Source organism: Pontibacter fetidus (assembly GCF_010119545.1).
GTDB classification, from domain to species: Bacteria; Bacteroidota; Bacteroidia; order Cytophagales; family Hymenobacteraceae; genus Pontibacter; species Pontibacter fetidus.
In genome coordinates this window covers 1-57,671 of sequence record NZ_JAAEAA010000023.1, presented here as the reverse complement: position 1 = coordinate 57,671, position 57,671 = coordinate 1, and the positions used below count along the sequence as shown (strand labels likewise).

Here is a 57,671-nt window from a genome sequence, read left to right as displayed (position 1 = left end):
TACATCGGCATAAATTTTAGGCACATCTCCCACGCGGCGCGGACCAATTTTATAGTTCAGTTTTACACCCGTGGCGCGCTCAAACGCATGAATGGCTTCCAGAACAGTGTTGCCCTGCCCGGTACCTACGTTAAAGAACTCGATGGCCTCGGCTTTATTTTGTAGCAACCTTTCAATGGCCACTACGTGCGCTTTGGCCAGATCCACTACATGCACATAATCACGGATGCAGGTTCCGTCCGGGGTATCATAATCGTCGCCAAACACAGTGATCTGCTCACGGATGCCTGCGGCAGTTTGTGTTATGAATGGCACCAGGTTATTTGGTACACCCAGCGGCAATTCGCCGATATGTGCCGACGGGTGGGCGCCGATCGGGTTGAAGTAGCGCAGGGCGATGCTTTTAATGTTGCTGTTGCCACTGTTTGCCAGGTCAGTTAGTATCTCTTCGCACACTTTTTTGGTGTTGCCATATGGCGAGTTGGCTTTCTGCACCGGCGTCTGCTCGGTTACAGGCAAAGCTTCCGGAATACCATACACCGTGCACGACGATGAGAACACCAGCTTCTGTACATTAAATTCCTGCATTACCTGCAGCAGCGTTACCAGCGAGCCCACGTTGTTGTGGTAGTACATCAGCGGCTTCTCCACCGACTCTCCTACCGCTTTATAAGCTGCAAAATGGATAATACCAACTATAGTTTGCTCCTGTTCAAACACCTGGCGCAGTTCAGCGGCATCGGTACAGTCTATGCGGTGGCATGTTATGTCGCGGCCAACTATAGCTTTTATTCCTTCCAGCGAGCGCTCTTCGGAGTTTGAGAAATTATCAACTATAACCGGCTTATAGCCGGCCTGCAACAACTCTACTACCGTGTGCGAGCCAATATAGCCGGCCCCGCCTGTCACTAAAATCTTCTGCATGTTTTATATGTTCAGCTCCGAGAGCCGGGTTTAATCTAATATTCTTTGTAAAGTTACAATATTCTGTCTAATCATTTCACTGCCCGCACCATACGGTCTTTGCCAAACAGGTCCTGCACTACTTTAGCTTCCGAAAAACCAGCAAGTAACAACACTTCACAGGTTTCGAAGCCATACCGTTCGTTTATCTCAAAATATAGTTTCCCGCCGGGTTTCAGTAAACTATAGCCAACTATAGCAATGCGTTTGTAAAACTTCAGCGGGTCGGTGTCAGGGACGAAAAGAGCCAGGTGCGGTTCAAACTCCAGCACATTGGCGCGCATCTGGTGCTGCTCTTCTTCCAGCACATAAGGCGGGTTGCTTGTAATGATATCCAACGAAGCCGGTGCTATAGTTTGTACATCCTCAAAAATATCCTGGTGCAGCCAGTTTATAGGTTGGCTATAGTTAGCAGCATTAGCCTTCGCCACTTCCAGCGCCCCTTCCGATAATTCCAGGCCGTAAACTGCTTCGGTATGCAGGTTTTCAGCCAAGGCGATTGGTATACAGCCGCTACCAGCGCAAATGTCCAGTATCCGCAAGTTCTGCTGATTCCGGTGTTCTTTTATCACCATATCCACTAGCTCTTCGGTTTCGGGGCGCGGGATAAGTACGTTTTTATTTACTTCCAACTCCAGCCCGTAAAAGTGCGCTACGCCAATTACATACTGCAGCGGCTCGTGGTTCAGCAGTCGTTCAACTATAGTTTGCAGTTGCTCTTGCTGGGCTATAGTTAGTTCCTGTAGTTGGTTGAGGCTGAGTTGCACGCGGTTTTGTTGCAGCACATGCTCCAGCACTTGCTGCACCATGGCACCTGCTTCCGGCTCCGGATAAATGGCTATAAGCTGTTGTTTTATAGTTTGTGCGGTTTGCTGTATAGTTGCCACGCGTATAGTTTCTGCTGATTTCGGTATCTTTGCAAAGTTAACTTTATCTATTTGAAAATTTGGAGATTTGAGGGTGTGGAGATGAATTTGCTCACCTAACCAAAGACGCAACGTATTGCATCTCTACAACTTTAACTTTCTAACTTCCAAACTTTTTAACTTTCTAACTTGAGTAAGGTGTTTTACATGCGGCGTGCGCTGGAACTGGCCAGATTGGGTAGCGGCTATACGGCTCCCAATCCAATGGTTGGCTGCGTGGTTGTGCACAACGGGCAAATTATCGGTGAAGGCTGGCACCGCAACTATGGCGGCCCTCATGCCGAGGTAAATGCTGTTGCCAGTGTGCAGGATAAAAGTTTGCTACCTGAAAGCCGTGTGTATGTAACGTTAGAGCCCTGCTCACATTTCGGTAAAACTCCGCCCTGCGCCGATCTGCTGATAGAAAGCGGCGTGCGCGATGTAGTGATCTGCAACCTGGACCCCAACCCGCTGGTGGCTGGGCGTGGCGTGCAGAAGCTGTTGGATGCAGGCATAAAAGTAGAGACCGGTTTACTGGAGCAGGAAGGACTGGAAGTGAATAAGCGCTTTTTTACCAGCCATCGTTTAAAGCGGCCTTACATTACACTTAAGTGGGCCGAAACGGCCGATGGATTTATAGCTGGCCCGGCCTGTGAACAAATCCAAATTAGTGGTGCATTGGCAAAGCGTTTTGTGCACAAGCTGCGTGCCGAAGAGCAAGCCATTATGGTGGGCACTCGCACGGCCCTGCACGACAACCCGCGCCTGAACACCCGGCACTGGAGCGGCAGAAACCCCATCCGTATAGTTATAGATCGCCAGCTTACATTACCTGAAACTATAAACCTGTATGACGGCAGCCAGCCAACTATAGTTTACAACTATAAAAAGCAGGACGAACACGAAAATCTACACTTCGCGCAACTACAGGAAAACGAGCCGCTGTTACCTCAAATCATGACAGACCTGTATAAACGTAACGTAATTTCGGTGTTAGTGGAAGGCGGCACTTACCTGCTCGAAAGCCTACTACACGAGAACCTATGGGACGAAGCCTTTATCCTTAAAAATACCGCCCTAACTATAGGTGATGGTATTAAAGCACCAACTATGGTACATGGCAACTTAATAGAGCAGCAAACATTAGGTACCGACCAGCTGTTGCATTACCGAAATCAATAAATTGTGATCATTTAACAACAAGCAATTAACAATTGCTCCTTTATTCAATCATTCAAAATTCAGTTATTCAGAATTTAATACCATGGCCGAATCGCTTATAGTTGACCAGAACCTTAGCAAAGAAGAAAAATATAAAGCCCTGTTGCCGCAGATAGAAGCCTTAACAACCGGCGAGACCGACCTGATCGCGAACATCTCGAATATGGTGGCAGCGCTAAAACAAGGCTTAGACTTTTTCTGGGTAGGTGTTTATTTTAACAAAGAAGGGCAGTTGGTACTTGGTCCGTTTCAGGGGCCGATTGCCTGCACGCGCATACCGTACCACAAAGGCGTTTGCGGCGCCTGCTATACCCAACAACAAACTATAGTGGTGCCAGACGTAGAAGCATTTCCGGGACACATTGCCTGCAGCTCCGACTCTAAATCAGAAATAGTGTTGCCAGTCATTAAAGATGGTGAAGTAAAACTGGTACTGGACGTAGACAGCGACAAACTAAACAATTTTGACGAAGTAGACCAGAAATACCTGGAGCAACTGATGAAGCTCGTTGAAAGCTGGTATTAATTAAGTTATTCGTTGCAGACCTCGTAGCGTGCGTAGCTCCTACGAGCTTTTTATTGGCCACGAATATATAGTTGTCAACTGGAAAATAAACCCACCCTATCCTCCAAGGAGGGGAATTTCGGAGAAAGAGATTCAGTGTAAGTATAATCCTGTTTATCCTTCCACATCCTGAAAATCCTGATTCAGACAAAAATTAAAAGGCCGCTGCAAACTATAGTTGCAGCGGCCTTTTTATGCTCTTTTGTCCTTTGTCAAAAACTCCTTTGTCTAGAACGATTACCCAAATAACGTCGGTGGTGGCGTCTTCAACTGGGCAATTACCGTCTGGCCGCCTTTTGTTTTCTGGCCTAGCTCTACTTTAATTTCAGTATCCAACGGCACGAAAATATCCACACGTGAGCCAAACTTAATAAACCCGAACTCCTCGCCCTGGCTCACTTCATCGCCTTCGCTTACATACCAAACTATACGGCGGGCCATGGCTCCGGCAATCTGGCGAAACAGTACCTCGGGGCCAGCATTAGACTCTACTACAACCGTAGTGCGTTCGTTTTGCGTGCTTGATTTTGGGTGCCAGGCTACAAAATAGTTACCCGGGTGGTATTTAAAATACTTTACAATGCCGGAGATCGGGTTACGTGTAATGTGCACGTTTATCGGCGACATGAAAATAGAGATTTGCTTACGCTTATCTTTAAAGTACTCCGGCTCTTCTACTTCTTCAATCACTACTACTTTTCCGTCGGCAGGTGCTGTCAGCAGGTCCTCGTGCAGTAGCAGGTTGCGGTAAGGGCTCCGGAAAAACTGAAGTATAAGCAGGAATAAAACGGCAGATACACCAGAGAAAATTTTGTTGAAGGTATTGTTTTCTGCATTGAAGTTGTAGAGCAGCAGGTTAAGCACCAGCAGTATCAACAGTGTAAAAAACAGAATCTTTCGCCCTTCTTTATGAATTTTCATTAGTGTGTTGTGTAATTACTGCAGGTCTTTTATAAGTTATAATAGCCCATCCAGTTTCGTAGATGGGCTATTATCTGCATCAAAATTATATAAACTTTCGCTTATTTTTATAAAAATCTTCTCTTAGAAGCCTCCGCGGTACTTATATGTCATCGCTACTTTATCAATAGCAACAATGTAAGCAGCAATACGCATTGGTACGTTATACTTCTGCGAGGCAGCATATACGCGCTCAAAAGACTCGTTCATGATACGCTCGGCACGCTCATTTACGCGCTCCAGTGTCCATTTAAAGCCCATGCGGTTCTGCACCCACTCAAAGTAAGATACGGTTACGCCACCCGAGTTAGCCAGGATATCCGGCACCACCATAATGCCTTTTTCGTTGATGATCTTATCTGCTTTGTAAGAAGTTGGTCCGTTGGCACCTTCTACAATCAGGCGGGCCTGTATCTTGTCCACGTTCTCAATCGTGATCACGTCCTCAACAGCAGCTGGTATAATTACATCTACTTTAGACGTAAGTAACTCATCCGGGTCCATCAGTTCTGCACCTTTGTAACCTTCCAGGCGGCCATTATGTGCGTTTTTATAGTTGATAGCATCCTCAATGTCGATACCGTTATCGTTCCAGTATGCACCGCTCACGTCGCTGATACCAAGAATTTTAACACCACGCTCAGCCATCAGCTTTGCAGCCCACGAGCCTACGTTACCAAACCCTTGAATAGCAGCTGTAGATTTAGATGGGTCCATGCCCAGTTTATCCATAGCAGCCATTGCCGATACCATTACACCACGACCGGTAGCCTCAACGCGACCAAGTGAACCACCCAGTACAAGCGGCTTACCAGTTACCACAGCGTGCACCGTAGAGCCTTTTGTTTTAGAGTATTCGTCCATTAACCAGGCCATTTCGCGCGGGCCAGTACCCATATCCGGGGCAGGTATATCCTGGTCAGGGCCAAAGATATCTACTAAAGACTGTGTATAAGCTCTTGTTAAACGCTCAATCTCGCCAGCCGACATGGTATATGGGTCGCAGATAATACCGCCTTTGGCACCGCCGTAAGGGATATCAACCACAGCACATTTCCATGTCATCCAGGCCGCAAGGGCTTTCACTTCATCCAGGAACACATCCGGAGCGAAACGAATACCACCTTTAGACGGACCAAGTATAGTTGAGTGAACTACACGATACCCTTCAAAAACGCGTACTTTGCCATCATCCATGGTAACAGGCACGTTAACGATAACCTGGCGCGTTGGTGATTTAAGTACGTTATATGTTTCTTCATCCAACCCCAATACTTCAGCAGCAATATTGAAGCGTGACATCATCGATTCGAACGGGTTTTCCCTATCCTTGATCGGTGCTGGCTCTTTGTATAACATGATTTTAATCCTTAATGATTTAACTCAGTGATTAAGCTTTTCGGCGGCAAAGGTATATAATTTATACTTACAACCGCCTACTGTACAGGCAACAAATAAATCAGAAAATCTGGAGAAAGGCTACTATAAATGGGATAACCATGATCAGGCTGTCGAAACGGTCCAGGATGCCGCCGTGGCCGGGCAGTAAGGTTCCCGAATCTTTCACATCCAGGCTACGCTTCAGCATAGATTCCACGAGGTCGCCGAGCACCCCAAAAACAGCAACTATAACGCCTATGCCAATCCATTGGTAAAGCGCCAGGTCCTGGAAATAAAGAGCCAGACCATACGCCACAGCTATAGTCAGCAACATGCCGCCAACCCAGCCCTCCCAGGTTTTGCCCGGCGAGATGCGCGGAAAAAGTTTATGCTTGCCAAAGTTCTTACCTGCTATGTAAGCCCCCGTATCTGCCGCCCAGATGAGTAGCATGAGGCCAAGTATAGGTTGCCAGCTATATACGTGAGGCTGGTAAGCTACTTTGTGCAGCAACCCGAATGGCAAGGCTATATACAAAACTCCTAAAAGCGTGAAGGCAATGTTGGTGAATGGCTGATTGTGTTTGCGGTATAGTTCCAGCACAAAAACAAGTGCCAGTAAAGGCAGCGCCAGGTAAAGCAACTCGGGAGCTATAATTTCTTTTTCGATGAGGAAGAACGCCGTATACAGGAAAACACCAAGTATGACTCCTATCGTTTTGTTAGGCTTAGCACCTTGTGTACCTACCAGGCGGTAAAATTCCAGCAGGCCAAGTATAGTTAGCCCCGCAAAAAGGATAAAATAACTCCACTCGCTTGCCAGTATGCCACCCACAAATAAAGCTGCACCCAACACCCCCACTATAATGCGCTGCCACATGTTACTCATTCCCGAAATGTTTTTGCCCATGTAGTAGAGGTATGCTGTTTGAGCAATAAAGGTATGAAATTATCTATATTATAGGATGCCTATACCTGATAATCCGTGGCAGTTTCGGGTATAACGTCGGTGCGTACCGGCACTTTTTTAAACTCGTTGTACAGGTAATACAGCACACCAATACTTAGCACCAGCGACAACGCCACACTCCACCACGACATCGGTTCTGTCGATTCCACATCAAATTCGACTTTACCAGTCTGTTGTAAGTATAGCAGCAGCACAGTAAAGCCATTGTTAAATAAGTGGGCAACTATAGGCACGCTTATGCGGCCCGACCAGAAGTATAAATACCCGAACAAGGCCCCCAATATAGCGCGCGGCACAAACCCGAAAAACTGTACGTGTATAGCTGCAAATATTAACCCGGCAATCCAGATGGCTACGTGCGGGTTGCCCGTCCAGCGGTGCAGTTGCTTCTGCAGCACACCCCTGAATACTATTTCTTCGCCAATGGCAGGTATAACGGCAATTACCAGCAAGCCTATCAGCAGTTTCGGAAACGAATCGAACACAGCAATCAGTTTGGTCAGTTCGGCCAGTTCGTCTTCTTTGGCGCGTGCCCATTGCTCAAAATTCTGCATAAAATCCGGGAAGTGCATATCCGCATTCCAGTGGATAACAAGCGAGTTAGCCGGCATAATAATGATCATCAGCAAACCGGCTAACAGTACCAGCACGGGCGCCACCGGCATTTTCCAGTTCAGGTATGGGTCAATTTTATACTTTAGAACGCGCAGCATAAACAGCGGCCCCACCACAAAAGACATAAACTGTATCACGCCCTGCAGCATCAGCATAATATTGCGGCCGTTCGGGTGCGAGGCTGGGTTTGTGGCTATCTCCGGCATATCCATAATACCGATATTAAACATCGCCGAGGCAAGTATGGCAAATATAAAACTGCCCACAAAATAGCCTGCCATCATAAACGCGAACAGCAACAGCAGCACATAAAACGGGTGAGTCTCTTTACGGATGAAACCTTTCATACAGGAGTTTAGGTTAAATTGGTGTAAATTTACGCGAATAATTAAATTTTGCTTTGGTAAAGATAGCGAACATAGAACTGGGCGAGTTTCCGCTGCTGCTGGCACCTATGGAAGACGTGAGCGATCCGCCTTTCCGTAAAGTGTGCAAAGCCAACGGTGCCGACCTGATGTACACCGAGTTTATTTCCTCTGAAGGGTTGATACGTGATGCGGCTAAAAGTGTGCAAAAACTCGACATTTTTGATTACGAACGCCCCATTGGTATCCAGATCTTCGGGTCTGATATTGAGTCGATGCGCGAGGCGGCTATCGTTTCGTCGCAGGCTGGCCCTGATTTGATAGACATTAACTATGGCTGCCCGGTAAAGAATGTAGCCTGCAAAGGTGCGGGTGCTGCTTTGCTGCGCGATGTGCCTAAAATGGTGAAGATGACCGAGGAAATTGTGAAAGCAACCAACCTGCCGGTTACTGTTAAAACCCGCCTTGGTTGGGATGAAGACACCAAGTATATTGTAGAGACTGCCGAACGCCTGCAGGATATTGGTATACAAGCCTTAAGTATACATGGCCGTACCCGCGTGCAAATGTACAAAGGCGAAGCCGACTGGACACTGATTGCAGAAGTGAAGAATAACCCGCGCATGAAGATCCCGATCTTTGGAAACGGTGATATCGACTCTCCGCAGAAGGCCTTAGAATACAAGAACAAGTATGGCGTAGATGGCATTATGATCGGCAGGGCAAGTATAGGCTACCCGTGGATCTTTAATGAGATAAAACACTACATGGCCACCGGCGAAATGCTACCCGGACCAACCCTGGAAGAACGTGTAGAAGTTTGCCGCCAGCACTTTACACACTCCCTGGAATGGAAAGGTGATAAGCTGGGGATTTTCGAGATGCGTCGCCATTATACCAACTATTTCCGTGGGTTGCCTCACTTTAAGCCGCTCCGCATGCGCCTGGTGCAGTCTGAAGATATTCAGGAAATTTATGATACCCTGGAGGAGATAGCCCAGACAATGAGCTATGCGGAGTTAGAAAGTTAGAAAGTTAGAAAGTTTAGAAGTTAGAAAGTTATACTATAGGCGCCTGTTGCTTTTGCAGCGGGCGCTTTTTGTTTTACCCCTTCCCAACCTTCCCCTAAAAACAGGGGAAGGAGTTTGGTTAAAGTTCTATAGTAGTCATTATCAGTTATGCTGGCGCGAGTCTCCTGACTCGTGACTAACTATGATGTTGGGTCTCCCAACTCAACTGGCCCGGCAGGGACAAGAATATCAAAGGCCGCGGCTTATAGTTTTATGGTTGCCATTAATCCAACCACCCCTGCCCCTCCTTATCCAAGGCGGTGAGTTTTGCTACTTCTATAGTTTGATCTGTTCTATAGTTGATGTTTTTAACACCCCTGTAGTCCCCTCAAGGGGACAGTTTTACTATAGCTATAGTTGCTTCCTTCTCTAACTCATAGTTCCTAAACTTTTACTTCTTTAACTTCCAAACTTTTTAAAGCTCTAACTATAAAAAGCTCTACTTTTGCAACCCAACTTTCTAACTTTTTACGGCTATCAAAACAGCAACAACTTCTGAACAACACAAAACAGGAACGCCGGCGCTGGCCTGGTTCCTGGTCATTATACTTGCCCTTATCTGGGGCACTTCGTTTATCCTTATCAAAAAAGGACTTGTAGTTTATTCTTCGGATGAGCTGGGTGCGTGGCGTATTACCATTGCTTGTCTTACCCTGTTGCCATTTGCTATTAAACACATCAGGCAGGCAGAGCCGCGCCACTGGAAATTTCTGCTGGGTAGTGGCTTGCTGGGCAACCTGATCCCGGCTTTCCTGTTTGCTTACGCCGAAACCCGCTTAGCCAGCGGACTTGCCGGTGTGCTAAACTCGCTTACTGCCCTTTTCACGTTGCTGGTCGGTGCCGTTTTCTTTCATCAGTCTATTACCTGGATGCGCATGCTGGGCATCCTTATTGGTATAGTTGGCACATCAGTGTTGATCTTTTCGGGTGGCGAGAATACGAATATGGAGAACACCATGTATGGCTTATACATTGTGCTGGCGTGTATCTGTTATGGCGGTAGTGTCAACATCATCAAGCATAAACTACAAGGTTTAAAACCCTTTGTAATGTCGAGTTTGGCGCTGCTTACGGTTGGCCCGATGGCGCTGATCTACCTGCTAACCACTGATGCGCTACACAAACTACAGCACACGCCTGGTGCCTGGGAAGCCCTGATGTATATTGCGATATTGGCGGTATTCAGTACGGCTGTTGGGTTGGTGCTTTTTAATAAGCTTATCCATATCTCTACTACACTTTTTGCCAGTTCATCAACTTACCTAATACCTATAGTTGCGCTTATGTGGGGCGTGTTGGATGGCGAAAGTATACATCTATGGCATTATGTGGGTATGGTGATTATTATGGTTGGCGTTTTTATAGTTAACCGGGCAAAGTAACTCTCTTCTTACTGATTAAAAGCAAAAAAGGCTCCCGTAAAACAGGAGCCTTTTATTTTTAGAAACTAATTAGGGTCAGTTCTTTAAAAGTTTCAGGGTTTCTGCTTTCCCGTTCTGCTCTATGGTTAGCAAGTATAAACCCCGTGGCAGGCTTTCATTCATTTTAAGGTGCAGCACCGAGGAACCTTTCATTAGTTGTTCCTGTTGCTGCATCAATTTTTTTCCGGTTGTGGTGTATAATGTCAGCACAGTTTTCCCGTCTGTAGCGGCTTCAATGGCTACACTTACCTCTGACTTAAACGGATTTGGATAAGCTGTTACAACTGTCTTGGTCACCGTTCCGAAATTAACAGTTTTAGGGCCATAGTATTTAAAGGTGCCATCCACATCAACCTGGCGCAGGCGGTAATATACCATACCGTTTTTACCGTTGCGGTTATCGGTATAGGTATAGGTTTGCGCTAACGCTGATGTACCCACCAGGCTTTTCACTTTCCCGATCTTTTGGTACGTCTGGCCATCTGCCGACACCTCTATTTCGAAACGATCATTGTTTTTTTCAGAAGCCGTTTTCCATTCCAGCACTGCGTCTGTTCCTTTTTTAGTTGCCTTAAAGTATACCAGTTCTACTGGTAGCGGCGTGGTACGACCGCCCAACGTATAGCGGGCCATACCTTGCACGCCTGTTAAAGTAACAGTATTATTCACTTCATCAGGAGTTCCGCTTGCAGCCTGAAGTTTCCAGTCGTCGCCACCGGTCCAGGAGGTGTAAACGGCCAGGTCTGTTTCGCCCAGTCCGTTCAGTTCGTGTAGTTGGTAGGCTATAGTTACAGTTGCGTTAAGATTGGTGTTTGTACCCTGTGGCTCTACATTAAAATTGCGCAGTATGCTCTTCCCCGCCGACCCAACAGTTGAGCCAGTAACGCGTGTTACTTTGGTAATGCCTGGTGTGCCTGTAGTTGGCGTAATGCTAATGCCCATTCCCCCGAAAGTTTGTGTGCCGGCTGCAAGTGCGCGCGTGGTCTCCAGGGTACCCCTTAAGTAACCCGATGCGGTGCCTGTTTCAGAGATAGAACCGTTTGTGCTGCCCAGTATAACTTTGTTAGCTGCGCCTGTAGCTAATTCACCAGCCGATAACACAAGTGCTTTTTCTACCTGTATCGTGCCGGCCAGTGTTTTAGTGCCTGCTGCCGTTACACTAAGGTTTTTATAGTTCAGCGCTGGTACTGTCTGCGTTCCGCCATCAAATACAATGGTATTCTCAGTTGTAGCTAAGTCTGCAGTAGCTGTACCGGCTAATGTAAAGGCCCCATTTATACTTGTAATATTTGTAAAAGCTTTTGCACCGCTACCGTTTAGCGTTAAGTTGTTATAGTTAAGCGGCAGCACATTTTGGTTTCCGGTTTTTGTGTAATGAATATTGGTAACATTTGTGCGGGCATTTGCTGTAGCCGATCTGGCTAAAGTAAATGCTTCGGCAATTCTGGTATCTCCGGCAGCAAATGTTTTTATGCCTGATTGACTTAAAACCAGGTTGTTATAGTTAAGCGATGCTACCAGTTGCGCGCCTGTGCCGTTATAGTTTATAGTGGCGGGCGTAATAACTGTTGTTTCTGTTCCTTCAGTTAAGTTACCGGCTATCAGGGCGGTGCCTGCTTCAAAAGTGGCTGTGCCTATGTTTATCAGATCCAGGTGACCGTACTGTACACTTTTTATAGTTTGGTTACTGCCATTATATACTACCGTGCTGGTTGGCTGCAACGTATAGCCATCAAATAACGGAAGCGAGTTGGTACCGGCTACCTTAAAGGTTGCCAGGTTTGCTACAGTTAATAGTGTTCCAGAGGCTGCTTTTTTAGTCAGAATTCGGTTTGCTGCATCTAACGTACCAGTGGTTACATTTATAGTTTGCAAACCATTTATATCTCCGGCCAACAACACTGCTGTAGTTGCACCCGTTTTGTTTACCCGCAGCTCATTTATAGTTATGGCATTGCCCGAAGTTATAGTTGCTGCGGCCGTTCCAGTAAAATCTACCCAGTTGGCTGCTGCCGTAAAACCATTCCCGTTGTTGGTAAGGTTGCCAAGCAGCGTCAGGTTTTTACTTGCAGTTAGGGTGCTACCAGCATTTATAGTTATATCTTTTACTATAGTTGCCCCTGCTCCGGTGCCGTTTAGCTTTGCTGTTGGGCTGGTGAAAGTCAGGGTAGTGTTTGCTGCGTTTATAATTCCGTCGCTGGTAAGATCCTTATCTAAGGTTAAAGTATATACCGCTGCCGGGTTACTTAAAGTGGTAGCTGTACCTAAAACTGACATCTGGTTTGCAACACGTGTGTTGTTTGAGAGTGCCCTTATTGCTCCATCCTGCAAAATCAGGTTTCCGTAGGTTACGCCTGCTATACCTGCCGTTCCTGCTGAGTAGATGACGGTACTGTTTACGCCTAACGTGTTGGTGCTATAGTTGGCCGGGTAATTCAGGGTGTTTATCCGGAGCGTGGCCCCATCAGCAACTGTTAGTATACCGCCCGCACTAGTTCTGTCCATGGTATGGTTATTCAGGATTAACGTACCACTTTGCACACTTAAGTTGCCGGTTAAAGTAGAGTTGCCGTTTGTAGTTAATGTATTGGCTGCTGTCTTGCTCAGGTTATTAAATGTTGTTCCGTCTACGGTTTGCGCCCCTGTACCTGAAAAAATAACGGTGCTGCTGCCTGGAGCATAAATGCCATTCGTTCGCACCCAGTTACCCTTCAGGTCTATAGTTGAGGTATTGCCCTGCAGTGTTCCGGCCGTTAAAGTTACGTTACCAGCTACATTTATAGTTGGTACAGTTAGCGCCATGGTGCCATTTGTAACTGTTAAATTACCCGCTATGCTTTGCGTTGCCCCGGAAGTATAGGAAGCTGTGCCACCTGTTTTATTTACTGTTAAATGATGATACGGAACTGCACCTACTATCTGGTCTGCTGCGCCGTTATAAGTTACCATGCTGCCCGTAGCTGCTGTAAAGTTTCCGGTAGTGTATTTGTAGTTGCCACCAATTACCAGGTTACTGTTGTTGCCCAGCGTTACATCTCCAGCCTGCTGATCCAGGTTGCCGGTCAGGTTTATAGTTGCTGCGTTACCTGTTGTTACCGAAAGGTTGTTACCTGCGTTTCCTGCACTACCATTATTCAGAATAAGATTGCGGCCAATGTTTATAGTTCGGGCTCCGGCATTTAGCGTGTGCTTTATAGCGGTCCCCGTGCCTACTGTGGCTATATCATAGTTTGTTTTAAGCGAGCCACCTGCAAGGGTTAACGTCATCTGGTTTGGTGCTTTAAAGCTGATGTCCCGCACCCATTCATCGTAAGTTATAGTTGGCTGGCGCCCCTGTACCGGCGTGTTCTCTCCCAAAATCACAAAATCAGAGCTGATAGGCCCGGTAATGCCGCGACTCGAGGCTCCGTCAGTTATTACTTCCCAATTTGCGCCATTTTCCCAGGCAATGTTTTGTGTTCCATCCCATTTGTAAGTGCTTGGGTTATCGGTAATGGTCCAGAAGCCGGTTACGTTGCTCAATGTGTTGCGTAGTACCCAGTTGTCAGTCTTGCTATAGTTATGGCGGCTGGCATTTGCCCAGGCACCTGTACCAGTTAAAGAGTAGTATAGTTTAAGGCCATCCTCATCACAGCCATTTAGTTCTGCATCCTGGTACTGTAACTGAAGATTGGCACTGGTATAGGTTCCGTTTGGTACTATTATCTCATATAGCCTGTTTATAGCTTTGTTTGGCGCTGTAAAACCACTTGGCAAAAAGTTTGTCATCCCGGTGCGCATGGTTACTTCGTTTACACCTGAAGCTCCGCTAAAAGTAAGCGCTGCAAAAGGCCCGTTAAAAGCATAGCTCGTGCCAGATGCAAAATTGTGTTGCCTTGTAATAGTACCTACTACCCATCCATTACCGGTTCTGCTACCAAGTACCACTATTTTATTGGTACCCGTGTGCAGGTCACCGTTGGTCATGTTTAGCGTTGTGGCCGTGGCATAGTTAGCCAGGGTTACAGTATTAGTTGCGGCAGTCTTGTTTATAGTTAAACCGTTAAAAACAGCACCTCCGGTTATAGTTGTATTAGTACTACCTATAAACGAGATCGTACCTGTACCCGGAATAAAAGTGCCGTTGTTCAGCCAATTGCCTGCTATAGTATGGGCAAAGGAAGAAGCGCCGAATGTTGAGCCGGTTCCAATGTTTACATTACCACCAATAGTTAAAATTCCTCCGGCAGTATAGCTTGTAGCTCCGGTACTGGTCAGATTGCCCTGTATTTCCATTGCCTGACCAGGCATAGATTTAACACCTGTATTGCTTAGCGTTAAATGCCCATACTTATTATGCTGCACTGTCTGGGCATTGCCATAGTATTCTACGGTGCTGGTTGGTGCAAATGTGCGTGTATTAAAGTTAACAGGTGTGTTTGTTGGAGCGCCAACTGGCACATTAGTTGTCCCGCCAATTTTAACGGATGCGCCATCTGCTACAATAAAGCTTCCGCCTGCTACCTGCCGTGTTAGTGTAAAGGTTTTTAAATCTAAGGTCGCACTCTTCACATTTACCTCAGTATCAGCAGCCCCGCTCGAAACAGTTGTGTTCCCAACCAGGCTTTTTACTCCTGTACCGCTAATAACCAGTTTCTGGTATTGTATCTGGTCATCAATGTTCTGGTCTATCGTTCCGGCGTAATCTATAGTGCTGGTGTGCTCTGCTACGGTTTCTCCGTAAGGTGCTGTTGGTCTGATGCTATAGTTGTCGAGGTAGTTTGTTGCTTTTACTTTAGCTGTTGAACCAGCTAGAAGAGCAAATATGCCATTTGTAAGCCCAGTTGCCCCGCCCCAGGTTACTTTGTAATTTTCCGGATTAAATACTGCACCACTATGTATGTCGAACTCCCCAAAATTATAGTTCTCTGCCTGTATTCTTAAATTACATTGCAATGTCACATTACTTTTAATCTTCAATACGCCAATTCTTGTTTCAGAATTACCAGATATCGTCTGATCGGTTCCGACAAAGTGTACCTCAGAGATATATACCCAATTATTATTCTGAAACACAACCTCTTCTGTATAGCTACCATTATTAGACCAGTTGCCATAAATATAAATTACTGATTGCTTATTATGCAGTCTGCCATTGGCCAATAGTATCAGATCCTTTGCAATATGAAGCCCTGTTAAGTTCTGAATTGTTAGCACTGCTTGCTGAGTTCCGCCACCAATTGTAAGTGTTTGGCATTCAGCTCTATTTTTTTCGTTCTTGTTAGTCTGTATCGACTGCGGTTGGTTAGTACCTCCGGCACCATCAATAATTACATGCGTATTTGCATTTGGTATCTGTTCAGGAGACCAGTTTTTTACATCGTGCCAATTACTGTCTTTTTTACCAGTCCAGGTTACTGTTGTAGTTTGCGCCCATACATTAACCTGACTACCTATACATAAAATAAGCAACAGGCAAATGTTGGTAAATAAGTGTTTGTTTACAAGGGTAGATATTTTCATAAGCAGCTTAAAGGTTAGTGTAAGCGTAAAATCCCCAATTGTATTGGTTTATGTAGTTTCTTAAAGTTGACTATATGATTTCTGACCGATAGAATTGTATTCAAATAGCTTCCTAAATGAATTCAATAAGGTGAGTAAACTGGACTGTTGTAGGCGAAAATTGGGTAAGCGTAGAAGTGTATAATATTTTCAAGCATTTGTTTCATCTCATTAGGAGCTGTTTCTAAACACTTTTATACTATCCTATAAATATATATAAATTTACTTGTAGAACAATAATAAATTATAACTTAATAATGAAAAAGTTTACCTATTACAAATAGACATTCTTTTGCAGCATGCATCGCCAATTTTGTCTTTATAATGTTCAATTGTTATAATCGTAGTTTCGAACATTGCATGGATGTACAAACAATTACCATCTAAGTACCTACAGCTCAGGATTTATCTTACTTAAGCATTGCAGATGTTTGCATTTTGGGCAGCTTACACTAGGTTGCTGGGGTAAGCAGGGAAGCTTATAAATTTAGAGTAGGGTATAAAACAAAAAAGGCCCCTGCTGTAGGGGCCTTTTTATTTAGACATTTTAAGAGTGTTACTCTTTCATCAGCTTTATAGTTTGCTGTTGGCCATTCAGTTCTATTACCAGTAAATACAGCCCTGGTTCATAAGCTGCTTGCGCCAATGGTAACGGATTCTCATTTAGCCCGGCCTGTACCTGCAATGGCATAGTCTTAAGCAACTTACCTGTAGCCGTATACAGCTTTATAGTTGCTATACCTGCAGCCGGAGAGCTTAGGCTCAAACGCAGTTTATCATTAAACGGATTCGGGTAAACCTGTACAGGTGTAGCTGCCACTATTACACCAAAATCTATTGCCTTAGGGCCATATAGCTTAGATACTCCGTCCATATCGATCTGCTTTAGGCGGTAGTACAGGGTTCCGTTTTTACCATTTCGCGTATCCGTAAAGCTATACTCCTGCTTCACAGCCGACGAGCCTACCTTGCTATCTACAAAACCAATACGCTCGTAACTATAGCCATCCTTGGAAACCTGCACTTCAAACCCTGCATTGTTTTTCTCTGACGCGGTCGCCCACTTCAACTCAGCATTGTTACCGTTCTTTTTAGCTGTAAAAGATAGTAGCTCTACTGGGAGTGGGCTAATGATACTGCCTAGTGTAAGACGGGTTAAAGTTTTTACACTTGCTCCTATGGTATTACTAGCTGCATCCGGAGCAGCAGTCGACTGCTTTATCCACTTCCCATCTTCAAAACTACTCAAACGAAGATCTGGCTCTTGTAGTCCGTTCAACTCCCAGTCTAAATACTTAAATATAACTGACGCATCTAAGTCGCTGTTAGCACTAACATTTGAGACTGAAAATGTAAAATTCCTGGCAATACTCTGGTTAGTGGATGTAGGAGAAATTATAGGTACTCCTGTCTCGCGAGTTACGGTAACGGTTCCTAAATCCTTAGTAGTTGATACCTGGATACCAATATTACCAAAGTCACTGGATGTAGCAGTTATGCCTTGTGGCGCAACGCCTTGTGTTGATGTTACAGAATTACCTGAAGTAGCACCAAATGTTCTTTCTGTAACTACTTTACCATGAATATAACTGTTGTTTGTCTCACCAACTAAATTAGCTGTATTAACAAGTGTCAGTATGTGTGAACCTGTTTTAATTATTCCGGTTCCCATAATTACACTTTCGCTGGCCGAAGCTGCTGCCTGAAGTGTTTTGTCCCCTGCTCCTGACACCTGAATGTTTTTATAAGCAAGTCCAGGGATAGATTGCGCTACCGAACCATTGAAGTTTATAATATTCCCTGCAGCGCTTAAATCAGCAAGACCTGCTCCGGGAGTAAATATGTTTGCTATTCCTGTAGTACCTGAAAAATATTTTATACCTGTGTTGCTAAGTGTCAGGTTATAGTAATCCGTAGGAAGCACAGCCTGGTTAGCCGTACCATTATAGTTTACTGTAACATCAGTATCGTTTGCATCAACGGTTACGCCGACAGTACTGCTTAGAGCCCCTGAAATACTTAACTCATTTTTTATACCTGAAGCGAAGGCTGCTGCAAATGTTTTGGTACCGCCTGTGCTTAAAGTAAGATTTTTGTAAGCTAACGGAGCTATAGTTTGGTTAACAGCACCATTAAAATTAACAGTAGTAGGCGTTTTTACTGATTGAGTTGATTCTCCCTTAACTGTTAAGTTACCCGCAATACTAGCTATGCTTGTACCATCTGGCTTATCCTCAAAAGTAGCTATGTGAGTATTATTAAGAGCCAGATTACCATATTGGACACTTTTTACCTCCTGACTAGAGCCATAATATTCTGCAGTGCTGGTTGGTGAAAGGCTAAAAACGTCTGCAGTTGGTAGGGTACTGGTGCCTCCTACTTTTATAGTTGCACCAGGTGCGGCAGCAACTATAGTTGTTACTGGGGTTATGGAAGCAGCTCCATCTATTATTTCAGTTATATCCGGGTGTACAGTTACGGTATTGGTTTTCAAATCAAGAATACCCTTTTGCACAACCATACTAAGCAATTTATCAGTATTTGTGTTTAATGTAACTGTTGCTGTTTGCTCGTCTTTAGCTACTACAAATTTAGACAACGACAACGTATTTGCAGGGTCTGTTGAGATAGAAGATGAATAAGGACCTGTAAAGTATAACGTATTTTCTCCTGTACTAAATTCTGCGCCTTTATGAGATAAGTCGCTATAGATGTAAACTGATTTACCGACCTCTAGTTTAGCGTTTGTATCTACCATCAGGCTCCCCAACATAGTTGTACCAGTCCCCGATATCTTAGAGTTAGTTCCTGTAAATGTAAAATTACCGCCTAATCCTATGAATGATTTATCAGCTGGGTTTTTGCTAACTATAGCTCCGTTATTTATCAAATCTCCTTTTATAGAGAAATTAGTACCTAATAAGTTATTTGTTGGTACAAGGGGTATCGCATTAAGTATACCTGTGCTTTCAATTGTTAGATTACCATTGATCGTCCAGTCTGTTATAGTTAATGGGTAGTCACTATTTAAAGTTGTAGTTGTGATGCCTTTTGAGTTTGAAATAATCAGGTTATTTAATGTTGGAGCTACAGAACCTGATAGTAATATCTGACCTGTTCCACCTAACTTTAAAGTACCTGTACTTTCAAAATTGCCTAATACAAACGGGTGTGCCAGAGGTGCATCTGCAAAAGGGTATGGTGTTGTGAAGTCAATTAAGCCTGAGCTTTTGATAGTACCATAGTTAACTACAGCTGAGTAAAACTTATGCGTATAAGAGCCGCCATTAAATGTTGAGCCGGGTTTAACTATAAATTTACCAGCTACCGTCCAACCCACACTTGTTGCTATTTCCTCACCGGCTGCGTTACTTAAGCTTATAGTTACATCAGCAAATTCCGGGCTACGTGTTGAGTTAAATACCGGTGCCACCGTACCAGAGAACTCTACTGTTGGTGCCATTTCATTATAAGGAACGATAGGCGCTAACAACTGAATGGTTTGCTTACGACCACCTAAGAATTTGGCTGTTCCATTACTCATCAATATACCAGAACTTCTAAAATTACCTGCTACATCTACCTTGGCATCCCTGGCGTTAAACAATGCATTGGTAAGTACTGAAGTCGCAATAAAGCCCCTGTTCTTAGGGTTTGGGTTATAAGGATCACTGTAAAACTCTCCATCTCCTGTTATATCTATATCCCCATTAATTGTAAAAGTTGGTGCTACTAACGCATACATTGCCCCAACACTTACAACCATATTATTAACTGTAAACGAAGTGCCTGTAATGTATTTCGTTTTACCTGCAGTGTTCGCCAGAATCAGGGTTCCTGTCGGTGGCGTTGGAGCTGTGTATACACCAGGTGAGAAAGAGCCATTAACAACTAAGCTGCCTGATAGTGTAAGTGTTTGATTATTGGCATTAAGTTGAGCACCGCTGTTTACAGTTACTTTACCCTTTACAGTAGTAGCACCAGATAGGGACTTAGGTAATGCAGTACCACCTCCTGTAAATGTCAACTTACCATAAGTTAAAGGTCTGACATTTTGAGCTACCTCGCCAGAGTAGTTAACAGTACTGGCAGTATCTATCAGGTTTGTATTAAAATTTGCCGGAAAGTTATCTGATCCCTGAAGATCTAATGTAGTACCGCTGGCTAATGTAAAGCTGCCACCTATTGTACTTCTGTTTAAAGTATAAGTAACAAGATCTAATTTGCCTTGCTGTATAGTAGCATTGCCGTTAACCTGAACATTACCTGTAAGCTTAACACCATCAGTAGATGCGTTATTAAATATTACATTATTAAAGTCAGATGTAGAAACAAGCTGAGAGCCTGCTCCTTCAAACGTAACTATAGCAGTTCCGGCATCAAAACTTCCGCCTGCTTTTGCCCAGTTACCTTTAACCTTTAGGTTAGTGTTAGAAGCATTTAGTTTCGCTGTTGCTGCATTGGCTATACTCACATTTCCTGTTACTGTAAGTTCGCCTGTGCTATTTTCTGGTGTTTGAAGCACTAAGTTTCCATTTGTGATAGTTAGGTTTCCACCTATACTTTTAGCTCCAGCCACACTGTATTGAGCTACACCACCCGGTTTGTTTATAGTTAAATGATGATATGATACATCAGCTACAATTTGTGCATTTCCTCCTTCATAGGTTACTGTACCCTTATTTGTCGTAAATGTGCCACCTGCTTTTGCATAATCACCTTGTATTCTTAGATTACCGGCCCCGATATTAAGGTCTGCAGTATTCTGGTTTATTGATCCTAACACTACAATTTCGCCAGCTGTTTTATTGATATTGATTTTATGCTGACCGTTGTCTAATTGCAAACTACTTCTAGCCTCCAATTTCTGGTCACCAGTATTTATTATGTGTGCTTGCGCGTTAGTGCCAACAGGTGTTATGTTACCTTTTACAGTTAAAGATGGAGCTGCAGTAACCTCAGAGTTATATAAATCTGAACCAATTGTTAATACAATGTTATAATCCGGCTTGAACTGAAGACCCTTGATAAATATTTCAGAGCCGATGGTTGGTTCAAAATTATGAATTGAAGTACCAAGTTCTACTATATCTGATGGAGTCGGTGCTGAAGTGGCTGCTTCTAACGTTACGCCATCCGTTTTATATCGCTCCCAATTCTCAGCATCTTCCCAGGCAGTATTCTTTGTTCCTTTCCAGAAATATCTGTTAGGCTTATCAGACAATGCCCAATATCTACTTAGATTTGTATAACCATTAGGGTTACTCGCAGTTACCCCATTATCCTCAACCCAGTTAGCTTGGTAATCATTTAGTTTTTTATCAGCAGGCGACCAACTTACACCAACCGGATATGAGTCAGAGTATGATAACTTTAGACCATCTTCGTCGCTCTTTTCAGTGTTACCATTTAGCTCAGAATCTTCATATTGCAGCCTTAATTTAGCTTTTGTATAAGCACCATTGGTCTGCACACGATATAAACGGTTAACAGGGATCGCTCCGGAAAACGTTATAATTGCTGGATTAGAAGTTACAGATACTTCTGTCACCTGTTCAGTTATAGTACCAAAATTTACAGATACATAAGGCCCATTAAATAGATATTCTTTGCCAGTATCAAACCCTGAAGCTTTAGTTCTTGTGATTGTACCTTCTACCCAGCCATTGTCATATCTCTCACCGAGCATAATAACTTTATTAGCACCGGTTTTCATAAAGCCAGTGCTTAAGTGTAAGTCGGTAGTTGTTATGTCATTATTAAGAGTGATAAAGTTAGAAGCATCACTCTTTACTATTCTGATAATATTGAATGTAGTCACTCCTGTAACTGTTGTGTTAGCTGCACCCGCGAAAATAAAAGTACTTGTTCCCGCAGATAGCGCTCCATTATTTATCCAGTTGCCATGTAGTGTATGCGTATAGTTACCTGCAGTAAATGTTACACTCTCATCTATAGTGATATTACCAAGAGCAGTTATTGCGTTTAGAGCAGCCTTTGTTACAGCTCCACTGCTGGTAGATAGTCTAAGGTGGTAATAATTAACGTTATTTAAATTCTGAGCAGCACCATTATAAATTACTGTGTTTTGAGCTGTAGCATCAAAATTAGTGCCTGTAAAGGTTGATTTTACACCCATAACAGATCCTGCAGCCATCTTTAAAAGTGTGCCTGTAATAGCGACATTAAATAAATGATGCTCTCCGCCAAATGTAGAATTGCCATTAAATGCAACTGTACCGGCAGTAGCTTTCAAATTATTCCCACTTAGATCTGAACTAATAGAGAAGCTAGACAGGGCTTCTATTGGAGAATCACTCATTAAACGGGCAATATTCAACGCAAAAAACTGTGTTGTGCCGCTATTTGTGATACTATAAATTGTAGATTTGTTAAGGCTACCAAATGTAATAGTACCTCCTGTTGCTGTAAATGAAGCTCCAGAATTGGTTAAGAAATTACCATTTACAAGGAATGATGCCGTTGTGGACGTTTGATTGTTTATAGTAAGGTTATTGAGTGTAATGCCAACGCCACTGATAGTTGTAGCAATATTGCCTGTATTCTTTTCCATTATAAGGCCATTAGCACTTTGCGTAAGCGTACCAGCACCTGTAGTTGACAAATTGCCTTTTACAGAAAGATTCTGGCCTGTTGGCGTTAGTATAATTGTACCTAAACCCGCAACCTGTAGGTTATAAAATTCATTTCGGAGTGTTGCACTAAGAGCAGTAGTAGAAGTTCTTTCTATCTTTTTACCAGTACCTGTTAATAGTACTGTACTTGTGCCACTTTCAAAATCGGCGTTATTTATCCAATTACCTCCTACTGTATGTGTAAAGCTGCTCCCTTTAAAAGATGCTGTAACACTTAAATCTACATTACCTGCAATGTTGATATTACTGCGCGCTGTAAACTGTGCTGAACCAGCTCCTACCAAATTACCAGCAATTACCAAAGGCGCACTAGATGCAGGTAAAGGCATTGTCTTAATGCCATTTCCTATTAGGTGCAGGTTACCGTACCCTTTGGCTACGTCTGTCACTGTTTGCCCACCACCATAATATTCAACTGTGCTTGTAGGGCCTAAATCGACTGTTAAATAATTGGTCGGGAAATTAGATGCGCTTAATCTAAGTGTAGCTAAGTTTGCTACGTTCATCGTTCCGCCCAAGGCAGTTCTATCAAGCGTGTAAGAAGCTATATCAAGTGTAGCAGCATCAACAAATAAGTCAGATACAACTGTTGTGTTTACTGACAATGATTTTACACCACCTCCACTAATGCGCAATACTCCGTATTGTCTGGCAGACAAGATGTTTTGATTTATTAATCCTGAATAATTTACTACCGCTAGCGCGTTAAGGGCCGTTGGAAACATTGGTTCTATCGGTGCAGCTGTAGTGGTATAATTATCAATAAAGTTCTCCTTTTTAACATGTATAACCGCTGACTGTGCAACATCAAAAGTCACATCTGCCCGGCTTCCAACAAACTGTATTTGGTAATTGCCTGGGTTAAGTGTACCTGTCACGTAAAGTTCAGGGTCATCGCTAACTACTAACTTTCCATTCTTTGCACTATAAGAATTTGTTTTAGTTAGTGCCAGATTACTTTCTAATATTACTGAGCCTGTAATTTTTAATGTGCCAAAACTTCTGCTGTTTGCTGTATTAGCTAAACCTTTAATAGTTACTCCAGTACCTAAAAACTCAGATACTGCCCATACTTTACTACCATTCCCTTTACCATTATTTTCTGAGTAACCTTCTTCTACATATTGGCCGCCTGTTTCTACTATAAAGCTCCCGCTATAATAGGCTTGAGCACCAATATTTGTTAGCGTCCCTTTAGAACCTATCGTCACATTACCTGCAACACGCATGCTTCTTGGAGCCATTGTGAATGTAACAGTTACATCTTTTCCTATAGTTAATGATTTTATACTATAGTCATTCCAGTCATTTATAATTGGCCCAGATCTACCACTATTCATACCAACATCACCTATCACTATATCATCACCTGCTAGTGGAACTCCGGACGGCGACCAGTTGGCTGCTGTATTCCAATCTGTTCCTGTTTGATTGTTATTTGATCCCCGCCAGTATTTGGTTTCAGCAACACTTCTAAGACTTATGCACAGCAGTAACATAGTTAACACAACCACCAAACGTCTAGTCATAAATATGACTCTTAAGGGCGTAAAAATTCTCATAGGGTGAAATAAGGTAAACTAATATTTAAGATAACCTAATAGCGTATTGATCGTTTAAACACATATAGCGTTTAACGGGTCGATTCCGGAGCATAGGTGGCGGAATAGAATTTTTCATAGTTTTTGCTCCGAATTTCAATTTTTTAACTGCTATTGCCATTTTTCTTGTATCGGCAATTATTGGCTTAATTAAAGTAAAAAAGGCACTTTTAAGGCATAGGCGTTATCGCATTAAGCCCTTTTATGCATTAATTATAGAAGTTATAGAAGGATTAACACTTTTCCAATTCAGCAATACTACAGATTCATATCATCTTATTTATATACAATATATAATATTGCTGTATCAACCCTTAGGCACATAGCATTACTTAAGTCCTATAAAAAACTTTTTATAATCCTTTAAACTATGCTATGAATTAGATTTTAGCTCTTACGCTTAATATTCAAAAACCTATATATTGAACTTATCAAAGCTATAGTTTAAAAACAGTATGCGTGCATACTATATATTTATAGTAAAGATTATAAACAGACCTAAAACTTACCTTGAATTTAAAAGACGGATATAATAACTATAAGAGGGAAGGAAACTATAGGTGGAGTAAATAAAAATCCTGTACCACAGTTCGGCCACCGTAGCTTTCTTTGTTCTGCACCAAACTATAGTTTAAATGTTGCCCACCCTGCTGCGTAGAAATGCCAAAACTAAAGTATCGTTTGCTGCAATAAATTTCTGAAAAGAGGTAATCAGTAAGCATATCCAAGGCCCCTAGTTCCTGCCCCTCAGTTGTGGTTGCAATGTATTGACAATGCGCTACTGTTGGGGTCTCGAAGAGCAGAATGCCAGCTAGCATTGCCCCTGCTTGTATAGTGGTGTATAGTTTAATATTGCTTGGGAATCGGCTGGCCAACAGCTTTATTTCTGCAGCGGTGTGTGTAGGTGCTGTGTTATATTTATTCTCTAGTAGCTGCCGGCTTATAGCTAAAAAGGCTTCATAATCCTGACTCTCTGCTATTTCTAAGCCAAGCTGCGCTGCTTGCTTTAATTTGCGTTTCCGGAGGGTATTGTAGGGTAGGCGTTTTTGGAGTTGGATAACCGTATTCAGGTCCCGGCGATAAAGCACAGCCTTATTCCTAAACAAAGCATACAGGTCTTCTTCGGCAGGTTGCTGGTGGTAAATGTGCGGAATAGCTTTGTAGTTTATACTTTCAAAACCCAGTTCTTTAAAGTATAAAATCATCGCATCAAGAACTTCCAGCATCAGCTGTGCTTTCATAGTTGCCCCACTTATCACGCCACCATATGTCAGTCCTCCATGCGACTGCACTTCTTTGCCCACTACATTCGCTGGAAGCAACGCCACCAGTTTTCCCTTTTTATAAAACAACAACGAATGGTCTTCAAAGCGGTCAGCGTGGTAGTCCATGTAGTTGCGTTGCAGCAGAAAGGTGCCGTTTTTAGAGGCTGCCACAAAAGCATCCCATACATCTTTATACTTCGCGCTATACTTTGCTATTTCCAACAGACCAGTGATTAAGAGGATTTTACTGATTTATAATGATTTCTATCTGAACTATAGCTTAGTAAGCATCGTGATTTCAACTCTCTAACTCCCAAATATAGTTACCTATTCAGCACGATACGGAATGTGGTGCCTTTGCCAACTTCCGAAGATTTTACATAGAGCCTGCCACGGTGGTAGTTGTCTATGATGCGTTTGGCGAGTGCTAACCCTAAACCCCAGCCACGTTTTTTGGTAGTAAAGCCAGGCAGAAAAACCGAATCCATTTTACTTTTCGGAATACCCTTACCCGTATCCGTTATGTCAATTGCCACGCTGCTTTTGCCTAGTAAAATAAGTTGCAAGGTTATGCTTCCACGACCTTCCATGGCATCTACTGCATTCTTACAAATATTCTCAATAACCCAGTCAAAAAGCGGCACATTTACTTTAGCTGTAATGTCCGGCGAAAAAGTAGTTACCACTTGCATCTCAACTTTGCGCGATATCCTGTTTTGCAGGTAGTTTATAGCATTTTGGGTTACCTGCAATATGTTTTCATCGCGCAGTAGTGGTACAGAGCCGATGTTAGAAAAGCGTTCTGTTATAATCTCCAGCCTGCGGATATCTTTCCAAAGCTCGGCAACTATAGGTTCGTTCTCAAATTTAGGACTGGCTTTCATGTACTCGTACCACGCCATCAGCGACGACAACGGTGTACCTAGCTGGTGTGCAGTCTCTTTGGCTAACCCAACCCAAACCCTGTTCTGTTCCGCTTTGCGCGAGTAGCTAAACGCAAAGTAAGCCATCAGTGCAAAGCAGGCAATAACCATCAACTGCACATACGGATAGTAACGCAATTGCGACAGCAGGTCCGAATCTTTATAGAAAACATAGTTCACCGATCCTTCTGCCCAAGGCACTACAATCGGTTCATGCTGCGCTTTCATTTTTTCGATCTGGCGCTGCAGCATCTCGTTCACTTTTTCCGGGTCATCGGCAATGTTTTCCGGGATGTGGATATTCTTAGAGTCAAGTATATTTTCTTTCTCGTCGGTAAGGATAACAGGCACCGTGGTGTTGGCTGACAGAATTTCTTCCTCTATAAATACGATATTGTCATCGGAGGGCGCGTTAATCATGTAGCGCAGGCCCTTAGCGTATAGTTGCACCAGTTCCTGCTCCCGCTCAGATAACTTACTTACCAGAATATTGGTATAGGTTATAGTTGCTGCCCCTATTATAAGCGCAATTATTACAACTATAAACTTTATCCTGTTTTTCTGAGAATAGATGGGTATCATGCAGGGAACACGAAAATTATTTGAATTTAGTATAAATTGAATAATAAGGGCAAGTAAGTTTTATTTTTGATAAATCAAACTGTAAATTTGCACTTTAGTATTTCTACAGCCACTATGCTACAGAATTTTAAAGCAATCAGCCTGTCTTACAAGAAAGCGCCGCTGGATATCAGGGAACTGATTGCCTTAGATGAAAACTCATGCAGGCAATTCCTCCAGAGGCTAAAGGATTTTATCCAGGCAACTGATATTCTGGTTCTTTCTACCTGCAACCGCACCGAGGTTTATTACAACGCCGATACCGACTATAGCCGAGAAATTGTAAAGTTGCTTGGCATTACAAAAGGCATCGACAACATATCGCAGTACTTCGATTACTTTACCATCCTGAACGAGCACAACGATGCCGTGCAGCATCTGTTCGATGTTTCGCTGGGTTTGGAGTCGCAGGTAGTAGGTGATATGCAAATAGCTAATCAGGCAAAACAGGCTTACCAGTGGTCTGCGGATAACGATACGGCCGGCCCGTTCCTGCACCGCCTGATGCACACCATTTTCTTCACGAACAAGCGTGTAGTGCAGGAAACTGCCTTCCGCGATGGTGCTGCCTCTACCTCGTATGCCGCAGTAGAACTGATAGAAGAACTGACTGCCGATATAGTTGATCCGAAAATTTTAGTTGTTGGTTTAGGTGAGATTGGTGCCGACGTGTGCCGTAACCTGAAAGACAGCAGCTTTACGGATGTAAAGATCACCAACCGCACATTAGCTAAGGCACAACACTTAGCCGAGGAGTGCAACATGCAGGTACTGCCTTTCGAAGATATCGTGCAAGGAATGAAAGATGCGGATGTGATCATCTCATCGGTGGCCCGCGAAACACCATTCTTTACAAAGGAAATGATCCAACGCCTGGATATTCTTTCATTTAAGTTTTTTGTTGACCTATCAGTGCCGCGTAGTGTAGAGACTGATGTGGAATCGATACCGGGAGTGTTGCTTTATAATATAGACACTATCCAGAACAAAGCATCAGAAGCATTACAGCAGCGCATCAATTCTATACCTAAAGTAAAAGCGATCATTGCGGAGTCTATCGAGCAGTTCAACGACTGGTCGAAGGAAATGGTAGTGTCGCCAACTATAAACAAGCTGAAAAATGCGCTGGAAACCATCCGCCAGGAAGAAATAGCGCGTTACATCAAAAAGCTTGGCCCTGAAGAAGCAAAGCACATAGATAGTATCACTAAATCTATGATGCAGAAGATCATAAAACTGCCGGTACTTCAACTAAAAGCAGCCTGCAAGCGTGGCGAAGCCGAGACACTGATCGATGTGCTAAACGACCTTTTCAACCTCGAAAATCAATCTGAAGAGATAGAACTATAACACTATATAAATAAGTGAATAGCTTATTTTTTTTAGTGAATGAAAAAGACCAAAGGCCTCCGTTAGCTTACTAAAAGCAAAAACGGAAGCCTTTGGTCTTTTCAGATCAAACTGACTTAACAGAATGTAGAGGTATTAGATATCAATACAGCACTCTTCCAGGCAATCAATTACATCAATAAGCTTCGGGATCGAAAGCGAGTAATAGATCTTTGTACCAACTTTAAACGAGGAGAGTACACCTTTATCTTTTAGCGTGATCAGGTGCTGGCTAGCAATGGCCTGCGGCAGATTCAGATACTTATATATCTCAGTTACAGTCATTTTCTCCTCCTTACCCAGCAGGTCGACAATAGCCAGTCTTTTAGGGTGAGCCAATACTTTTAGCATGGCAGCCGCCTTATCTATCTTCTTTGATTCAATTCGAGATAACAAACTTTTCATAATTTAAAATTATACCTAACAGTTTCTACATTATTTTACATCCTATTCATAATAAGATATATACGAGGCTTACGTTATTTGGCTGAACTGTTTATCAGCATTTTTTTAACTTCGCCACATGGATACTTATCACGTGATTGGTTTAATGTCCGGCACCTCTCTGGATGGCCTGGACATTGCGTATTGTAGACTTACGTATAAAAACAAAAATTGGATATATAATATACTTAATGCTGAAACATTACCTTATAGTGCAACCTGGATTGACTCTCTCCGTGGTGCCGAAACTACCGATGCCCAAAGTTTAGTTGCTCTCGATCATGCTTTCGGCAGGCACATGGGTGAGCAGGTACAGCAGTTTATACTTCGTAACAACCTTACTCCCGACTTTGTTGCCTCACACGGCCATACCATCTTTCACCAACCCGATAAACACATTTCGTTACAAATAGGAAATGGCGCTTACCTGGCTGCTTATACCAAATTGCCTGTAGTTTGCGACTTCCGGACACTGGATATTGCACTGGGTGGACAGGGAGCACCCTTGGTACCCATCGGTGACGAACTGCTTTTCGCGGAGTATGATTATTGCCTGAACCTGGGCGGCATCTCCAACATATCGTTTAACCACAACGGGCAGCGCATCGCGTATGATATATCGGTATGCAACATGTTGCTGAACACCCTTGCCAACGAAGCCGGCCTGAACTACGATGAAGATGGCAACCTGGCCCGTTCCGGCAAACTGGATACACCACTTCTCGATAAACTCAACGCGCCTGCATATTTCAGTCAGCCCTATCCGAAATCACTGGGCAAAGAATGGGCCCTAGAAAACAGCCTGCAAACTATAGCTAACAGCCCGGCAACTATAGCTGATAAACTAAATACTACCTGTCACCACATTGCACAACAAATTGCCAGGGCCTTACAGCCAGCCAACTATAAGCAACGCCTGCTGGCTACCGGTGGCGGCGCCTTTAACTTATACTTAATAGAACTGCTGCAGCAATATGCCGGCCCAAACTATAGTATAGAAGTGCCAGCTCCGGAGATCGTCTCTTTTAAGGAAGCGTTGGTATTTGCTTTTTTAGGCACACTGCGCTGGCGTAACGAAACCAACAGTTTACAAACTGTAACCGGAGCCAGCCGCAACAGTGTAGGCGGCGCCATTTATTGGGGCTAACCTGCACGCTCTATACTTATTTTGTACCTTTGCACCACAACCCGAATAACATCAAATAAACATGAAAGACTTACTCGCTAAATTCGAGAATAAAAGACCCGAAATAGTTTTTGAATGGAAAGATGCTGAAACAGAAGCCGAAGGCTGGGTGGTAATAAACTCGCTGCGTGGCGGAGCTGCCGGTGGCGGTACCCGCATGCGCAAAGGCCTGGATAAACGTGAGGTAGAATCGCTGGCTAAAACGATGGAAGTTAAGTTTACGGTTTCCGGTCCGGCTATAGGTGGTGCCAAATCTGGCATAAACTTCGACCCCGCCGACCCTCGCAAACGTGGTGTGCTGGAGCGTTGGTATAAAGCTGTTATTCCGCTACTTAAGAACTACTATGGTACTGGCGGCGACCTGAACGTAGACGAGATACACGAAGTAATTCCGATAACCGAAGACTATGGTTTATGGCATCCGCAGGAAGGTGTGGTGAACGGACACTTTCATGCTACCGAACCTCAGAAAATAAACAAGATAGGCCAGCTGCGCCAGGGTGTAATTAAGGTTATTGAAGACTCGAACTATACGCCTTCTGCAGCCCGCAAGTATACTATAGCTGATATGATCACAGGGTATGGCGTGGCCGAAGCGGTGCGTCATTACTATGGTATCTGGGGTGGCAAGTTTGAAGGCAAGCGGGCTATTATACAAGGCTGGGGCAATGTGGGTGCTGCAGCGGCTTACTACCTGGCAGCAAAAGGCGCGACTATAGTTGGTATCATTGACAGAGCCGGCGGACTTATAAACCCCGACGGCTATAGTTTCGAAGAGATCAGGGACCTGTTTTTTACCCGCCATGGCAATGCCTTACGCGCCAACAACCTGCTATCTTTTGAAGAAGTGAACAACCGTATCTGGTCTGTAAATGCGGAGATCTTTATACCGGCAGCGGCCTCGCGTTTGGTTACCAAAGACCAGTTGCAGCAAATGATCAGCAGTGGTCTTGAAGTTATTTCGTGTGGCGCTAACGTACCGTTCCAGGACCCGGAAATATTCTTTGGCCCAACCGGCGAATTTGCTGACCAGAACATAGCTGTTATCCCGGACTTTATTGCTAACTGCGGCATGGCGCGTGTATTTGCTTATTTAATGGAGAGCGAAGTAGAGATTACCGACGAAGCCATTTTCTCAGATATTTCTGCAACTATAGCCCGTGCGCTCGAGAAAACACATGCTAAAAGCGCAGCCTCCACAGAGATCGCTAAAACATCTTTCGAAATTGCCTTAAGCCAGTTACTATAACATGGATCTAACCTCCTGGAGAGAAATATTACGTTACGAGTTCCTGGGTAATACTGTAGCAAATTACCTATGGTTTGCAGGTATTTTGCTGTTTGGTTTCATCTTTAAAACGTTGTTGTCCAAGCTGGTATCTAGTTTACTTTACAAGCTGGTAAAGCGCTTCTCGCACGAAGATAATTTACCAGCTTTCAGGCGCCTGCTTATTCAGCCACTGGAAGTATTACTGTTCCTGGTGTTCCTGTACTTTGCTTTCCAGGTGCTTAAGTACCCCATGGACCCAAGCGAGATCCGTAAAGGTGACCCGTTCCTGAAAACGTTCCTGTTCCGTACCTATCAGGTATTTGTAATTGTGGCGCTCACGTGGGTAGTACTGCGTTTGGTAGATTTTGTGGGGCTTATTTTCCAGCATCGCACCGAACGCACCGCCTCTAAAATGGACGATCAGCTGGTTCCTTTCTTTAAGGATTTCGGTAAAGTAATGGTCGTGATATTCTCCATGATGATTATGCTGGGGACGGTGTTTGGCGTGAACGTAGCGGGATTTGTGGCAGGTTTGGGCGTAGGCGGTCTGGCCATTGCGTTTGCAGCCAAAGAGAGTCTCGAGAACCTGTTGGCATCCTTCACCATTTTCCTCGATCATCCGTTTGTTGTAGGCGACCTGGTAGAAGTCGGCGGCATTACGGGAACTATAGAAAAGATCGGTTTCCGGAGTACCCGAATTCGTACCCTGGAAAAGACTTTTGTGACCGTGCCTAACAAAAGCATGATTGATAAGCCGCTGAATAACCTGACACTGCGCACATTCAGGAGAGTTAGCTTCGACATTACGTTGACGTATGACACTACTTCTGCACAGATCAGGGCCATTGCCACCGAGCTACAGCAGTTTATAGACAGCCACCCCAATACAAATCAGGACGGCGTAGTACGTTTTCAGGCATTGGGGCCAAGTTCTAAAAACATCATGGTGCTATACTTTGTAGAGTCGATGGACTGGAACGAGTATGTGAACATTAAAGAGGAAATTACCTACAAAGTAGTGGAGATTGTTGAGCGCCACGGTGCCGAATTTGCTTTCCCGTCGCAAACGGTATACTTGCAGCAAAATACGCCTCCGGATGAAATACTTAACAGCACTGTAGTTGAAAAAAGCAAAGCTTCAGACTTTGAGTAACTATAAATAAAAAAGCCGGAGAAGCTCCGGCTTTTTTTTCACCCTTATATCTTTTGTCTGTCTACTTCAGACGTTACAGGTCCTTAGCTCATAGAACTATAAATAGAACCTATCTTTAAATAAAACCTTATCCCTACAAAACCACATCCTTATCAGGAATTGTAGTTTTGATTTCCTTAACGCACCTACTAAGGCTTAGTTACAATTTTTTTATAATTTTTTCGTTATACCCACCTTTATCAACCGTAAACACACCTGAATTTAATGCAAACAAATAATTAATATTTTACAATATAGTAGTAGCCAGATGAAGCTATATTCCGGAATTATATAGCCGCAGGATTTTATGAGTTTCAGACAGCCAATGTTATAGTTGTTGCCCTGGAGGTTTAGAGAAATGCCGCTTAGTGAGCTATAGTTACGGGGAGCTCTAAGGCGCTTGAAGTACTTGGAAAGCTATAGTTTAGTTGAAGTCGAAATACTCTCCTTCTTCCAGCTCTACGGTCTTTTCTTTTTTAACTGGTTTGTTGCCTTTCAGTATCTGCTTTATCTCCTGCCCCTCCTTTTTCAGGTCGTCTTTTATTTTTGCACGCACCCGGTCATCATCGTAGGCCAGTTTAAAGTTGTTTTCTTTTCCTTTCAATGTCAGGAAAAGCATGCCATTGCTTGCATCAGTATCTTCGGCCACTACCCCAAAAACAGAATCCTTATCAGGGCGCTTGCGCTGGAACAAGGGCATTTTTATCTTATAGTCCATGTCCTGGTCAAAAGTATGCATACCAGATATAGACACCGAAGGCAACGGCGACAGGTTAGTACGGATATCCATTTCGGGGATGTAGATAGTGCGCTGCTGTATGTAAAAGTTATTATGCAGCTCCGAAAACCGCATATTAGACAGCTCAGACCGCTTCACAAAAGCCGACATTTTCTGCATTGGGGCAAAGTTCAGGAGCTGGCCGTTACGTATTGTCGCTTCTATTTCGGCTTCCAGCAGGTCAGTCTTCGGGTTTAGCTGGCTGTCCAGGTACACATCCGATATGATATTGGCCGTGAGGCTGCCTTTAAGGTTCCGGTCAAGTATAAAGTCCTGGTTAAAGTTTTCGAACACATAGAACAGGCTATCTACGCTCATGTTATTAAGCCTGGTAGCTGTGCTTAGTTTAATATGGTTACGCTGGCGTGCATCCATACTTCCGCGCACCGCAAAGTTACCACCAATGGCGCTAAACGAGATATTAGGTGTCGTGATAACCTGGTTGCGGAGTGTTACTTCCCCTTTTATATTCTCCCCTCTAAACCTACGGAACTGCATTTTTTTAACAGATGCCGAGAGGTTAAAGGCAATATCCGGGGAAACCTCCAGCCGGTAGCCTGACTCACTTTTACGGGCACTAGCCGGGGTATTCAAATCTTCGCGAAGCAGTTGGTCGAAGTTGAGATAATTACTGCTGAAATCGGCATCTACCATTAGCCGTTGTTTATCGAGCAGCAACCACGCCATTACGTTGTTAAATAAGCCATTCAGCACAAAATCAGAAGCACCTAACTTACCCCTGAAATCTGACACCGCTACATCGTTGCGCTTAAACATAAAGTTGCCATACATGCCATTTACCGGAAGCGGCAGGTCGGCTAGGTGCAGGTTAACATTGTGCAAGGTGATGTCGCCGGAAGTATTAACTGTGTTGTTTCCGGGCCTTGCCTTAAACTCATTAAAATTGCCTGAGAACGCGATCTTTACATCGGCTAGTCCGCTGCCACTTTTTACCTGCTCCAGTTGCAGCAGTCCCAAAACGTAGGCCACATCTACCATGCCGCGCAGGTCAAAAGCTATAGTTGGGTTTTTAAAGTTGCTATAAGATACATTGCCATAAAAGGGCCTGTTATTTAAAGAGCCTTTCAGGTTTTTGAGGGTAAGTGCCGATGTAGAGGAATTTTGTTTTGCTCCGTTGGTAAAGCTACCTTCAAAGTTCAGCTTTTCTATGCGTTGTTTTACATCCGGGTGATAAAAGGTAGCATTGCGGCAGCCAAAATTAAACGCAATTGCCGGGCTCTTTTCAGGTGACACTTCGCCTTTTATTGTTCCGTTAAAATACACTTCACCATCAGAGCGGTACTGGTTAAACTCTTTGGTTATATGCTGCGGCAACAACGATAGCATAGATTGAATGCTGGTGTTCTTGCCTTTCAGCGTGAGGTTTAAAGCTGTAGTGCCTGCATAGTTTATAGTTCCGGCAACTTCGTAAGCTGCTTTTTCTACTTCTATTACCGATGGCTCCAGTGTTATTGTTTTCTTTTGCCTTTCGAGCTGCAGCCTGGTGGCCAGCGTCACTCTCTTTGCCTTAAAATACTCGCCAGAACTTATTTTTATGGTATTTATAGTTGCATCGCCATTTGCTTCTATAGTTATAAATTGCGGAGTTATAGCTAAAGCGGCTTTAAGTTGATGCGCATCTGCTTCATAACTCTGCCCAAGTTTAAGGTCGTTGTAGAGAATTGCTACATTCTGGAGGTTTATCTCTTTCAGGTCAAAGGCAAAATCATTGTTAGCAGTGGCAGTTGTATCCGTTTTAATGATCTCATAGTTTACGCTACCATCCTGCAGCACCCGTACATAAATAGCACCGTCTTCCAGGTATAGTTCGTTTACATTATACTTACCCCGCACTACATCCCAAATACTAAACGTAAAGTATAGCTTGCTTAGCTTCGCCAAAGATGCATCACTCCCGGGCACAGCTTCCACTATATTTACTTTATCCAGCGATACGGCTACCTGCGGAAACTTATCCAAAAGCGAAAGCGAGATCTTCTCTACCTCCACTTTTGTTTTGATATGCTTGTTGGCTTCTGTTACAAAAAGCGCAATTATCTGATCCTGATAAACATACACCAAGGTAAAGGCTATACCCAAAACAGCCGCTATAGAAACAGCTGCATAAAATAGCACTTTTTTAACAAGACCTTTTCGCTTCAAGAGAATTATCAGATTTTAAGCATCTTACAAAAGATAAAGGTACAGCAGTAATTACAGGCGAACAATAGCTTACTTACCCAGAAAAAAAAATTAAGAAATTTTTTTCAAATGTTTTGCAGTTAAAAAAATAAGCCCCATATTTGCATCATCAAACGGGGACAACAGGTCAACGAAACGATAAAAAGGGGTGTTAGCTCAGCTGGTTCAGAGCACCTGCCTTACAAGCAGGGGGTCACTGGTTCGAATCCAGTACGCCCCACAAAGGACAACTCAAAAAGTTGTCCTTTTTTTATGTCCATACTTTTCTGAATACCTTCCTTCTCCTTCTGCTAACTATAGTTTAACGCCACCTTACAGGCAATAGTATAATACCCTGATTTACATTCGCTTGTAGGCGCAGGTTACAGATGCTCTTATCTGAAACAGGATTTATGCATTGGCAGGGCTTTCAAACCTCCTACCGCCCGGAGATTCAATGAGTTACCCTCGAACTCTCGTTCTCGGCAGTCTAAAGCAGGGAATTTTTTGCTTTTGTCATCCTGAAAGGATCTTGTGTGAAGTGAGGTCAAGCCATTGCTATAACACACCCCTACCCCTCTCAAGAGGGGAATTGAGATACTGTTATAGTTGGATCTATAGTTTCATAGTTGCTATTTCACCTCAACCCAACCTTCTCCTAAAAACAGGAGAGGGAGTTTCTGCCTTTGCTATAGTTAAAACTATAGTTTTGTAGTTGCAACCCAACATCGAACAGGTCGCGACCTGTCCCTACGAAAATACAGCGCCGATCAATTTCGAAGCTTAAAAGTTCAAACTATAGTTACAGGTACATAGTAGAAAGATCACAGTCTTTGGGTTGAGCGCCTTTGATTTGTTGCGGTGGCGCAGCAAATCTGAGGCACGAGGATAGCAAGAAAGCAGCAGCGCGATGCCCGAAGACGGGGCCTCCCGGCCGTGAGGGAGCCAAGCCAACTATAGAACTATAGGTGAGTAAAGCTCTTAGGAATAAAGATTGTTTGAAAGGATAGCTTGGATAAAGGAAGTATAGTTTGCAACTATAGGGCACATAAGATTTCTCACAGCTACGCTGTCTCTCTTCAACTCACGCCTTGAGAATGCTCGAAATGATAGCTATTCAACTATAGCATTAGACGCTAGCAAGAACTGCGCACACTGCTAGGTCATAAATTGAACAGATTTCTCACTGAGGCTCAAAATGACAGGAAAGGGCTCCCCTATTCTACTCCCTTTACTTTAGCCAAAAACCCTTCATGTAATTGCAGCACCTGCGGGATAAGTAATTGCTGGTCGTCGTTATAGATGACATGCTGGGCACGTGCCATTTTATCTTCTTCTTTCAGCTGCTTGCTAATAATGGCTTCTATATCCTGTTGGGTACGGTGTGGGTCGCGTTGCAGCAGTCGCTTTATCCGTACTTCCATGGGTGCAAAAACAGCAATGATCTCATCCATTTGGCGCCAGGCTTCAGATTCGTACATGAGCGCGGCTTCTTTAACGATATAGGGAGCAGTCTGATTTGATTCTACCCAATCAGTAAAGTCTTTGCCAACATGTGGGTGTACGAGGCTGTTCAATAACTTAAGATTCTCAGGATTATGGAAAGCCGCTTGGGCAAGGTAAATTCGGTTCAGCTCTCCGTCCGGTGTGTAGGCTTCAGGACCAAAAGCAGCTGTCAGTTCCTGTTTTAAGGCTTCATCGTAACGCATTACCCATTTAGCGCGCGTATCGGCATCATAAACAGGTATACCAAGCAAAGCAAACATCCGGCATACTACTGATTTGCCAACTCCTATTCCTCCGGTAATCCCTATCTTCAGCATCTTATTGCAGCACTACTTTTATGCGTTGCGGCATTAAGGTTACGTTACGCACCCCAACAGGCTTTTGTATCAGTTCCGGTGTTACTGTAGAGTCCTGCGGGTTATAGTTGGCAAAATTAAGGATGGCTTTAAATGACTCGCGGTTAAGTTGCACCACAGAATCCTCGAAGAGCTGGTACCGTACCAGCACGACAGTTGGCTTAATAGCAACCACTTTCCCTTGTGGCACATTTACCATTTCGGGTATCAGCTGTCGTTCTTCCTGCACCAGAGGCGCTACCTTTATAGTTGCCTCTGTGTTTGTTATGTTAGCCTCTACCAGCTCCTGATCTTTATAGCTTATAGGCACATCTACTTTCGTTGAAGCATTCAGGTTGGTATTGGACAAGCGCACCAGTAAAGGGCTTGGTATTTTTTCTATCAATGATGAGGGGCCTGTAAAAGTAACAGAATCAGGCGTAAGTTTAACCGGTGCTGAAACCTCATATCCGTCGGCGGTTATTTTCTGCTTAGGGTCTAAGCGTAGCGCAATAGTACGCTTTACTTTTGTGTCGAAATGAAATGCAAGCGTATCGGTAACCACAAAGTTAAGCTGCAGGCCGTTCATGGCATTTACAAGCGCGGGGCGCAGGGCAGAGCCTAACAGGTAATTGTTTCGGGGGGTATTACGGATGTGAATTTCGGCAGGCTGTACTTCCAGGCGAAGTGCTTTGCGCAGCAGTTTCCATCCTTTGGCGGTTACGTTTACAACAACTTCTTCGGGCAGCGGCTTTATCGGCACCAGCAGTCGTTCGTTATAAACAAATTTTACCGGGTAAGTTGTTTGCGTAGAGTAACTCTTGTTTAAGGCATTAAGCAGCCAGAAGGTAGAAGCCGCCACAAAACAAAGCAGCACTACTCGCCAGTACTGCTTTGTTTGTGGCCTGAATGGCTTCATGAACCATATTACTATATTTTTGGCTGCTTCAAAAGGCAATGGTCGCTAGCTATTTGTTTGCGGATTAACCCTTGCCGTGGCTTCCATCGAAACCGCCGACTTATCAAATGTCAGGCGAACTCCTTTATCCACTTCTACTACCAGCGTATCATCTTCTACGGCAACAAGTTTACCGTGCAATCCGCCTATAGTTACAATGTTCATCCCTTTAGTTAATTCATCACGGAATTTCTTCTGGTCCTTAGCTTTTTTCTGCTGCGGACGAATCATGAAAAAGTAAAACACCAGGATGATGGCGCCAAACATCAATAACTGAGGCAATATACCTCCGTCTGCGCTGGCTTGTAAAAGTATGGTCTGCATTATTATGTTATAAGGGTCGTATTAGTTTCTTTTTACCGGGCCTTCAGCACCTGCTGTAGGTATGCTGCTTGCCTCTACAGTACCTTTAAGCGATACCTGGGTAATGTTAGGCTCAGTGTTGGCACGGATCGTAACCATTGGTGCCTGCTGGCCGGCTTTGCCCGTGCTGTTAAACTGCACTTTAATTTCGCCGGTCTGGCCTGGTGCAACCGGTTCTTTTGTCCACTCAGGCACAGTACAGCCACAAGATGCAGAAGCGTTCTCGATAATTAGCGGCTCTTTACCTGTGTTTGTAAACGTGAACGTGTGGTTAATAACTTCACCCTGCTTTACAGTACCAAAGTCATACACTGTCTCTTTAAAAGACATTGCCGGCGCATTTGGGTTTGCCGGGGTAGCAGCAGTTTGCTCTGTTGTAGCAATGTTAGGGTTTGCTACAGTAGCATCTGCAGTAGGTGTGGCAGCAGTTGCCTCAGTGCCTGTAGTTGCTGTGTCAGTAGTGTTTTCCTGGTTGCAGCTTGTAGCCATTAAAGCCACAGCCATTGCAAAAGTAAAAATCAGATTCTTTTTCATACTATAATAACAACTGGTTACTAGGTTATAGTTTAGAGATGATATGCTGTGCAAATTCCATAGTTCCGGCTTTACCGCCAAGGTCGCCTGTGCACTCTTCCTTATTAGCTAATGTAGCATCCAAAGCCGCTTCTATTTTATAAGCCTGTTCTTTCAGGTCGATGTGGTGCAGCATCATGATTGCCGAACGTAATAAGGCAGTAGGGTTAGCTATACCTTTGCCTGCAATATCCGGAGCAGAACCATGCACTGCTTCAAATATAGCCATGTCGTCGCCTATATTGGCACCCGCTACCACACCTAAACCACCTACAAGGCCGGCACACAAATCTGAAAGTATATCGCCAAACAGGTTTGTAGTTACAATAACGTCAAATTGCTCCGGTTTTACAACCAGCTGCATGCACATATTGTCAATGATCTTGTCATCAGCCTGTATATGCGGGTATTGTTTGGCAACATCGTTAAAGATACCCAGGAACAAAGCACCTGCGCCTTTCAGGATGTTGGCTTTATGAACAGCCGTTACTTTTTTGCAACCGTGCTTGTCAGCATAAGCAAAAGCAGCCTTAATAATCTTTTCGCAACCCAGTCGTGTAATACGGGCAACCGAGTCAGAGATCTGCAGGCGCTCGTCAAACATCTCAAGGCCAGAGTATAAGCCTTCGGTATTCTCGCGGAACAGCACCGAGTTTACATTCTCGAACTTGGTTACTAATCCTTTGGTAGTTTTAGCCGGTCTTACATTTGAGTATAAGTCAAACTTCTGGCGCAGCTGCACATTTATACTTTTAAAGCCTTTGCCAACCGGCGTTGTGATCGGGCCTTTAAGGGCTACTCTGTTTTTTTCAAGAGAGGCGATCAGTGTGGCTGGTATCAGCTCCCCGATAGCATCAAAAGTGGTTTGTCCGGCATTTTCTTCTTCCCATGTTACGGGCACATTAGCTGCAGCAAATATCGCTTTTACAGCTTCTGTAATTTCCGGTCCTATTCCGTCTCCCGGAATAAGTGTTATTTGTCTCATATCTATAGTTCTTTCCGGCTATTAATTTCGTTTATCAGTGAGTCTACATCACCTAACAGCTTCTCGGCTTTGCTTTTGGCATCCTGTATCACACGCTGTCCTTCTGATTTTGCACTCGATGGCAGGTTATCGCCTTTAGCCACCAATTGCTCTAACAGGTCAGAAAGCGTATCGCGGTATTTCTCTAAACGGTAGCTAAGCCAGCTGCGCGTTTCCTGGCCTTTTTCAGGAGCGAACAAAATGCCCGCTGCTGCGCCTACTGCCGCGCCAGATGCAAAAGCCAATATGGCGGTTGTCTTCTTACCCATAGTTTTATGCTTATATATCGAATTCTATTTATTTAAAACTCCTTACGATGAATCAGGCCTTTTGATAGCCTTTGCGCAAAACTTATTTGTTATCTATAAGCCCGCGGCCAGATTTACGTATGTCGCCTTTCGTTACGAGTTCCTGGGCCATCTTATCGAGCACGCCATTTATAAACTGCTTGCTTTTTGGTGTACTATACAGCTTGGATATCTCGATGTATTCGTTGATGGTAACTTTAACAGGTATGCTGCGGAAGATGTGCATCTCGCAAAGTGCCATCTTAAGTATGATCTTATCCAGAAGTGCTACACGCTCCACGTCCCAGTTCTGCACGCTGGCCGCGATCATGGCTTCATACTTCTCGTCTTCCTGCAGGGTTTGTTTGTAAAGCTCCTCAAAGAATGCCTTATCATCTTCCCAGTTCGGCGACAGGTCCAGCAAGGTTACCTCTTCGGCATTGCCCTCGGCCTCTTCCCCAAACATCTTCAGGGTTTTGTTTACCAGGCTCTTTACAATGGCTTTGTTTTCGGCCCAGTTCAGGTCCTGCTCTTCAAACAAAGATTGTAAAGTTTTTTCTTTAAAGATAATGTTTTTATAAATATGTTTGATCAGCTCAAAGTCGTCTGTAAGCGACGGAGACGGGTTTTGCAGGTAGGCTAAGAACACCTCATCCTGTTTAATTACAGATTTATATACCTGGCGGATCTCGCTTACATCGGAGCCCCAGCTAATGTTGCGGCGAATGATGTGCTGCTGGTAAGATTTGTTGTTGAGGATACGCTGCACCAGTTGGTTGCGCAGGAATTGCTTCACATCCGGGCCTGTGGCTTCTGTAAAGCGGTTGCTTCTTTTCTCTTCTTCTTCCTGCACCAGGTCGGTGAGCACGTTCAGTAACTGTAGATTAGCCAGGTAGTGGTCATAAATACGCTCAACGGCAACCAGCATCTGGTCGTGGTAGTAGCGCAGATCTTTTCTGGTCTGGTTCTGGTAGCTTACAACCGCCCTGTTTACCGCATCTACTATTTCCTTGTCTGCATCTTCTGCATCGAACTGGCGCTTCTCGTACCACTCCTTAAAAAGCAGCGTTGCTATCTGCTTTTGGCCTTCGAGCAGTTTTCTGTCCTGCACTTCCATCGCGTTCAGATCTGGTGCAAAGTCTTCTCCTATCTGGTCCAGTGCCAGCAAATAGTCAGAACCTTCGGCCTGCATGTATGCATAAATTGCCTGCATGGCTTTAATTCGTAGTGTTCTGCGGTTAAGCATAATTAATTGTATAAAGAACGTGTTGTAATAGAATGATTTATAGTTAGGTTTTTGAGAACCTTGCTACTCTATAAACATACTGCAACGCAGGCAGCTTATAGCACAATTGGTACTGGTACGTGTTTAAAGCAAAAGTGCCACAGTTACTGCAGCACTTTTACTTTTTATACTTCTATAGCTGAGCTATACTTAGTAAGTTGAGTGAACTTTGCCAATGCTCTGGATACGCTGCTCAGCCAGTTTGGTAGCTGCTAACTGCGTATGGATTCCTTCTTTCTCAGCTAGTTCAAAAATATCCAACGTATAACCGTAGATACGCTCTGTCTGGGCATACGCGCTTTCGCGGTTGTAGCCTTGCAGCTCAGAGTAAACGTTAATCAGACCACCTGCATTGATCAGGAAGTCTGGTGCATAGTAAATGCCACGCTCGATAAGTGCTGGTCCGTGAACCGACTCATCTTTCAGCTGGTTGTTTGCGCTACCAGCAATGATCTGGCACTTTAGTCTGCTTAGGGTGCTATCGTTAACAGTGGCACCAAGGGCGCACGGCGCATAGATATCCACATCCAGGTCATAGATCTCGTCCATGCCTACTACTTTAGCGCCATACTTGTTTGATATTTCGCGCAGACGGTCTTCGTAGATGTCTGTGATAAATACCTGTGCATTTTCTTTAGCTAAAAGCTCAACCAGGTAACCACCTACGTGGCCAACCCCCTGTACAGATATCTTTTTGCCTTCTAAAGAATCAGAGCCATAAACTTTTTTAGCAGCGGCTTTCATACCCATGTAGGTACCATAAGCTGTTACCGGAGAAGGGTCTCCGCTACCGCCCATTGCTTCAGGCAAACCAGCTACGTGATCTGTTTCCATCTTAATGTACTCCATATCTTTTGTAGTAGTTCCTACGTCTTCGGCAGTAATGTAAGCGCCATTCAGGTTTTTAACAAAACGGCCATAACGGCGCATTAACGCCTCCGATTTATCTTTCTTAGCATCGCCAATGATCACCGCTTTACCACCTCCCAGGTTCAGACCAGAGATAGCTGCTTTGTAGGTCATACCTCTTGACAGGCGCAGCACATCATTCAGCGCCTCTGCATCAGAAGCATAAGACCACATACGTGTACCACCCAGCGCAGGGCCAAGTACCGTGTTGTGGATACCGATGATGGCTTTTAAGCCGGTCTCGTGGTCATGACAGAAAACAACTTTCTCATGATTGTATTCTGAAATCTGCCCGAAGATCGATGTATCTTTCTTCAGCTCTACTTCTTTAATTTCGACCATTTATGAAATTGGTTTAGTGTTATTCTATCTTTGTGCTGAAGAAGGCAGTGTACTACCCGCTTTTCGCGCTGCAAAATTAATTCTTTTTTTGATTTATTCAATTTGTACTTTGTATCTCACCGTAAAAGCCTGTAGGCTTTAATATCTTATTGTGAAATCGTTACGCTACTTAAATAAATACCTGCTCAAGTATAAATTCCGCCTCCTCTGGGGATTGGTTTTTATCGTTATTTCCAACTTTTTCCAGATACTGCCGGCCCAGGTGGTGCGCTATGCTTTTAACCTGATAAAGGAAGGTATAAACCTACACAACCTGTACGATGGCATGGAGCAGCAGGGCATGGTTTATGAAATTTTCGCCAAAAGCATATTGGTATATGGCGTGGTTATACTGGTGATGGCCTTACTGCGGGGCGTATTCCTGTTTTTTGTGCGGCAAACTATCATTGTAATGAGTCGCCTGGTTGAGAATGACCTGAAAAACGAGATCTACGAACATTACCAAAGTCTGCCCCTTAGCTTTTACCGCAGAAACAACACCGGCGACCTGATGTCGCGCATCTCAGAAGATGTGAGCCGTGTGCGTATGTACCTGGGCCCGGCTATTATGTACGGCCTTAACCTGGTGGTGCTGTTCCTGATGGTGATTCCGTATATGTTGTCGGTAAACGTGAAACTGACGATGTATACTTTGATTCCGCTGCCTATACTTGCCATCAGCATTTACTATGTAAACAACATCATTGAGCGGAAATCGGATGAGATACAGAAGAGCCTGGCAGGTATAACCACGTTTGTACAGGAAGCTTTTTCAGGGATCAGGGTACTTAAATCTTTCGTACGAGAAGATGACTCGCACAACAACTTTACCACGGCCAGCGATGTGTATAAAGAAAAATCGCTGGACCTGAATTTTGTAAACTCGCTGTTCTTCCCGCTTATACTTTTCCTTGTTGGCCTGAGCACGATCATCACCATTTATATTGGTGGCCAGGAAGTGATAAACGGAACTATAACTACGGGTAACATTGCCGAATTCATCATTTACGTGAACATGCTGACATGGCCGGTAACCTCCCTGGGCTGGACAGCCAGTTTAGTGCAGCGTGCAGCAGCATCGCAGGCGCGTATTAACGAGTTTCTGCATACCAAAACCGACATTGTTTCCCGTGAAAACATCAGTAGAGAGATCACCGGCGATATCCGCTTCGAAAATGTAGACTTTGTTTACCCGGACACCAATATCCATGCGCTTAAAAATGTATCCTTTACTATAAAACATGGCGAAACGCTGGCTATTATTGGCAACACTGGTTCTGGCAAAAGTACGGTAGCTACGTTGCTGCCACGCATGTATGACGTAACAGGCGGCCGCATTCTGATAGATGGAGTGGACGTGCGCGACTATAACCTGGAGAGCCTGCGCAGCCAGATCGGGTATGTGCCGCAGGATGTTTTCCTGTTTTCTGATTCCATCCGCAACAACATTGGGTTTGGCTTGCCAAGTATAACCGAAGAACAAATGGTGCAAGCCGCGAAAGATGCCGATGTGTACGAAAACATCATGCGTTTTCCGGAGCAGTTTGAGACCAAGCTGGGTGAGCGCGGCATTACCTTATCGGGTGGGCAAAAACAGCGTGTTTCGATAGCGCGTGCGCTGGTGCGCGAACCAAGCATCCTTATCCTGGACGACTCGCTATCGGCAGTAGATACCAAAACCGAAAATGCTATACTAAACAGCCTGCGCCGCATCATGGCCAACCGCACTTCTATTATTATCTCACACAGGGTATCGTCGGTAAAGCTGGCAGATAGTATTCTGGTGCTTGATGATGGGGCGATTATACAACACGGCTCGCATGATGAGTTGATCAGGCAACCTGGCTTGTACAAAGAACTATACGAACGCCAACTGCAGACTGAGGAATTGGAGTAAAACCTAATTGAGCTTACATATTCTATAGCTTACACAAAAATACAAGCATGAGCGCTGACGATCTGATTTTATACTTTACTGTAGGTATAGCTTTATGTTTATACATATTTACCATTTGGGACATATATAGAAAGGACTTTAGTAGCGAATGGTCCAGAACTATCTTTTTAGCTTTAGTCATGCTTTTCCCTATTGGCGGAATGGTGCTTTATACTTTGTTTTCAAACAGGTTCCTTAATCAAAAGGAGGATTAATACTTGTCCTCGCTCGCTTCCCGCGAGCGAGGACACAGGCATTCTAAAAATAACTGATTCACTAAATTTTCAGCCGTTTTATACCTTCAAAACTGACTATACAATTATAGTCAAAACACTTTGCAGGAATTTTTTAGAGCAGATTCTGTTATAGATACGTATAGGTTAATCTACGAAACTATAAACCACTCTATATATGGCTATTGACTTACAGCAAATCGGCAAGAGGTTCAGATTTTACACGCACCTGAACGAGTATGAAATGGAAGACCTGAAAGCGATAACTGGCAGCGATGAAACTACGCTGAAAAATATCCTGAATGGTTGCAACATTGTGCTGGATGAGCTGGTGGCTATTGTAAAACACTTCCCGGACCTGAACTCACGGTGGCTGATTTATGGTGAAGGCAGTATGTTTAAGCCAAAAGATGAAAATGGCAATTGCCAGGACAACCCGAAAGATTGCCTGAAAAAAGACAAGACAGCTTACCTGCAGCAAATGAAAAATATGTTGCTGGAACTGGATGCTGCTGAAGTTGCCAAAGGCCACCACGCCGATGTTGATGCTTTAATGAGCAAACTAAATGAGCTTAAAGCGAAAGCATCTGAATAGGTTTTTACTGCTTGCCTTAGGCTTGCTGCTTACTGCTGATACCGTTCAGAATAAGACCAACGGTAAATAGCACATCCTGCTCTATTTTGGCGAAGTTTATAGTTGGCAGCTGCTGATAATAGGCGCGCTCAAACTCATCGAACTGGATCAGGTCTTTTACCACCATAATGGAGTAACCCACACGCTCTGCCTCGCAGGGTATAAACACACCTTTCTCGATACCATCTTTTATAACGGCAGCGTAATAGTTCGTTTCCTTGGCCCTGGACTCGGCAAAAAGTTTCTGGAACAGGCTGCGCGTTTCTATCAGCACTTTTATAGAGATGGTGTGCTGTGTTACGATCTCCTGGTAATAGCGAAGAGACGATTGAATGTATAGTAAAAGTTGCTTCAGCGGGTCGGGTTCCTGCTCTGCTATTTTCCGGATGCGGTATAAACTATCTTTCCACTCCTGCGAAAAAGCCTCAATAAAAAGTACTTCCTTGCTTTTATAGTAATAGTATAAGGTAGGTTTTTTGAGGCCGATGGCGTGGGCAATATCATCGAGGGTGGCCTTACTATAGCCTAGCTTACCGAACACAGTTTTGGCTGCATCCAGTATCCGTTCTTTTTTTGCCTCTGCTTTTTTACCCAATGTGTTTGTGGCCGTTATATCTGCTTTATCAAATATAAGCGATTATTCTATAGTTACAAGTTGGTTGTTACTTTACCGGCACTTCCACTATACCTTTACGCTCAGTCGGGAACCACTCTACATAAAAGTCTTCTAGTTTCATTTTATTTTCTTCGGCGTAATCAAACAACGAACTATAAAGCTTACCCGGCCCAATCATAAAGTGTGCTTCTACCTCGGTGCGTAACACTTTGCGGCCACCCGGCACATGTAGCAGCTCATAGCCTTCCGGTAGTTTTATAGTTGAATCCTGGATCACGATACCTATGAAAGCCTTTATCGTATCGCGCTCGCTTTCGGGGTTGTTATAGTATACGTTACCCAACATGCCCTCAATTGCTTTGGAGTCGCGGAGTTGTGCCGCTTTCTGAAAGGCTTTGCCAAAGGCCTCGTCTTTAACAGCACCTTTAAAAGGCTGGCCTGCAATTAGCAAAGGCTCTGAAGTAGTAACAGTTACAGTTGGGCTGCTGAAACCGCCTAACCAGGCATAAATACCTACCCCTATAGCTGCAACTATAGCTACAGACACTAAAAATTTCTTACTCATATGTTGATCATGTTCTTGTACTGCATCTGGTATAGTTGGGCGTAGTAGCCGTTATGCCGCAGCAGTTCTTCGTGGTTGCCCACTTCCTTTATTTCGCCCCTGTCTAAAACTATAATCTTGTCTGCTTTCTGGATGGTAGATAAGCGGTGCGCAATAACAATAGAAGTACGGCCCTGCATCAACTGATCGATGGCGTACTGTATCAGTTCTTCGGTTTCGGAGTCTACGCTGGAGGTGGCTTCGTCTAAAATGATGATCTCCGGATTATACACCATAGCCCTTACAAACGAGATAAGCTGGCGCTGACCTACCGATAAAGTTGCTCCGCGCTCCATTACCTGGTAGTGCAATCCTCCCGGCAGGCGTTCTATAAACTTACGGGCACCAACCAAATCGGCGGCGCGCCACATTTGCTCTTCGGTTATGGCTTTGTTGCCCAGGCTAATGTTATCGGCTATACTTCCGGAAAACAAGAACACATCTTGCAACACAACCCCGATATGATGACGCAGCACACCCAGGTCGTATTCTTTAATATCGTGGCCATCCACTATAATATGGCCTTTGTTGATCTCGTAAAAGCGGTTGAGCAGGTTGATGATGGACGTTTTGCCGGCACCGGTTGCCCCCACAAACGCGATGGTTTCGCCGGCTTTCACTTCCAGGGAGATATCGCGCAGCACCCATTCTTCGTCGTTATAGGCAAACCATACGTTCTCAAACTTCACGTTGCCTTTTATCTTTTCCGGCGTGTAGGTACCGTTGTCTGCTATCATCTCTTTGCTGTCCAGCAGTTTCATTAAACGCTCGGTACTAACCACGCCTAACTGCAATGTGTTAAAGCGGTCGGCTATCATGCGTATCGGCCGGAAAAACATCTGGATATACAGTATAAAGGCCATCAGCGTACCCAGCGAAGTATCATCATCTATCACACCATGCGCGCCATACCACACCAGCAACCCCAGGCCGGCTGCACCTATAATTTCAGCTACCGGAAAGTAAATGCTATAGTATAAAACTGAGCGAACATTGGCACGGGTATGTTCTTTGTTGATCTCCCGGAACTTGTCCATCTCGCGTTTCTCGTTGTTAAAGATCTGCACGATGCTCATGCCGGTAATATGCTCTTGTACAAACGAGTTTAAGCGGGCCACCGCCGTACGCACTTCCTGGAACGTGTCTTTTATCTTCTCTTTAAAGATGTAGGTACTGATGAGCATGATCGGGAAGGTAGAAAGGCTGACAAGCGCCAGTTCCCAATCGATGTAAAACATGAAGCCAACTATAAATACCAGCTGCAGAATATCGCCGATCATGGCGGCCAGGCCTTCGCTAAATACATCCGAGAGTGTCTCTACATCCGATACGTTTCTGGTAACCAGTGTTCCGATCGGTGTTCTGTCGAAGAATTTAAGACGGAGGTCGAGGATGTGGCGGTATAGTTTAACCCGGATATCGCGGACTACATACTGCCCAAGCCAGCCGGCAAAGTAAGTATGTAAATACTGAACTATAGCATGCACCACCAGCAACACACTCAGGATTACAAACATCTTGTTCAGGCCCTGCCAGTCGTTCTGCAGAATTTCGTGGTCTACGGTGTATTGTATCAGGAAGGGGCGCACGGCGGCAAGTATAGCCGAGGCAAAAGTGAGGAATACAATAAAGTAAAAAATGCGCACGTAGGGCTTCACGAACTCAAAGAGCCGCTTCAGCACATCTGCATCGAATACCTTGCCTGTATTTTTGGGTTTATCTTCCAAAGTTGTGTTCTGTTTTAAGTATAAACGAAGGCTTCGCTTGTGCCCATGCGGGCATTTATACTTAACCAGACGCAAAGGTAAGTGTTTTTAACGGACTAAAGCAGCCGTAATTTTGCAGCGGCAGGTATAGCGAAGCACTACTGTTTTACCACCTTTACGTGCTGTACCTGTGTAGCGGTTATCAGGCGCACCAGGTAAATGCCGGCTTTTAGTTTCTCTGCTGTAGCCTCATGCATAAAATACTGGCCTTTATTGCCGTCGCCCTGTTGCAATATAGTTACCCGGGTGCCTTTTATGTCCAGCAGTTCCAGTGTATACTTTCCGGCTTCGGGTAAGGTAAACGCCAGCGTGGTGGCAGCGCTAAACGGATTAGGGTAAGCAATCAGTTTAGTCTCTAACTCCAGCGGGTCTATTGGTACATCATCGGGGTTGCAGGAGCCGATATAACAGCCGTGGTCCAGGTGCTCTTGTACTTTGTTTGCCTCTACACACAGCGTTTGCCCAGCATGGCAGATAAGTACCTTTTCATTTGTATCGCCGCAACGTGGGTCGGTAACGGTAAGTGTAAAATTTTGCTCGGCCAGGCCGCCGTTGTGGTGCCATTTGTCTTCTGCTACTAAGTTTATAGTATGCTCACCTATATCATTTATAGTTGGCGTTCCGGTAAGTATCGCTTTGCCGCTTCCCTTGTCTTCCAGCGTAAGCCAGCCGGGCAATTGCTTCGCCATCACTTCCAGCTTATCCCCATACGCCAAATCATCATCCTGCACAGCAATTTCATACTTAAAACTATAGCCAGCTGCCAACGGTATTTCCTGCGGACGAGATGTAAACGTTGGTGGGGTATTGACCACAATCCTGAAACTATGGCTTACCTCGTCGTTGTGGGTATCGCGGGCTTTTGCGGTGATGGTATTTACGCCCCAGTTTTTTGTTTCAGGTTTCCAGGTTACCTGCATCTGCACCGGGTTCGCCATTGTAGTTGGCAAGGTTGCTACACCGGCAGGTAGTCCGGTCAGTTCCACCAGTTTTACTTTATCGGTTGCGTCCGGATCTGAGGCTTGCAGTGTAAAGGTTATAGTTTGGCCGGGCGCTGCAAAAGTATAGCTGTTAGCTGCTGGCGTTGGCGGCATATCAAATTTAGGTTTGTAGCTTACCTGTATCGTTACGGAAGAAGTGGTTTGTACACCTTTCAGATCCTGTGCTATAAAATTGATGACATGTACGCCCAGGTTGTCGGCTGTCGGAGTCCAGGAGAAGTTGCTTTGTACTGGGTTGTTGGCAACTGGCAGGGCCGGAGTAAGTGCTGCGCCTGATGGCAGACCCGTTGCTTGTAAGGTTACCTTATCTGCCGGGTCGGAGTCATGGGCTTTAACCGTAAATTTTAACTGCTGCCCGGGTACTACCTGGTAAACTGTTTGGTTGGCGGGGGTTATACTATAATCGAATACCGGTGGCGTAGACTGCTCTGTAATTTTGATCACGAAATCGGTAGTGACGCTGGCACCGCGGCTGTCGGTAACAGTGATAGCGGCGTTATACAAATCACCAGCTGTTTTACCTGCCGTACCAAAAGAAACTATACCGGTTGATGAATTTACGGACAGGCCTTCAGGGTTAACGCCACCGCCCATTTCCTGCTGGTTTGCCAGCCTAAACGTAAGTGCATCGCCATCCGGGTCTGTTACCGGCATTCGGAAAGCAGCATCTGGTTTACTGTGCGGCAGGTTAACGATAGCAGGTAGTGTGGTAACTGGTGCGCTGTTGCCATTGCCAATCGTAACTATAGTTTGCAGGTTCCAGCTGCCTTCGGGATTATTTTTGAGTTCGCCTACACGGCAGCAGCCTGTAAAATTAGCCGTAAAGTTGCCTGCTGAACTATAGGTTTTGGTCAGGATTGCTTCGCCATACATCCAGTCGTCTGTTTTGTTAACTGCTGTTACCTCTAACTGAATAGCTGCATGCGTGCCATCGCCAAAATTAAAATCTCCCGGGTTAACCAGCTGTCCCTGCTCTGCATAAAAGGCCGTATACCGCCACGACTGGCTTATTTTAAACTCAACGGTATTGCCACTTACCCATCGCCAGCTAACATTCCCATACCTGAAGTGGGATGCCTGGGCCATAGTTGCAGAGAGTATAAGTATGGTTATCAGAAAGGATTTGCCTGCCCCATGGGAACTTACCAGGCGCACAAGCGATTTCAGGATACGAATTGCAGTTTGGGGGTGTAAAGGTGCCTGCATGTACTCGGTATTAGGGTTATGGAATTGGGTCGCGGCAGTAAAAAGACAATAGCTGTGGCAGCAAATGGTAATAGAAGAAATTTTACCTGAGCAGGATGTATACTTTACTAAACAGCCTCCGTATGATGTATTTCAACTCACCTGCACACACGCATATATAATTTTACTTATATACCCCAACGATAACGCAGCTTATTGGTTTCAACTATTTATAAAAATCATTATAATAAATATATAATTAATTGAATTTCTAAAAACAAAAGAGCCGCAACTTTACAGCTGCGGCTCTTTTGCCGGTAATTCAACTTTACTCATCTCAGCCACCCCTAATACCTCTGGAGGAGTAGAAGTTTATCTAACCTATAGTTTACTCTTTAAATTGATAGAGATATTAAATGTAGATCAATATTAGTTGTAATCTAATATTAAGCATAGCTGCTTACACTTGCCTGCACTTTTTCTAATGCCTGTTCAATGTCGTTTATGATATCGTCAGGGTGCTCCACACCTACCGAAATACGGACCATGCCTTCGCCAATTCCCATCACCGCACGGTCGGCTGGGGATATATCGGAGTGCGTCATAGAGGCCGGGTGCTCGGCCAGCGATTCGGTACCGCCTAAGCTTACAGCCAGTTTTATCAGGCGCAGGCTGTTCAGGAAAGTAAAGGCTTCTTTTTCGCCACCTTTAATATCAAACGAGATCATAGAGCCCGCCGACAGGCATTGCTTTTCGTAAATGGCCTGTTGGTGTGGGTTGTTCTGCAAATCGCCTAAATAATAAATGCGGTCTACTTTCGGGTGGTTTTTAAGGTATTCCGCTACACTTTCTGCGCCGCGTGCCTGTGCTTCCATACGTATCTTCAGGGTCTCCAGCGATCGCATCAGCATCCAGCCGGTCCACGGGCTTGCCATAGAACCCATAAATGTACGCATGGCTTTTACTTGTTTCATTAGCTCCGCAGAGCCTAAACAGGCACCGGCAATAAGGTCGGAGTGGCCGCCTATGTATTTGGTAGCCGAGTAAACCAGCAAATCAGCGCCGTGCTTAAGCGGGTGACAGAACAACGGACCCAGGAAGGTATTATCGACAGCAACTATAACTTTTTTATCAGCTGTAGAATATTTTCTGGCTAAGGCAGCGCAGGCTTCAATGTCTACAAGGTGGTTGGTTGGGTTGGCAGGCGTTTCGATGTAAATCATGGCCAGTTTATCGGCTACACCAGATTCTTCCAGCAGTTTCTCCACTTCCTCGGCTTCCATGTTGGCCCGGAAGCCTATACTTTGAATACCGAACTTTGGCAGGATATTTTTGATGTAGTAATCGGAGCCGCCATAGATCGGCTCGCTGTGCAGGATAACATCGCCGGGCTTCAGCAGGGCCAGCAGCATGGTGCTAATGGCAGCCATACCGCTTGCAAAAACGGCTGCATCCTGGGCACCATCCCAAAAACGCAGGCGGTTCTCTAAAATTTCGAGGTCGGGGTTGTTGAGGCGGCTATAGATAAGGCCCATTTGCTCTTCAGCATCTTTGGTGCGCAGACCGTAAGCCAGTTCAAAAAATGCCTTGCCTTCTTCCGCGTTCTTAAAAACAAAGGTGGATGTTTGGTAGATGGGAGCTTTTACGGCCATTTCTGACCACTCGGGGTTGTACCCGTAACTCATCATTAAACTTTCTGGCCGCAGGTGTTTACCGTTTAAATGCGGCCCACGATGGTCTTCTTCTAGTTGCATAGAATTTTATAGTTTGATTTGGGTGATGTTCTGGAATAAATGCTCCGGGTACTCAACCTTGGCCAGGTAAAGCCCTTCGGATGGCGCCGCGCCGCTGGCCTGGCTCCTGTCCTGGCTGGCAATAATGTTTTCGAAATCTGCTATAGTCAGTTTGCCACGACCAACATCTGCCAGCGCACCAACTATAAGCCGCACCATGCCACGCAAAAACCGGTTTGCCCGAATTGTGAAGATCAGCTCATGGCCCTTTTGCTCCCAGTAAGCTTCGTACATGTTACAGCGGTAATGTTTGGTATCGCCTTTTACTTTGCTGAAGGTGGTAAAATCCTCATACTTCAGCAATATAGTTGCGGCTTCGTTCATCAGTTCCACATCCAAAGGCTTGCTGTGGTACCAGGCGTAGTAGCGCTTAAAAGGATCTTTGCGGAGCGTGATGTGGTAATGATAAGTGCGGGCAAAGGCATCGTAACGGGCATGCGCTTCGTGAGGCACCAGGTGTAAACTATAGGCAGAAATATCGTCGGGCAGGATGCGGTTGAGGCGGTAAACGATATGCTGTGGGTCCAGGTGTTGTGCTGCATCGAAATGTACGAACTGCTGGCTGGCATGTACGCCGGTGTCGGTGCGGCCGCTGCCTGTTGTGTTTATCGTTTCGCGCAATATTTTACTCAGGCAATCGTCCAGCACTTCCTGCACCGAAATAGCATTGGGCTGTACCTGCCATCCATGAAAACGTGTGCCGTCGTAGGCGATCTCTAAGAAATACCGCATGCAACAAAGTTAGGATTTCCTTTTAAAGCTGCACACAAACTATAGCGTATAAAAAGCCCGGCTACACAAAGTATAACCGGGCTTTGGGGCACTGTTAGGTATTTTTAAGAACCGGGCAGCTGCATTATTAAATTGTTGACGCAACTATACCAGTTTCTATAGTTTATTAATTGCCACCTGTTCTTCTAAGTATTACGTCACGAATTGAACGGTCTCCATCTTCACGTCTTTGCTCCTCACGGCGGCGCTGTTCTTCTACACGACGTCTTTCTTCCGTTCTGCGTTGCTCCGTAGTTCGCTCCCAAGGGTAATCTCTTCTATCCCCTACTCTTCTGTCGCGGTCATCGTCCCTTCTGTGGTCATCGTCACGTTCCCAACGGTAATCGTCGTCGTGGTCGTGTTTTTTATGCTTTTTATATTTCTTGTTATGCTCTTTTTCACGCTTCCACTCGGCGTGTGCGCGGTGCTTTTCGTTTACAAATTCGGGTCTTTTGCTACGTGCGTTGCTGTTACCCTGTGCCATGGCTTGCTGGCCAACTATAGCCAGCACTGCTACCAATACGATGGTGAATACCTTTTTCATAAGCTTCAGTTAATATGTTGTTTTGCTATATACAAAGGCAGTGCCAGTTTCATCAACTATAGTTCCATTCGCCAACTATAAAAAGCAAAAACCCCACTTCTGCTACCAGAAACGGGGTTTTATAGTTAAAAATATTTTATCTACACTTTTTCGTAAATGATGGCTGCCCCCTGCCCAACCCCTACACACATGGTAGCCAGGCCATAACGCACATTTTCGCGGCGTTTCATTTCGTGCAGTAGGGTTGCCGAAATACGGGTGCCACTTGCCCCCAGCGGGTGACCAATGGCAATAGAACCACCATTCACGTTAACTATAGCCGGATCGATGCCCAGTTGCTGCACGCAAGGTATAGCCTGCGCGGCAAAGGCTTCGTTAATTTCGGCCAGCCCGATGTCGTTTATAGTTAAGCCTGCTCTTTTAAGTGCTTTTAGAGTTGCCGGCACCGGTCCCATACCCATATGGCTTGGCTCTACCCCAGCTACTGCCACCGAAACTACGCGCGCCATTGGTGTTAAGCCCAATCGGTTTACGGTTTCTTCTCTAACTATAAGCGAAGCTGCGGCACCATCGTTTATACCCGACGAGTTACCCGCCGTTACACTACCACCTTTTTTAAAGGCCGGAGCCAGCTGGCCTAACTTTTCTATAGTTGATAAGCGTGGATGTTCGTCTGTATCGAAAATAACAGGATCGGACTTGCGCTGTGGCACCGGATAAGCAATTATCTCATCTTTAAACTTGCCGGCTTCGTGTGCTGCTTTATACTTTATCTGCGAGTTATAGGCAAATTCGTCCTGCGCTTCACGTGAAACACCTTCGCGCTCGGCCACGTTTTCGGCCGTCTCGCCCATGGCAAACGGGTGGTGCAGTTTAGATAAAGCAGGGTTTGTAAAGCGCCAGCCTATCGTTGTATCGTAAATCTCAGGAGTACGCGACCAGGCAGTTTCAGCTTTTGCCATTACAAACGGCGCGCGGGTCATGCTTTCTACGCCGCCTGCCAGGTATACGTCGCCGTCGCCGCTTTTAATAGCCCGGCTGGCATCCATAATGGCCTGTAAACCTGACGCGCAAAGCCTGTTAACGGTAACACCACCAATTTGCAAGGGTAAGCCAGCCAACAGCAGCGCCATACGCGCAACGTTGCGGTTATCTTCGCCGGCCTGGTTAGCGGCACCCAGCACTACGTCTTCAATCAACTCCGGGGCAACCTGCGGATTTCGGGCCATCAGCTCCTTTAAAATAAAGGCTGCCATATCATCCGGGCGCACTGTACTAAGGCTTCCGCCAAACTTTCCGACGGGTGTTCTGACTATATCTACAATGTAAGCAGTATTCATATTTTAGTTTTACAGGTCTTTGTCTAATTTTGCAATGCTTTGCAAGTTAAATTAACCTACACATGATACAAAGAATTCAATCCGTATTTCTGTTCCTGCTGGTACTGGCCGTTATCTCGATGCTGTTTTTACCGTTGTGGTCTAAAACCGATGCTGTCACCGGCGAAACGATAGTGCTTACTGCCTGGGAGCTGAAATCGCAGATGTTAAATATGAATGGCGATGCTGCGGCGGCAGGGATGGTTCCATCAAAAAGCGCTTTTGCGATCGGGATTTTGGCTATAGTTGCTGCCGTTATTGCGTTGGTAGAGATCTTCCAGTTCCGTAACCGCCTGAACCAGATGAAACTTGGCTTACTGAACACATTAGTGCTGGCTGCGCTTTTTGGTACATCTTTTTACTATGCTGCTTACGTTGGCAACGAAATGATAAAAGGTACAGACAATGGTTCGTACGAAGCTGGTTTTTACATGCCGATGCTTGGGTTGTTGCTTAACGCCCTGGCCAACCGCTTCATCAAACGCGACGAAGACCTGGTGAGGTCGGTAGATAGACTACGCTAGTTAGAAAGTTTGGAAGTTAAAAAGTTAGAAAATTAATTCTGAACTATAGTTATAAGGCCGCTTTCGGAGTTCTCCGGGAGCGGCTTTTTTGTTAGGTCGGCTACTGTAGAAACCTACCCCTCCGGGGAGCAGGGCCGTTTCATTATCCTTTTTTGTCATTCTGGAAGAATCTTGTTGGCCAGTAGCATAGGTTGAACCTACCTTTCACCAAGTTTCTTAACAGAATGACAGTAATTTTATAGCTACATTTTCCAGAACGAAACTCCCCTCCTCGGCGGGGTTAGGGGTGGGTTAATTGCATATATATAACGCAGAGCACGCTGACTATATCACCAACTATAGAAACCTGTATCATAGCAGGCACTTAAAATGAAAAAGCCGCTTCCATAACTTGGAGCGGCTTTATACTTCACAAACTATTTAACTTAACACTTTAACACACATTCATTGTTCTATAGTTGCCGAGACGCTCACAGGTCTGAAAGACGCTGTGAGGTCTTTGTAACTTTTTAACTTCCAAACTTACTAACTATAATTACCTCCTCCGGCTGGTATATTCTTCCAACTCTCGCACGCTGCTGTCGAATTTGAAGACATCGTAGATATAATAGAATCGTTCTCGGTCGCAGACATACTCATAAGCAAATTTAGCGAACTCTACTTTTGTGCTCTCATAATCGAACTGCTGCAGAAGGTATTTCAGGTCTTCGGCCAGTATGCTGCTGTTGCGCAGGGCTTCGCGGGCTATAGTTAGTTTGGTACTCTCGAAGCTACGGCTTTTCATGGCATCGGCTAAGCGGTCTACATCCTGTCGGCTCATCAGGTAGTCGCAGCGGTCACGGTTATCGTAACGGTCATCGTCGTAGCGAGGTGGCGCTGGTCTGTAGGGCTCTGCTGGCGGGTAAGGTACACGTGGAACTACGACCGGCGGCGGTGGCAACAACGGCACTTCACTCAGCAATCGTAGTTTCAGGGCTCCTTTTCGCTCAGATACAGTAATGCCATAGTTTGTTTCGTAACCCTGGCGGGCATATACTTTAGTCCCTAGTTGATAATCGCGGTAGCGGCCACGTACTTTTACTTCCACGTAATGCTTGCCCGGGCGCAGGTGGTCTACGCGCACAAAGTTTGATGCCGTATGGTTTACCACTTTGCCGTTTAGTTTCAGGTAAAAGGCCTCGCCGGCTGGCGCTCTAAAAGTTAATACAGAAGCTTGTACCAATACTGGCATCGCCAGTAGCACAAGCAGGAGCGGAAGTAGAAGCTTTCTCATGGTAGTATAGGTTAATATCTATACTTTGCCGAATTCAATTACTGTGCCAGTTATATAGTGTTTTACTATTATTATCAATATTATATCATAAGGACAAACATGAGTCATCCCGAATTTAGGGATTGTGCTTGAGTCCAGATGTGCATGAGTGCAGTTCGGACACGATAAAGCGGTATCAGGGCTTTCTGGTACCGCTTTCCTGTTCTATGGCATCCCTGCCGGAGCAGCTGGTTGAGTTCTTCTGCCTGCAAGAGGCTCAACAGGAAGGCATACACCACCGAGAGGATCAGCATCAGCTTGAGGCGGTTTTCC

The 57,671-nt window shown here is 44.7% G+C and carries 41 protein-coding genes, 1 tRNA gene and 1 pseudogene (1 of these 43 running past the window's edge); 13 read left to right on the top strand and 30 right to left on the bottom strand.

Going from position 1 to position 57,671, the window contains the following annotated elements; translation table 11 throughout:
* Both galE and prmC read right to left on the bottom strand, forming a co-directional pair.
* A protein-coding gene (gene galE, locus GWO68_RS15375; protein ID WP_162347355.1) for a UDP-glucose 4-epimerase GalE crosses the window boundary here: on the bottom strand, window positions 1-924 show its 5' portion. Its footprint begins 111 nt before the window's first position; the window shows 924 of its 1,035 coding nt (coding positions 1-924); its start codon is at window positions 922-924; the stop codon falls past the left edge of the window.
* Window positions 925-995: 71 nt separating this feature from the next.
* Window positions 996-1,850, bottom strand: a complete 855-nt coding sequence (gene prmC, locus GWO68_RS15370; protein ID WP_162347354.1) for a peptide chain release factor N(5)-glutamine methyltransferase — start codon at window positions 1,848-1,850, stop codon at window positions 996-998.
* 177 nt (window positions 1,851-2,027) lie between these two features.
* Here prmC and ribD point away from each other — a divergent pair, with 177 nt between their 5' ends.
* Window positions 2,028-3,050, top strand: coding sequence for a bifunctional diaminohydroxyphosphoribosylaminopyrimidine deaminase/5-amino-6-(5-phosphoribosylamino)uracil reductase RibD (gene ribD / locus GWO68_RS15365; protein WP_317164535.1), 1,023 nt, complete (start codon window positions 2,028-2,030; stop codon window positions 3,048-3,050).
* Window positions 3,051-3,132: 82 nt separating this feature from the next.
* A complete protein-coding gene (locus GWO68_RS15360) occupies window positions 3,133-3,615 on the top strand; it encodes a GAF domain-containing protein (RefSeq protein ID WP_162347352.1) in 483 nt (160 codons plus the stop codon).
* 276 nt (window positions 3,616-3,891) lie between these two features.
* Here the strand turns inward: GWO68_RS15360 and GWO68_RS15355 are convergent, their stop codons facing one another.
* The 4 genes from GWO68_RS15355 to GWO68_RS15340 all read right to left on the bottom strand — a co-directional run bounded on the left by GWO68_RS15355 (window position 3,892) and on the right by GWO68_RS15340 (window position 7,923).
* Window positions 3,892-4,575: a phosphatidylserine decarboxylase family protein gene (locus tag GWO68_RS15355; RefSeq protein ID WP_162347351.1), complete on the bottom strand. Its 684-nt coding sequence runs from the start codon at window positions 4,573-4,575 to the stop codon at window positions 3,892-3,894.
* 123 nt (window positions 4,576-4,698) lie between these two features.
* On the bottom strand, window positions 4,699-5,973 hold the full coding sequence (locus GWO68_RS15350) for a Glu/Leu/Phe/Val family dehydrogenase (RefSeq protein WP_162347350.1): 1,275 nt from the start codon (window positions 5,971-5,973) through the stop codon (window positions 4,699-4,701).
* 100 nt (window positions 5,974-6,073) lie between these two features.
* Window positions 6,074-6,901 (bottom strand): phosphatidate cytidylyltransferase, encoded by an 828-nt coding sequence (locus tag GWO68_RS15345; protein ID WP_235942092.1) that lies wholly within the window; start codon window positions 6,899-6,901, stop codon window positions 6,074-6,076.
* Between the two features lie 59 nt (window positions 6,902-6,960).
* The gene (locus GWO68_RS15340; protein WP_162347349.1) at window positions 6,961-7,923 is read right to left on the bottom strand and encodes a CPBP family intramembrane glutamic endopeptidase; all 963 of its coding nucleotides are present in this window, start codon (window positions 7,921-7,923) and stop codon (window positions 6,961-6,963) included.
* Window positions 7,924-7,976: 53 nt separating this feature from the next.
* Between GWO68_RS15340 and dusB the strand changes: the two genes are divergently transcribed.
* Complete coding sequence (gene dusB, locus GWO68_RS15335; protein WP_162347348.1) at window positions 7,977-8,972, top strand: tRNA dihydrouridine synthase DusB; 996 nt, start codon at window positions 7,977-7,979, stop codon at window positions 8,970-8,972.
* A gap of 515 nt (window positions 8,973-9,487) precedes the next feature.
* On the top strand, window positions 9,488-10,393 hold the full coding sequence (locus GWO68_RS15330; RefSeq protein WP_317164534.1) for a DMT family transporter: 906 nt from the start codon (window positions 9,488-9,490) through the stop codon (window positions 10,391-10,393).
* Between the two features lie 75 nt (window positions 10,394-10,468).
* On the opposite strand, the gene GWO68_RS15325 is transcribed toward GWO68_RS15330, so the two are convergent.
* The 4 genes from GWO68_RS15325 to GWO68_RS15310 all read right to left on the bottom strand — a co-directional run bounded on the left by GWO68_RS15325 (window position 10,469) and on the right by GWO68_RS15310 (window position 27,000).
* Window positions 10,469-15,934 (bottom strand): T9SS type A sorting domain-containing protein, encoded by a 5,466-nt coding sequence (locus GWO68_RS15325; protein ID WP_162347347.1) that lies wholly within the window; start codon window positions 15,932-15,934, stop codon window positions 10,469-10,471.
* A gap of 595 nt (window positions 15,935-16,529) precedes the next feature.
* Window positions 16,530-24,128 carry a T9SS type A sorting domain-containing protein gene (locus tag GWO68_RS15320; RefSeq protein WP_235942091.1) on the bottom strand — a complete coding sequence of 2,533 codons (7,599 nt, stop codon included), beginning with the start codon at window positions 24,126-24,128 and terminating at the stop codon, window positions 16,530-16,532.
* Window positions 24,129-24,784: 656 nt separating this feature from the next.
* Window positions 24,785-25,717: a GNAT family N-acetyltransferase gene (locus tag GWO68_RS15315; protein ID WP_235942090.1), complete on the bottom strand. Its 933-nt coding sequence runs from the start codon at window positions 25,715-25,717 to the stop codon at window positions 24,785-24,787.
* A 101-nt stretch (window positions 25,718-25,818) separates the two neighbouring features.
* Window positions 25,819-27,000 (bottom strand): ATP-binding protein, encoded by a 1,182-nt coding sequence (locus tag GWO68_RS15310; protein WP_162347345.1) that lies wholly within the window; start codon window positions 26,998-27,000, stop codon window positions 25,819-25,821.
* A 114-nt stretch (window positions 27,001-27,114) separates the two neighbouring features.
* Between GWO68_RS15310 and hemA the strand changes: the two genes are divergently transcribed.
* Window positions 27,115-28,389 carry a glutamyl-tRNA reductase gene (hemA, locus tag GWO68_RS15305; protein ID WP_162347344.1) on the top strand — a complete coding sequence of 425 codons (1,275 nt, stop codon included), beginning with the start codon at window positions 27,115-27,117 and terminating at the stop codon, window positions 28,387-28,389.
* A 135-nt stretch (window positions 28,390-28,524) separates the two neighbouring features.
* Here hemA and GWO68_RS15300 read toward each other — a convergent pair whose 3' ends face one another.
* On the bottom strand, window positions 28,525-28,833 hold the full coding sequence (locus GWO68_RS15300; protein ID WP_162347343.1) for an ArsR/SmtB family transcription factor: 309 nt from the start codon (window positions 28,831-28,833) through the stop codon (window positions 28,525-28,527).
* Between the two features lie 118 nt (window positions 28,834-28,951).
* Between GWO68_RS15300 and GWO68_RS15295 the strand changes: the two genes are divergently transcribed.
* The 3 genes from GWO68_RS15295 to GWO68_RS15285 all read left to right on the top strand — a co-directional run bounded on the left by GWO68_RS15295 (window position 28,952) and on the right by GWO68_RS15285 (window position 32,481).
* A complete protein-coding gene (locus GWO68_RS15295) occupies window positions 28,952-30,019 on the top strand; it encodes an anhydro-N-acetylmuramic acid kinase (protein WP_162347342.1) in 1,068 nt (355 codons plus the stop codon).
* Window positions 30,020-30,080: 61 nt separating this feature from the next.
* Entirely contained in the window at window positions 30,081-31,307 is a 1,227-nt protein-coding gene (locus GWO68_RS15290; protein ID WP_162347341.1) for a Glu/Leu/Phe/Val dehydrogenase dimerization domain-containing protein, read from the top strand.
* Window position 31,308: 1 nt separating this feature from the next.
* Window positions 31,309-32,481 (top strand): mechanosensitive ion channel family protein, encoded by a 1,173-nt coding sequence (locus GWO68_RS15285; protein ID WP_162347340.1) that lies wholly within the window; start codon window positions 31,309-31,311, stop codon window positions 32,479-32,481.
* Between the two features lie 463 nt (window positions 32,482-32,944).
* On the opposite strand, the gene GWO68_RS15280 is transcribed toward GWO68_RS15285, so the two are convergent.
* Window positions 32,945-35,461 (bottom strand): AsmA-like C-terminal region-containing protein, encoded by a 2,517-nt coding sequence (locus GWO68_RS15280; RefSeq protein ID WP_162347339.1) that lies wholly within the window; start codon window positions 35,459-35,461, stop codon window positions 32,945-32,947.
* Window positions 35,462-35,645: 184 nt separating this feature from the next.
* Between GWO68_RS15280 and GWO68_RS15275 the strand changes: the two genes are divergently transcribed.
* Window positions 35,646-35,720, top strand: a tRNA-Val gene (locus GWO68_RS15275).
* Between the two features lie 976 nt (window positions 35,721-36,696).
* Here GWO68_RS15275 and coaE read toward each other — a convergent pair.
* The 8 genes from coaE to GWO68_RS15235 all read right to left on the bottom strand — a co-directional run bounded on the left by coaE (window position 36,697) and on the right by GWO68_RS15235 (window position 43,061).
* Entirely contained in the window at window positions 36,697-37,302 is a 606-nt protein-coding gene (gene coaE / locus GWO68_RS15270) for a dephospho-CoA kinase (RefSeq protein ID WP_162347338.1), read from the bottom strand.
* 1 nt (window position 37,303) lies between these two features.
* Window positions 37,304-38,239, bottom strand: a complete 936-nt coding sequence (locus tag GWO68_RS15265; RefSeq protein WP_235942089.1) for a YbbR-like domain-containing protein — start codon at window positions 38,237-38,239, stop codon at window positions 37,304-37,306.
* 45 nt (window positions 38,240-38,284) lie between these two features.
* Complete coding sequence (yajC, locus tag GWO68_RS15260; protein WP_162347336.1) at window positions 38,285-38,602, bottom strand: preprotein translocase subunit YajC; 318 nt, start codon at window positions 38,600-38,602, stop codon at window positions 38,285-38,287.
* A 21-nt stretch (window positions 38,603-38,623) separates the two neighbouring features.
* Entirely contained in the window at window positions 38,624-39,175 is a 552-nt protein-coding gene (locus GWO68_RS15255; protein ID WP_162347335.1) for a DUF1573 domain-containing protein, read from the bottom strand.
* 25 nt (window positions 39,176-39,200) lie between these two features.
* Entirely contained in the window at window positions 39,201-40,199 is a 999-nt protein-coding gene (locus tag GWO68_RS15250; protein WP_162347334.1) for an isocitrate/isopropylmalate dehydrogenase family protein, read from the bottom strand.
* A gap of 2 nt (window positions 40,200-40,201) precedes the next feature.
* On the bottom strand, window positions 40,202-40,507 hold the full coding sequence (locus GWO68_RS15245) for a YtxH domain-containing protein (protein WP_162347333.1): 306 nt from the start codon (window positions 40,505-40,507) through the stop codon (window positions 40,202-40,204).
* An 82-nt stretch (window positions 40,508-40,589) separates the two neighbouring features.
* On the bottom strand, window positions 40,590-41,771 hold the full coding sequence (gene nusB / locus GWO68_RS15240; protein ID WP_162347332.1) for a transcription antitermination factor NusB: 1,182 nt from the start codon (window positions 41,769-41,771) through the stop codon (window positions 40,590-40,592).
* Window positions 41,772-41,960: 189 nt separating this feature from the next.
* Window positions 41,961-43,061, bottom strand: coding sequence for a Glu/Leu/Phe/Val family dehydrogenase (locus GWO68_RS15235; protein WP_162347331.1), 1,101 nt, complete (start codon window positions 43,059-43,061; stop codon window positions 41,961-41,963).
* A 151-nt stretch (window positions 43,062-43,212) separates the two neighbouring features.
* Between GWO68_RS15235 and GWO68_RS15230 the strand changes: the two genes are divergently transcribed.
* From GWO68_RS15230 to GWO68_RS15220, 3 genes are all read left to right on the top strand, one after another.
* Window positions 43,213-44,997 (top strand): ABC transporter ATP-binding protein, encoded by a 1,785-nt coding sequence (locus GWO68_RS15230; protein ID WP_162347330.1) that lies wholly within the window; start codon window positions 43,213-43,215, stop codon window positions 44,995-44,997.
* A 47-nt stretch (window positions 44,998-45,044) separates the two neighbouring features.
* Entirely contained in the window at window positions 45,045-45,251 is a 207-nt protein-coding gene (locus GWO68_RS18060; protein ID WP_162347329.1) for a PLDc N-terminal domain-containing protein, read from the top strand.
* A 196-nt stretch (window positions 45,252-45,447) separates the two neighbouring features.
* Window positions 45,448-45,864, top strand: a complete 417-nt coding sequence (locus GWO68_RS15220; protein WP_162347328.1) for a hypothetical protein — start codon at window positions 45,448-45,450, stop codon at window positions 45,862-45,864.
* 16 nt (window positions 45,865-45,880) lie between these two features.
* On the opposite strand, the gene GWO68_RS15215 is transcribed toward GWO68_RS15220, so the two are convergent.
* The 8 genes from GWO68_RS15215 to GWO68_RS15180 form a co-directional block, all read right to left on the bottom strand.
* A complete protein-coding gene (locus GWO68_RS15215; RefSeq protein WP_162347327.1) occupies window positions 45,881-46,498 on the bottom strand; it encodes a TetR/AcrR family transcriptional regulator in 618 nt (205 codons plus the stop codon).
* A 67-nt stretch (window positions 46,499-46,565) separates the two neighbouring features.
* Complete coding sequence (locus GWO68_RS15210; RefSeq protein ID WP_162347326.1) at window positions 46,566-47,084, bottom strand: GyrI-like domain-containing protein; 519 nt, start codon at window positions 47,082-47,084, stop codon at window positions 46,566-46,568.
* Window positions 47,081-48,850, bottom strand: a complete 1,770-nt coding sequence (locus GWO68_RS15205; RefSeq protein ID WP_162347325.1) for an ABC transporter ATP-binding protein — start codon at window positions 48,848-48,850, stop codon at window positions 47,081-47,083. Before GWO68_RS15205 ends, GWO68_RS15210 begins: the two co-directional genes overlap by 4 nt.
* Window positions 48,851-48,987: 137 nt before the next feature.
* A complete protein-coding gene (locus GWO68_RS15200; RefSeq protein WP_162347324.1) occupies window positions 48,988-51,096 on the bottom strand; it encodes a T9SS type A sorting domain-containing protein in 2,109 nt (702 codons plus the stop codon).
* A gap of 425 nt (window positions 51,097-51,521) precedes the next feature.
* On the bottom strand, window positions 51,522-52,829 hold the full coding sequence (locus GWO68_RS15195) for a cystathionine gamma-synthase family protein (RefSeq protein WP_162347323.1): 1,308 nt from the start codon (window positions 52,827-52,829) through the stop codon (window positions 51,522-51,524).
* Between the two features lie 6 nt (window positions 52,830-52,835).
* Window positions 52,836-53,600, bottom strand: a complete 765-nt coding sequence (truA, locus tag GWO68_RS15190) for a tRNA pseudouridine(38-40) synthase TruA (protein WP_202923778.1) — start codon at window positions 53,598-53,600, stop codon at window positions 52,836-52,838.
* A gap of 166 nt (window positions 53,601-53,766) precedes the next feature.
* Complete coding sequence (locus GWO68_RS15185) at window positions 53,767-54,183, bottom strand: hypothetical protein (RefSeq protein WP_162347322.1); 417 nt, start codon at window positions 54,181-54,183, stop codon at window positions 53,767-53,769.
* Between the two features lie 140 nt (window positions 54,184-54,323).
* Complete coding sequence (locus tag GWO68_RS15180) at window positions 54,324-55,523, bottom strand: thiolase family protein (RefSeq protein WP_162347321.1); 1,200 nt, start codon at window positions 55,521-55,523, stop codon at window positions 54,324-54,326.
* Between the two features lie 62 nt (window positions 55,524-55,585).
* Here GWO68_RS15180 and GWO68_RS15175 point away from each other — a divergent pair, with 62 nt between their 5' ends.
* Complete coding sequence (locus GWO68_RS15175; RefSeq protein WP_162347320.1) at window positions 55,586-56,086, top strand: DUF4293 domain-containing protein; 501 nt, start codon at window positions 55,586-55,588, stop codon at window positions 56,084-56,086.
* Between the two features lie 535 nt (window positions 56,087-56,621).
* Here the strand turns inward: GWO68_RS15175 and GWO68_RS15170 are convergent.
* Together GWO68_RS15170 and GWO68_RS17860 are read right to left on the bottom strand one after the other, a co-directional pair.
* Window positions 56,622-57,359, bottom strand: coding sequence for a DUF4476 domain-containing protein (locus GWO68_RS15170; protein WP_162347319.1), 738 nt, complete (start codon window positions 57,357-57,359; stop codon window positions 56,622-56,624).
* Window positions 57,360-57,463: 104 nt separating this feature from the next.
* Window positions 57,464-57,671, bottom strand: a pseudogene (locus tag GWO68_RS17860) (transposase); the annotation flags it as partial.

Excerpts from the sequence above, each read along its gene's own strand:
- GWO68_RS15340 (WP_162347349.1), bottom strand. The coding sequence starts at position 7,923 with ATGAAAGGTTTCATCCGTAAAGAGACTCACCCGTTTTATGTGCTGCTG.
- GWO68_RS15195 (WP_162347323.1), bottom strand. The coding sequence starts at position 52,829 with ATGCAACTAGAAGAAGACCATCGTGGGCCGCATTTAAACGGTAAACAC.
- GWO68_RS15185 (WP_162347322.1), bottom strand. The coding sequence starts at position 54,183 with ATGAAAAAGGTATTCACCATCGTATTGGTAGCAGTGCTGGCTATAGTT.
- GWO68_RS15295 (WP_162347342.1), top strand. The coding sequence starts at position 28,952 with ATGGATACTTATCACGTGATTGGTTTAATGTCCGGCACCTCTCTGGAT.
- GWO68_RS15250 (WP_162347334.1), bottom strand. The coding sequence starts at position 40,199 with ATGAGACAAATAACACTTATTCCGGGAGACGGAATAGGACCGGAAATT.
- GWO68_RS15360 (WP_162347352.1), top strand. The coding sequence starts at position 3,133 with ATGGCCGAATCGCTTATAGTTGACCAGAACCTTAGCAAAGAAGAAAAA.
- GWO68_RS15200 (WP_162347324.1), bottom strand. The coding sequence starts at position 51,096 with ATGCAGGCACCTTTACACCCCCAAACTGCAATTCGTATCCTGAAATCG.
- GWO68_RS15310 (WP_162347345.1), bottom strand. The coding sequence starts at position 27,000 with ATGATACCCATCTATTCTCAGAAAAACAGGATAAAGTTTATAGTTGTA.
- GWO68_RS15325 (WP_162347347.1), bottom strand. The coding sequence starts at position 15,934 with ATGAAAATATCTACCCTTGTAAACAAACACTTATTTACCAACATTTGC.
- GWO68_RS15170 (WP_162347319.1), bottom strand. The coding sequence starts at position 57,359 with ATGAGAAAGCTTCTACTTCCGCTCCTGCTTGTGCTACTGGCGATGCCA.
- GWO68_RS15290 (WP_162347341.1), top strand. The coding sequence starts at position 30,081 with ATGAAAGACTTACTCGCTAAATTCGAGAATAAAAGACCCGAAATAGTT.
- GWO68_RS15235 (WP_162347331.1), bottom strand. The coding sequence starts at position 43,061 with ATGGTCGAAATTAAAGAAGTAGAGCTGAAGAAAGATACATCGATCTTC.
- GWO68_RS15320 (WP_235942091.1), bottom strand. The coding sequence starts at position 24,128 with ATGTTACTGCTGTGCATAAGTCTTAGAAGTGTTGCTGAAACCAAATAC.
- GWO68_RS15220 (WP_162347328.1), top strand. The coding sequence starts at position 45,448 with ATGGCTATTGACTTACAGCAAATCGGCAAGAGGTTCAGATTTTACACG.
- hemA (WP_162347344.1), top strand. The coding sequence starts at position 27,115 with ATGCTACAGAATTTTAAAGCAATCAGCCTGTCTTACAAGAAAGCGCCG.
- yajC (WP_162347336.1), bottom strand. The coding sequence starts at position 38,602 with ATGCAGACCATACTTTTACAAGCCAGCGCAGACGGAGGTATATTGCCT.
- coaE (WP_162347338.1), bottom strand. The coding sequence starts at position 37,302 with ATGCTGAAGATAGGGATTACCGGAGGAATAGGAGTTGGCAAATCAGTA.
- GWO68_RS18060 (WP_162347329.1), top strand. The coding sequence starts at position 45,045 with ATGAGCGCTGACGATCTGATTTTATACTTTACTGTAGGTATAGCTTTA.
- GWO68_RS15245 (WP_162347333.1), bottom strand. The coding sequence starts at position 40,507 with ATGGGTAAGAAGACAACCGCCATATTGGCTTTTGCATCTGGCGCGGCA.
- GWO68_RS15175 (WP_162347320.1), top strand. The coding sequence starts at position 55,586 with ATGATACAAAGAATTCAATCCGTATTTCTGTTCCTGCTGGTACTGGCC.
- GWO68_RS15180 (WP_162347321.1), bottom strand. The coding sequence starts at position 55,523 with ATGAATACTGCTTACATTGTAGATATAGTCAGAACACCCGTCGGAAAG.
- GWO68_RS15350 (WP_162347350.1), bottom strand. The coding sequence starts at position 5,973 with ATGTTATACAAAGAGCCAGCACCGATCAAGGATAGGGAAAACCCGTTC.
- nusB (WP_162347332.1), bottom strand. The coding sequence starts at position 41,771 with ATGCTTAACCGCAGAACACTACGAATTAAAGCCATGCAGGCAATTTAT.
- GWO68_RS15355 (WP_162347351.1), bottom strand. The coding sequence starts at position 4,575 with ATGAAAATTCATAAAGAAGGGCGAAAGATTCTGTTTTTTACACTGTTG.
- GWO68_RS15285 (WP_162347340.1), top strand. The coding sequence starts at position 31,309 with ATGGATCTAACCTCCTGGAGAGAAATATTACGTTACGAGTTCCTGGGT.
- GWO68_RS15345 (WP_235942092.1), bottom strand. The coding sequence starts at position 6,901 with ATGGGCAAAAACATTTCGGGAATGAGTAACATGTGGCAGCGCATTATA.
- GWO68_RS15265 (WP_235942089.1), bottom strand. The coding sequence starts at position 38,239 with ATGAAGCCATTCAGGCCACAAACAAAGCAGTACTGGCGAGTAGTGCTG.
- GWO68_RS15210 (WP_162347326.1), bottom strand. The coding sequence starts at position 47,084 with ATGAGTAAGAAATTTTTAGTGTCTGTAGCTATAGTTGCAGCTATAGGG.
- GWO68_RS15300 (WP_162347343.1), bottom strand. The coding sequence starts at position 28,833 with ATGAAAAGTTTGTTATCTCGAATTGAATCAAAGAAGATAGATAAGGCG.
- truA (WP_202923778.1), bottom strand. The coding sequence starts at position 53,600 with ATGCGGTATTTCTTAGAGATCGCCTACGACGGCACACGTTTTCATGGA.
- GWO68_RS15255 (WP_162347335.1), bottom strand. The coding sequence starts at position 39,175 with ATGAAAAAGAATCTGATTTTTACTTTTGCAATGGCTGTGGCTTTAATG.